Raw genomic sequence first — 55564 nt, 5'->3', positions numbered from 1 at the left:
CGTTTCACCAGTTCCGGCGGCGTCTTCGCAGGCATCCGGTGCGGACGGCTGGACCGATCTGCCATTCCCGGAGCACCATCAGTCCGATATCGGGCAGCCCACTTCCGGGCCGTGATCGGCGACACCATGAACAGCTTCGCTGCAGTCGTCGCGGGCCATCCGCCCTCGACGATCAGCCTGGCGAGACGAAGACGGGCGCGTGGGGTCAGCGCAACGTTAGCGTGGGACACGAAGGCCTCCTGGTCGGTGAAGCGGTCCTTAGACAGCTCCACTCCACCACCGGGAGGCCTTCTTCGATCAGCGCGTCAACGACCGCCCAACGACACAACGTCCCTGGACATCACACCTAGAGGGCGCGCGGCCGGAAGCGCAACGCCTACTGACTGCGAATCCCTTATCGAGGAGGTTCGTGCCGTTGCAACCTCACCGAGATCGATCGATCAATCCCATGAAGTATGCGGGCGCCGGTTTGCCGCGGGTGCCCGCAGCTGAACAGCTCCGCTACCGGCAGCACTGCGGCCGCTGCTGCTTCACCCCGCGTCGCTTAATGCTGCTGCAGCTACCGTGTGTCGTCGCCGTCCCGAATCTCTTCGTGATCTCGCCGGGTGCGTCGTGCAGCTAGTGGCAACCCGATCCAGAGCACGGCAGTGCCGACGAATACCACTGCGCCAGCGATCAGCCCGAGGGAGCGGCCGAGGACGACGTCGAACACGAACAGCACGGTCCCGGCGAACAGCAGGCCGCTGAACACCAGGCATGCCAACAGGACTCTGTTGGCGTACTTGACGAGGTCGTGTTTCTGCCGCTGTCCGAACAGCAGGCGGTGCATCGAAACTGCTCCAAGCGCGAGGACCGTGATCCCGGCAGCGAACACCACTAGCACCAGGTAGATCCCGATCTCGCCATCCCCGAGGGACGTGAACCGTTGCTGGAACGGCAGGGTCAGCAGGAAGCCGGCGAGGATCTGCGTGCCGGTCTGCACAATCCGCAGCTCCTGCTGAATGTCGCGCCAGTTCCGGTCGTACCGCTCCGCGCGCGTCTCGTTCCGACCCGCTTCGAGCCCCTGATCAGTCATTCCCACATGGTGCCCGCTGCCCGGGGCAGCCCTCTCGCAGCACGCCGACCGTTGGTGGGCGAGTTGTGATTCCGCGACTGCAGGGGCTCTACTGGTGACGGTCAACGTCGTGAATATTCCGGCGTGGCGGACAAGCGGGATGGGCTGGGAGGGCGCAGCGTCGCGCCCTCCCAGCCCATCTCACCTCGACCTCTCCGAACCGCAGTGACGAGCCACCCCCGGGAGCGCCGCTACTGAGGAGCGACCCGGGGAGTAGACCGGGGGTGATGAGGGTATGCAACCGAACGGTCAGAGGCACAGCTGGGGCGATGGCCGCATTGGTGGTGATTCTCGCGTTCTCGGGGTGCTCGTCCTCCACCGTGAAGGGTCAGCTCGAGGTGGCGGTGGGGCAGGTCGTTTCGGCGTCCCGGTCCGGGATGCTCGCTCTCGATCAGTACCGGGACGGGAAGACGCTCCCCTCAGCTACCGATACCGCGCTCGAGGACGCGCTGACGGATGTCGCGTCCGAGCAGGCGGAGACCGCAGCCCTGGACGTCTCCACGCCGGCGGAGCGGCGCCTGCAGCAGCACAGCACCCGCGTCACTGATGATGTCGCTGACGCGTTGAGCGGCGCACGGGCGGCACTGTCGAACGGTACTTCCGCCCGGATCGACGCCGCCCGGAAGCAGCTGCGGAAAGCAGACCGAGCTGCAGACGATTGGGCGACGCAGCTGGGGAAGGGTGCGCCGTGAAGAAGCTCCTCGGGCTTGCCCTCGGCATCCTGACCGCGATCGGCGGGTTCGTCGACATCGGCGACCTCGTCACCGGTGCCGTGGTGGGGTCCCGGTTCGGCACCGCCCTGGTGTGGGTCGTCATCGTCGGTGTTGTCGGCATCTGCCTGTTCGCGCAGATGTCCGGACGGGTAACCGCCGTGTCGGGACGGGCGACGTTCGAGATCATCCGGGAGCGTCTCGGACCGCGCGCGGGTTTGGCGAACCTCACGGCATCGTTCCTGATCAACCTGCTCACCCTCACTGCGGAGATCGGCGGTATCGCGTTGGCGTTGCAGCTGGCGTCCGGGATCAGCCCGATGCTCTGGATCCCCGTCGCCGCGGTCGCCGTGTGGATCGTGATCTGGCGGGTGAAGTTCAAGATCCTCGAGAACGTCACCGGCCTCATCGGGCTCGCGCTGATCGGGTTCGCCGTCGCCGCGTTCCTCCTCGGCCCGAACTGGGTGCAGCTCGGTGAGCAGGCGGTGTCGCTGTTCACATCGGGACCGCCGCCGAGTGAGAGCGCGGCGACGTACTGGTACTACGCGATCGCCTTGTTCGGTGCGGCGATGACCCCGTACGAGGTGTTCTTCTTCTCCTCCGGAGCAGTGGAGGAGAAGTGGGGCCCGAAGGACATCAGCCAATCCCGGTTGAACGTGATGGTCGGGTTCCCCCTCGGCGGGCTGCTGTCGATCGCGATCACGGTGTGCGCCGCCGTGGTGTTGCTGCCGCAGAGCATCGAAGTCGCACACCTGTCGCAAGTGGTGCTCCCCGTCGCGCAGGCCGGCGGCCCGGTCCTGTTGATCATCGTGATCCTCGGGATCTTCGCTGCCACGTTCGGCGCTGCGCTGGAGACGACCTTGTCCGCCGGGTACACGATCGCGCAGTTCCGGGGCTGGTCCTGGGGGAAGTTCCGGGCGCCGGCGAAAGCGGCGAAGTTCCATGTGCTGATGATCGTGTGCCTGCTGGTCGGCGTCGGAGTCCTGTTCACCGGAGTCGACCCGGTCGCGGTCACGGAGTTCTCGGTCGTGTTCTCCGCGGTCGCGTTGCCGCTGACGTACCTGCCGATCCTGATCGTCGCGAACGACCCGCAGTACATGGGGAAGTACGTCAACGGCAAACTCACCAACGCGCTGGGATTGGTCTACCTCGGGATCATCATGGTCGCCGCGGTCGCCGCGATCCCGCTGATGATCATCACGAGAGCAGGAGCATGAGACAACGACGCAAACCCGATGACCTGCCGGTGGATCACAGTGCCGCAGGCCGAGTGCTCGACGCGCAGCTGCACCTGCTGGACCGGCAGGTGCAGGACCCCACCGGGGAACCCGTGATGACGGTCGACGACATCGAACTCGACGCCGACGACCTCCGCGACGTGATCGGTGGTGAGGCGCAACCGCGAGTGGTGGCGTTGCTGACCGGCCCCGTCCTCGGCACCCGGATCTTCGGCGGACGTCCGCCACGCTCCCGGTTCGAGAGCGTGCCCTGGCACGACATCACCGACATCGGGATCACAGTCACCACCAGCCGACAGGCTGAGGAGTACGACCTGACCTGGCACGAACGATGGTTCCGACAACACGTCGTCGGTCGGATTCCCGGGGGACGTCATGCTCCTCAGTGACCTCCTCAACCGAACCGTCACCGACGCGGACGGGGCCCGCCTCGGCCGTGTCCTGGATGTCCGGTTCGTGCTCGACGGCCCCGTGGACGGGCAGCTCGCGGCCCCGCAGTTCCACGGGATCCTCGTCTCCCCACGCCGAGCATCAGCGTTCCTTGGATACGAGCGCAGCGACATGCGCGCACCATGGCTCGTCGCCCACTACCTCCACTGGCGCAACCGCGACACCTTCCTAGTGCTCCGGAACGACATCGCCCGGGTCAACACCGACGGGGTCACCTTGCAACCCAACGCGCAGCACTGGTCGCCACAACTCACGACCTGAACAGCCAGAACCACACCGAGGCTGCGTTCCCCAGCGGCAGGACATGCAGTCTTCGAACGAGAAAGGAAAACGTCATGGCGAATGAATCGACCAACGACACTCCGAACACTCCCGACATCAGCGAGACCGAGCTGCGGGCGACCCATGTCGACAAGCTCCGCGAACGAGCGAAGGATGACAGCGTCGGTGCGACGAGCGGGATGAAGAAGGACGAACTCGTCGACGCGATTGTCGATGCCGAAACCAGCGGCGGTAGTGCCGGTAACGGCGACCGAGGCGAGGCTGGTGAGTCCGTCGGCGCTGGTCCGGACGGCGGCGAGGTCCGCCATGGGTCCGAGGAATCGAAGTCGCTCAAGTACTCGCAAGAAGTCACCTCTCCGGATGAGGATCCCGAGCGGGAGGGCCGGAGCCTGGTCACCACGAGCCATGAGGTCATCAAGCAGTGGGCAGAAGCCCGCGGTGGCCGACCCGCGACCGTCGACGGCACCGAGCACGGCGACCACCTCGGGGTGCTCCGGTTCGACTTCGGTGAGCCCACCGACCGGCTGCGCGAGGTCACTTGGGATGACTGGTTCGCGACGTTCGATGACCGCCGGTTGAACTTCATCTACCAGGAACAACGCTCCGACGGTACGCAGTCGAACTTCTTCCGGTTCGACAACCCCGAACGCGAAGACGCCTAACGGACCGACCCGGATTCGCTCCTGGCACCGGCTGCGCTTCCGACGACCTGGACTGTAGCCAAGACGGGGGCGCGTAGCCAGGGAGATACGGAGATCAACCACGAACAGGAGAAGACGATGACCACTGTACGGGAACTCATGACCGAAAGCGTCGAGTGCATCGGCGAGAACGACCCGCTCACGCAGGCAGCGAAGCTCATGGCGGACCTCGACGTGGGAGCGCTGCCGATCTGTGGCGACGACGACCGGCTCAAGGGGATGCTCACCGACCGGGACATCGTCGTCAAGTGCCTCGCCTACGGCGGCGATCCCGCAACGAAAACGGCGAAGGACCTCGGCTTCACCGAAGTCGTCACCATAGGCGCTGATGACGATATTCAGGAAGCGCTCCGCATGATGCAAGAGCACCAGGTGCGCCGCCTGCCCGTGATCGACGGACACCGCCTCGCCGGCATGATCAGCCAGGCCGACATCGCCACCCAGCTGCCAAACGAAGCCACCGGGGAGACCGTCGAGAACATCTCCGAGCAGTGACCGGGACCCGATGAATCGAACGGCATAAACGCTGCGGATCGGCACTCATAGATCCACGCTGCGGCAGCCGTGATCGTCCTCCGTGCTCGAGATAGGCGCGGTATCTGCATCGCGCACGGCGCGGCACGCGCTACGGCTTCGAGTGATGCGTCCTGACCGGTGGGCGATCCTCCATCGCCGCAGTCGCAGGCAGGCGCAGGCCCTTGCCTTCGAGAGTCCGCATGCGCTTCACCCGCAGCACGAGATCGCGTGGAACGGAGAAACTCATGGCCACCGACAAGAACTGGAAGCTTTCGTGAACGCCAGGGCTGTACGAAGGGTCCGGCGAACATAGAGTCGAACATGGCTGGACGCTTCGCGGCTCACGTGCAACAGGCATGGCAACAGGCGATGAACCGACCGCGGTTGCTGCTTGCCGCTAAAACAGCCCTCGCTGTTGGTATTTCCTGGGCGCTGGCCCCGCACCTGCCCGGTGCCGTCAACAACTACCCGTACTACGCGCCGCTCGGGGCACTGCTAAGCATCTACCCCACGTTGATGGGATCGCTCAAATCCGGCGCACAAACCCTGCTCGGTCTCCTGACCGGCATCGCCTTGGCGACGCTCGTTGTCGCCACGGTCGGGCCGAACTGGTGGAGTATCCCCGCGATCGTCGGCGTGGGCGTTGTGCTCTCGGGGACCGGATGGTTCGGTGCTGGGCGGGAGTACGTGCCAACGGCGGCGTTATTCGTGCTGATCATCGGCGGCAACCAGGCAGACCAGTACGCGCTCGGATATCTCGCCCAGATGGGATTCGGTATCGCCATCGGGATCGTCGTGAACATTGTGATCGCCCCGCAGGTCACCTCCGCTGCAGCCGCGGCAAAGATCGACGCCTTCCAAGGTTCCCTCGCCGATCAGCTCCGGAACATCGGCGAGGCGCTGCGGGAAAGCTGGCCACCCGAACATGCCGCGTGGGCGCGGAACACGGACCAGCTTGAACAGACCGCGGAATCGGTTCGGCAGGCGCTCGTCGAAGCCGACGAAAGCCGGCGCGGAAACCCTCGAGCGCTCCTACATTGCCGCGACACTCGCACCGACCATGCGCGTCTCGAAACGCTCAATCACATCGTGTTCCACATCCGCGACATTTCCGGCGCCCTCGCCGACACCGTCTGGGAGCGGCCAGGAGCGCTCAGCTTCGACCCTGAGCTGGCTGCCCCCATGAGCGCTGCTTGCCACGCCATCGCGGCCGCCATCGAACAACACGGAAACCAAGACGCCGCCGCCCACCGCGTGCTCGGTAAGGCGACCCGTGCGCTCCGCCAACTCGCGGAAGCGGTGGATCAACGAACAACGGAACAAGGACAGGCGATGGGCCCCGGCGTCCTCACCGCCATGCACCTACGCCGCATCCTGATGAGCCTGAACACACACTCCTGACCGCCCGTCGTTGCGGCGGGACTTCAGTGCCGGGAAGCCACGGGCGTAATAAGTATGCCTAGCGCACCGAAGACGTCCCCGATCCAGGGGCTGCGTTGCCTAGCGATCGCGCCAAGTTCACTGCGCAAGCCCGATTCTGGGGGCCCGATGAACCGCTCATGATGCTGCGCGAATGTGGGCACCGCTCTCAAGGACGCCACACCGTAGGAGACCGTCAACCGGCGACGGAGTTAGATGGGGAAGCTCGGCCGCCCACGGCCGGGGCTGGAAGGACGATGATGCCCGACAGGATCGCAGACGTTTGGGGTACCCGCACGCCGTTCGCACGCGACGAACTGTGGCCCGTGCGCCTCGATCAGAAACTCGCCGACGGGGTCGACGAGACGGATGTGGATCGGTGGGTGCAGTCCGCTTGCACCCTCTGCAGCAATGGGTGTGCCTGCGACATCGCGGTTCGAGGCGGTCAAATGGTCGGCGTCCGCGGCCGCGTGCAGGACACTGTCAACCACGGCCGGCTGGGCCCGAAGGGACTCTTCGGGTCGTGGCAGGGGATGCAGGGCGAGGACCGGCTGACCCGCCCCCTCATCCGCGTCGACGGTGAACTCGTCGAGACCGACTGGGACACCGCAATGGACCGGGTCGTCCAACGCAGCCGACAGCTCCTGAGTGAGAAGGGGCCGTTGACCCACGGGTTTTACACCAGCGGGCAGCTCTATCTCGAGGAGTACTACGCGCTCGCGATCATCGGCAAAGCGGGGCTCGGTACCCCGCACATGGACGGCAACACGAGGCTGTGCACTGCGACGGCCGCAGCAGCGATGAAGGAGAGCTTCGGGTCGGACGGGCAGCCCGGCAGCTACGAGGACATTGACTCCTGCGACGCGATCGTCCTGTACGGGCACAACATGGCAGAGACGCAAACCGTGCTGTGGACCCGGGTCCTCGATCGGATTGCCGGCCCGAACCGTCCCCTCGTGGTCTGCGTCGACCCCCGAGAGACCGAGGTTGCTCGACATGCCGACGTGCACCTGCCCGTCCGGCCGGGCACGAACCTCGCGCTCATGAACGGGCTCGTCCGCGAGCTCTTCCACGAAGGATGGGTCGACGAGGATTACATCAGCGCGCACACCATCGGCGTCGACGAACTCCGCAGGACCGTCGAGCCGTGGACGCCGGAGGCCGTTGCGGAGACCTGCGACGTCGACGCGGACGACGTCCGAGCAGCCGCTCGGATCATCGGAACGAGCGAACGCGTCCTCTCAACCGTTTTGCAGGGTTTCTACCAGGCGTCGCAGGCGACGGCGTCGTCGTGCCAGGTGAACAACCTGCACCTGCTTCGAGGCATGATCGGCCGCCCGGGCTGCGGGATCCTGCAGATGAACGGGCAGCCGACGGCACAGAACACCCGGGAGACCGGCGCTGATGGTGATCTCCCGGGTTTCCGGAACTGGGAGAACCCCAAGCACGTCGCTGAGCTCGCGGAGCTTTGGGGCGTCAACGTCGACAAGATCCCGCACTGGTCCACGCCGACCCATGCGATGCAGATCTTCCGATACGTCGAGCAGGGCAGCATCGAGTTTCTCTGGGTATCCGCGACGAACCCCGCGGTGTCGATGCCGCAGTCGAGGCGGATCCGCGACGTCCTGGCGAAGGAGGGCCTGTTCCTCGTGGTGCAGGACCTGTACATGACTGAAACCGCGATGCTCGCCGACGTCGTCCTGCCCGCTGCAGGATGGGGCGAGAAGCAGGGCGCGTTCACAAACGTCAACCGCACCGTGCACCTCGCCGACAAGGCGGTCGACCCGCCGGGTGAGGCGCGCAGCGACCTCGACATCTTCCTCGACTACGCACGTCGGATGGACTTCCGCCGCAACGATGGTGCGCCCTTGCTCGACTGGACAGATCCCGAGGACGGGTTCCGTGCATGGCAGGCGTGCACGCGCGGAAAGCTCTGCGACTACACCGGGATCAGCTACGACCGACTCCGCGGCGGCAGTGGGATCCCCTGGCCGTGCAACGAGGAGCACCCGGACGGCACCGCCCGACTCTACGGAGACGGCGTCTTCCGCACCTGGATGGACGACGCTGAGACCTACGGCCACGACCTTCTCACAGGCGCGACTGTCGGCCCCGTGAAGTATTCCTCAATGCGGGTGGACGGACGCGCTGTCCTCAAACCGGCCAATTACCAACCACCGCACGAAGAACCGACCGACGACTACCCCCTGCGGTACACGACCGGCCGGACCGTCTACCAGTTCCACACACGAACCCGCACCGGCCGTGCCCGGCAGTTAAACCGAGCCGCGCCGAAGGCCTGGATCGAGCTATCCAGGGGCGATGCGCAGCGTCTCGGTGTGCGGGAGGGTGACATCGTCAGGGTGACCTCGCCGCGTGGGGAGCTCGTCGTGCCCGCTCGGGTGAGCGACATCCGCGACGGCACCGTGTTTGCTCCGTTCCACTACGGCTACTGGGACCAGGACCGGTCTGCGCCGGGCGATCGACCGAGCGCCGCGAACGAGCTGACGAGCACGGAGTGGGATCCGGTGTCGAAGCAGCCCCTGTTCAAGGTCGCTGCGGTCCGTGTCGAGAAGGTCGCCGACGGCGAGGGTCCCGCGCCGGCACCGACGACCGCCGCGTCGCGTCCAGCCGCCGGCGCCGGTGCAGCCGTGCCGGCAACTGTGGGCGGTCCGGACGCGGAGGTTGAGGAACGGCTGCGTCCGACGGACCCGCCGCGGGCCGAAGACCAAGGAGGCTACTGATGCTGCTGCCGGTCTACCTGGGGCTCCTGCACCACGCGGAGCAATCGCTGGCCGAATCGTTCCGTCAGGTCGCCGAGGGGCACGCCGCGGAGCCGGACGTCTTTCACTTGTGCCACACCCTGGCGAAGCAGTGCGACGACCACGCCGATGCGCTCGGTCCCGTGATTGAGCGGTACGGCGAGGCGGATTCGGAGGACGAACCCGAGCGGCTCCACGCGGACGCTCTGTCGTCGACGCGGTCCGGGCCGGTCGGGCTCCTCCGCGACCTGCAGGACGTGTATGTCCTCGCCTCGCTCGTCGACATCACCTGGACGATGGTGCAGCAGGCCGGACGGGGCTTGCGTGACGAGGAACTGCTGGTCGTCGTCCGCCAGTGCAGCGCGCAGACGGAGCTACAGCTGTCCTGGCTCCGCACGCGGATGAAGCAGGCGGCACCCCAAGCACTCGTCGTGGCCTCGTGAGCACACCAGCGGACCAATCGTCGTCCGGCCAGGACGACACGGACCGGCCGCGCGCCCTCGTCGCGGCACTGCTCTGCCTGGTGGTTCTCACAATCAGCGGCGCCGTCGGGCTCGCGACGGCACAACCGTGGTTGTTCCCAAGCCTCGGCCCGACGGTCATGTTGTTCTTCACGGCGCCGAAGCAGCACGCGTCGCGACCGATGAACGCGCTCGTCGGGCACCTCGTGGCGATCATCGTCGGCTACGGCTGCTTCCTGGCTTTCGGGCTCGCCGGGTCGACAGCAGCACCGACCGGCGGACTCACACTCGGCTACGTCGCCGCCGGGGCAGTCTCCGTCGCCCTGACCACGCTCGTCCTGCAGCTCATCCGACTACCACACCCCCCAGCCGGAGCGACGACGTTGATCGTGAGCCTCGGGATCCTCAGCGAGCCACTGCAGTTGCTCGACATGGCCGGGGCCGTGCTCTTGGTCACCGTCGCTGGCTGGGCATTGAACCGTGTCACAAGCAATGGACAATCGTGAAGCAGGACGCGATCATCCTCGCCGGTGGACGTGCCCGCCGCCTCCAGGGCGCCGACAAAGGTGCGCTGATACTCGGGGGAACATCTCTCCTCGATCGGGCCGTTCTGGCGGTCGCTCCGGCACGAACGGTGGTGGTCGGCCCGCGCCAACCGCCGACGGCACGCCCGGTCCTCTGGACTCGGGAGGACCCGCCGTTCGGCGGCCCTGCTGCGGCCGTCGCGGCCGGCCTGGAAAAGCTCTGCGAGAGCGGGGCACCGGCTCAGCATGTAGTTCTCCTCGCCGTCGACGTCGCGGTCGCCCGTGACGCGGTGGACGCACTCCAAGGAGCGGTCGGAGCGGAGGCTCCCGCCGACGACGGCTGGGTGGCCAAGGACCCCGATGGACATCGCCAACCGCTCCTCGGCATCTACCGGAGCGACGCGCTCCGCGGTGCCTGCGCGAGACTCACGACCACACGCGGGGGCCTCGACGGCGCCTCGATGCGCGACCTGCTCGCGCCGCTCCGGCTCCGCGACGTCCTACTCGAGGCCGCCCTCACAGCGGACATCGACACCCCCATTCAGTTCGCAGCCGCCGCTGCCGCCCCCGAGCGAGGACCCGATGACCGACCCAGCTGAACTCGATGACTGGACCAACACGGTCTGCGAGGTACTCGGCCTCACCAATACGGGAGTCGACATCGCCGCCGTCCTCGACCTCGCACGAGACGCCGCACATGGCGTCGCCCGACCCGCAGCGCCGCTCACGGCCTACCTCGTGGGCATCGCCGTCGGCCGAGGTGCTTCGCAGGCCGAGGCAACCGCGATCGTCCGGCGAACCCTGCCAGCGGTATGACCTCACTCCAGCAAGCACGGGCTGTCGCCTACGAGATCGGCTGTCGACGCATCGGGGCTCCGCAGACCGTGCCACTCAGCGGAGCACTCGGGTACACCCTCGCCGCCGCCGCGACCGCGCAGGCGACCGTCCCCACGACCGACACGTCCGCTATGGACGGGTGGGTGGTGTCCGGCCCCGGACCGTGGCGCCTCGACGGGACGGTGACCATGGGAGCCCTACCCGGGCCGCCGCTCGCCCCCGGCCGCGCCCGCACCGTAACGACCGGCGGCGCCGTCCCTCCCGGTGCCGCGGCCGTTCTCCGAGCCGAGCACGGCGACCTCCACGGCGACCGCCTCCTCGGTCTCGCTGGCCGGCCTGCGTCGCCGGGGTCAGACATTCGCCGAGCCGGAGAGGAAATCCGTGTCGGCGATCTCCTCGCACCCGCCGGGACACCGGTGACACCACCCGTCGCAGCGGCAGCGGCCGTCGCCGGACTCGACGAACTCACCGTGTACCCGGCACCTCGTGCCGCGCTCGTCCTCCTCGGCGACGAGGTCATCGACAGCGGCGTCCCCGCCCCCGGTCAGGTCCGGGACGCATTCGCCATCGCCCTACCCGCAATCCTTGCGACCCAGGGCGTCTCCATCACGGACATCACGAGGGTCCAGGACGACCGCGACGCCGTCCGCGCAGCACTAACACGAAACGATGTCGACGTCATAATCACGACCGGAGGGACCGGCCACGGGCGATGCGATCACCTCGTTCCCGCGGTCGGTGAGACCGGCGGAGTGATCCGCGTGCGCGGCGTCGACATCCGGCCGGGACACCCCACCGTCCTGGCTCAGTTGGGTCACGTCCCAGTGATCGGGCTACCCGGGAACCCCTTCGCCGCCGTCGCGGCGCTGCTCACAATCGGATCGCCCCTCATCGCCGGGCTGATCGGGCAGCCGTCCCCGTCGCTTCAACGGCGCGTGAGCGGCCAAGACTTCAGCGGGGTGACGCGAGGCACGAGGCTCGTCGCGGTGCGAGAGGTTGCAGGAGAGCTGTTCGCCGTGGAACGGCAGGGAGCCGCGATGATCACCGGCCTCATCGACGCGGACGCTCTCGCGGTTATCGAACCGTCAGGCGCGCTGGCAGGACAGTCGGTTCAGGCTATACCGATGCCATGGATCCATTAGCTCGAGTTCCAGCTGCCCGCAGCACGAGATGAAGCGTCGCTACGAAGGGCCACCGGGAGCACAGTGATCCAAGTCAAGCTAGGGCCGCCGTAGGGCGCGCGGCACCCACCGAGCGCTCAGGCCGCCGATGATCGAAGTCGTGGCGCTTGAGTAGGCGGCTGAGGGTCCCGTGCTGAAACGCTTGCTACCAGTGGGACTCAGGGGCAGCTGCTCACGCTTCCGCTCAAGGCATCGCGAACGAGGGAACAACATGGACACCGACCGGCAGCGTCTCATCGCCCTCGCGGAACGAGCACTCGCCGCCGAACCCGATGTGATCCCAGACAGCGTCCTGTACGAGTGGGGCGACTACTACGGGGACTGGCAGCAGCCCCTGACGGTGCACTACGCCGTCACCACTCCCTCCGGCGCGGAGCACCGACATCAGCACTTCATCTGATGCCCCGGGCGGCCCGGTATCGCGGACCGCTTCGGCGGACCTGTCGAAGCGTTCGCTCTTCTAGCGGCTTACGCGCTCGGGAGCATCATCGCGGAAGAAGTCACTGCCATTGCCGGAGAGATTGACCACGCCCTCGCGGCGCCACTGCTTCCGCGCGCGCTTGAAGGTGGTGATGCGTGCCGCTTCGACGTTGTCGTCGCTGGTGTAGGTGCTCATGGCCGATCTCCCTATGACTGCCCGTGGTTCCCGTGCCCCCTGTTTGAGGGTAGCGGCACGGCAGGAACGCGGTTATCGATCCCCCGAACCACTAAGGGCTGCCCACTGTGCGCCACCCAGGTTAATATCCGTTTTCGGAAGTTAGCCCTACGTATTGTGGATAAGCCGAGTTGGCCGCATCATCAGAGGATGACCGAACCGATGCGTCGCACCCAACGCGTGGCCCAGACCGCTGACCCTGCTGTCGCTGCGGATGCGATCGCGCGCACGCATGTGACGCACGGCGTTGACGTGGACGCGGGTGGTGCGACGTTCGCGTTCGAGGAGCGGGTTCGTGGAACGCGGTTGTTGTCGCTGGAGTCGACGGCCTGCAGTGGCGTGGTCAGGGGCACGATCGAGCCGGACAGTGCGATAGTGCTGGTCTGGTTGAAGTCCGGACGGGGCACCGTTGACGGGCACCGCGTCCCGATCGGCCGGCCGGTGCTGTTCCGGAACGCGCCGCAACCGGTCCGGTTCGAGTCGTTCCAGAAAGATGTCATCCGCATCGACCGGGCGACCGTCGAGCAGGTCGCTGCGGAGCGTGGGGCTTGGGCGCCAGGACCGTTGGAGTTCCAGCCCCGGCACGTTCCCGAGGGGCCGACACTGGCAGCCTTTTGGTTGATGGTCCGCGCGGTCGCCGCGGAAGTGCTCGCCGGACCGGAGGAGGTGTCAGAGGAGCGGGAACGTGAGCTGACCCGGTTCGCTGCTGGCGGCCTGCTGACGGCGATTCCGCACTGGCCCGTCGGACGATCCAGCCCACAGACCGCTGCGAGTGCCCGGTTCGCACGCGCCGAGACGTTCCTGCTCGAGCACGCGACGGAGCAGATCACCGTCGCCGACATCGCCGATGCTGCCGGCTTGAGCGTCCGTGGCCTCCAAGCTGCCTTCAGCCGGCATCACGGCATCACACCGTTGGCCTACCTTCGACGCATTCGACTCCTCCTGGCGCGGGAGCAGCTGCAATCCGAATCCGACCTGCCCATCGCGGAGATTGCGCGTGGAGCGGGGTTCGCGCACCTCGGACGGTTCGCGGGTTCGTACCGGGACGAGTTCGGCGAGCTCCCCCGCCGCACCAAACAGGTCGCCCGAGGCTGGTGACCCGGATTCGTCCGGCGTGCAGCACTGGCAAGGCTGGTCGCGGCCGGACTGTGGAGCGCCAAGACGTCGGGCGTAGCATCACGACGATGCCTGATCTCGGGGTCACCGTTCTCGCCCCGACAGGGAGCCCTGCATGCTGCCGCCACTTTCCACGCCGAGTGATCTTGTCTGGACCGCAGTGACGGCTGACTTCTGGTCGGCGTCCCGCTCGGATGGCACCCTCCTCGGCGACGTCACGCGATCGGACCAGTACGCCGCCCACAGTGCTGACAACGCGGTCACGGGAACGCACAGCTCCTTGGAATCCGCGCGGAGCCAGATCGAAGCCCACGCCCGCTGGCTGCACTCCCGCACCCACCCCGCTTAGCAGCCCGGCCCCAGGCTGGTTGCGCGGAGCGGAGCGGAGCACTGCACCCGCATACAGCTGGGATCGGTTTCATGTCAGTGGAAGGAGCATCTGATGAAGCACATCCACTACGACAGCACCACGATCCTCACCAGCGACGACGTCGCCGATGCTGTCATCGAGTACGCCGCAGCCCTCGCCGGCGGTGACCGTGCCGACACCGTCGACGTGCCCGCGGTCGCAGAAGACGGAACGATGACGACCACGAAGATCCTGATCGGCCCGTCCAGCGAGATCGTCATCGAGGACGCCGACGAGGACGAACTCGAAGTCGAAGACCGAGAGTTCGTCGCACGGCTACGTGCTGCCGCCAAAACCTTTGGCCACAACGAACCGATTCATGCCGACACCCGGCCAGACCTCACCGACGCGGACTAACCCAGCCGCTCACCTCGCGGCGGGATAGGACGCGAAGCACGAGCACACCCGCACCTGTCAAACGGCAGCGACGCGCGCGGAGCCCGCTACTTGGCCGAATCGGGGGCGTGATCGTCGGACTCGTCGATGACCGTGTATTCATCCGCCGGCTCCGGCGTGCCAGCAGCGATGAGCGCGTCGGTGATCTGCCCCAGGCACCGCGTGAGCACATCGTTGTCCTCACGCGATAGATGATCGATCACCTCGACGACCACCTGGTGATAGCTCGTGTACGCGTCATCGATCTTCTTCGCCGCCTGCACCGTCGGCTCCAGCACCTGCGCGCGACGATCGGTCGGGTGCGGAGCACGGGTGAAGTCACCCTTGGTGACGAGCCCGTCGACGATCTTCGTCACCGACGCGTTCGACACGTTCAACATCACCGCGAGGTCCTTCGGCCCCATCGCCCGACCATCGCGGTGCGCTTGCAGCATGTACCGGACGGCCTGGAACTCGTTCTTCGACAGCCCACTGCCGATCCGCGCCTGCTCGAGGCGCTGCTCCTCCGCGTGCTGCAGTCGAAGGATCGCATCAGTGGCATTCTTCGCCGACCGCGAACGCGGCTCTCGCGCGTACAGGTGCATGTGTTCGCGGCGGACAACGGTCAATGGCACAGGCGAGTGATCCCTTCGGGTGGGGTGAACCGAGCGTTACTGAGCCGGTGCGGCGAAGAAGTCCGCGTAGGACGGCCCGGTCGAGCTGGAGAGCAGCGAGGGGTCGTTGACGCGGTGGTTCACGTACGCGTCGACAATAGCGGGGTCGGTGAGACCGAACCGCTGGTGAGTACCGGTGATGCGTCCGCTCTGGGGGAAGCTCTGATAGGTGCTACGCACGAGAAGTCCCTTTCGTCGTTCAGCGATCGACCCAATTAGGGCCACCCCCATCCGAGGGAGTGCCAAGACTGTTTCACAACGTGAACAATTCACGCAAGTGAACGTTCGCGGCTGGGACATTTTACGCGGTGAACCATACATACGCATGAGGCCGACGGAGCCGTCCCCCAGCGCGGCTACGCGTTCAAACTGGCTGGACGAGGATCCCTGAGGGGGCCCCGACGGTGGCGCGCAACGCAACGCTATCGGACGCGTCGTTCTGCGACGAGGGGGCACTCGAACGGGTTCCGAGCGGCGAGCCCGACGCGGTTGAGGTAGCCCACGACGATCCGGTACGAGTCGATCAGCGTGGTCTCCGTGTACGGGACGTCGTGTTCGGCGCAGTAGTCCCGCACGATCCGGCGGGCGGCAGCGAGGTGTGGCCGGGGCATGTTCGGGAACAGGTGGTGCTCGATTTGGTAGTTCAGTCCGCCCATGAAGTGGGCCATGAACCAGCCGCCGCGGATGTTGCGGGAGGTCAGCACTTGCCGGCTGAAGAAGTCGACCTTCTGGTCGTGGGGGATCATCGGCATGCCCTTGTGGTTCGGCGCGAATGACGCACCCATGTACAGGCCGAACACCGCCAGCTGCACGCCGAGGAACGCGAACGCCATCCCCACGGGCAGGAACCAGAACACCACGCCGAGGTAGACGACGAAACGGAGCAGGAACAGCGTCGCCTCGATACGGCGTCCCCGGATCTCCTTCACATTGCCGAGGACCCTCGCGGACTGCCAGTGCAGGTTCGCACCTTCAAGCAGCAGCAGCGGGAAGAACGCATACCCCTGCACCCGGACCAGCACGCGAAGGAAACCGCGCCGCTTCGCTGCGTCCTCCTCCCGGAACGAGAGAGCGTCGAAGGACACGTCCGGGTCCTTCCCAACCGTGTTCGGGTTGCCATGGTGCCGGGTGTGCTTGTTCATCCACCACGAGTAGCTCACCCCCGCCAGAAACGTCCCGGCGTACTGGGCGGTGCGGTCATTCCACCGGTTCGATGCGAACACCTGACGGTGAGCTGCCTCATGGGACAGGAACGCGAACTGGGTGAACAGCACGCCCAGCACGCCAGCGACGATGAGCTGCCACCACGACGCGCCGAGGAACACGAACGCCGTCCACGCAAGCCCGAGGGTCACGATCAGCACGGCGAACACCATCCAGTAGTAGCCGGTGCGGCGCTCCAGCAGGCCACGCGACTTGACCTGCTTCAGCAGGCCCGAGTACCTCGAGGTGCCGCTGTGCGATCCGGCCGGGGCTGGCCGGGTGCGCGTGAACCCGATCGGCGCCGTCTCTGCCATGGTCTTGCGTCCCTCCCACGGCGTCCCACTGCACGCCATACCTGCACGCAACCACAGGTGGGTGGGAAAGTGGAGAGGTTCGCCAAGTGGAGGCCTGCCCGAAGTTGGCCGCCACAGGTTGGCGCTGCGCCTGACCGAGAGGTGAGGAGCCACGAACACCGGCACCGGGGAGGAAGGCATCATCCCCCAGCGAGATTTAGGACTCTCAGTAGCCTCGTGAACGTGCAACCGGTATCCCGCTGGGACGAGGGTGACTGCCCAACGCAGCCCGATGCTGGCGCTGTCCCAGTCAGGGATCGTCATACGGGACGACGGTGTCCACCGTGCAGTGCTGCTCACACGTGAGAACTTGGCGGGAGTGCGTGCGGTTCGGTGGTGAGGTCGCCGGTGGGCGTGATGCGGAGTTCGCCGGTGAGGATCTGGTTGGCGGTGTCCGCGGTGGTTTCATCGCGGGCGGCTGCGTGTCCTTGGATGAGGAGGTACGCGTCGGTGGGGGTAAGGCCGAGGTGGGCGAGAACGATGCCGGCCGCCTGATGCACGCTGCGCCGCTGCAACTGTCGGATCGGGGCGGAGTGGTCGCGGTGGACGATGAGTCGGTGCAGGATTCGTCGGCTGACAGCGTCGGCGAGGGCCACCGCAGCTGTCGCCGCATCTGCTGACACGTGCAGCGGGCCCCGTGCGTAGACGTCAACGGCGCCCAGGAGGAAGGGGCCGAACCGGAGCGGTATCGCGAACAGCGCTCCTACCCCGTCGTCGGCGGCAGCCGGGAGGAATGCGGGCCACCGGTTCGTGGGGTGGTTTCGCACGTCGGGTTCTACGACGGGTTGGTTCTGCTGGAGTGCGTCCCAGCAGGGTCCTTCGTTGAGGTCGAACTGGAGCTGGTCGATTCGGCCAGCGCGACTGTCGGTGCTCGAGATCGTCTCGTTGCCGGCGAACGTTCCGAACGTCGCAACCGACGCCCCGTCGCCCGGAACGAGGGTGAGGAAGGGCAGGCTCAGGCCGGAGTCCGGCGGGGATCCGGAGCGGAGTTCGTAGTTGCTTGTCATGAGCGGAACCGGTCCGCGACGGTGCGTTCCGGGACAACTTGAGCCTGGGCTCGGTGAGTGTTCATCAGTACGCCTCTGGCGCCAACCGGCCCGGGAGCCGGGCGCCTGCTCAGCTTCACCCCGAGCGGTGCAAGCGATGCCCTGAAGCTACGCCCACCCACACCCCCCGGGTAGGGGTCGACCGGGCCAGTTTTCCGTGCAACGCGCGCGCGGCCGCCAGTCGTTGATGCGCCCTGCAGCATGACCGTGGAAAAACCTCCGCTCGGAACCTCGTCGAGCTCGCGTGCTGGTGACGTGTTCACCTGCGGAGGGTGTCTTTGGGGTATTCGCCGAACTTCCGGACGTACTCGCCGGCGAACCGGCCGAGGTGGGCGAAACCCCAGCGGCGGGCGATCGTGCTGACGGCAGTCGTCTCCGGGGTTTGTTGGAGCAGTTCCTCGCGGACGTGGTCGAGTCGAAGGTCACGCAGGTAGGCCATCGGGGTTGCCGCGAGATGCCGTTGAAAGGCCTCTTGGATGCTGCGCACGCTGAGCCCCGTCGCCTGGGCGACATCACCGATCATCACCGGTTCCGCGGCGTGCTCGTGGAGGTACTCCACCGCCTGCCGGATCCGCGCGTTCCGCGGGTAGCGCAGCGCCTCGGGAAGAGGATCGGCTTCCGGCGGGAACAGGTCGAGGAGCGCGGTGGCGGCGGCGCGGGCAGCGTGGTGCCACAGCAGCGAGGTCACACCACCGTCACCGAGGACAGCGGAAACGGTTTCGAGGGTGCACCTCCACTGGTGCAGCGCTTCCGGTGTGACAGCAGCATGCTGGCCGATGGTGTCGAGGTCCCGGCTCGTGTCGTAGCGTTCCGCCGCGACGGCGTGCACGAAGGCACGGTCAAGGTGCACCAGGCGCTGGTCGTAGTCTTCTGCCTCAAACTCGGTCGACTGCGTCGGGAGAATGAGCGTCGGCATGCCCGGTTCTACTGCAGTCTGCAGGCCAGCGGCGTCGAGGCTGGTGGTACCGGCATGGAGCATCACCACGATGTAATCCTCGCCGGGCGGCACATCGCCGCGCAGGTGACCGCGCATGCGGGAACGGCGGAGAGTGAGGCGGCTGTCCCCGACGGCGAGGTACCGGTAGGCGTAGGCCGCCGTCGTTGTTCTTGTCGCCCAGTGCTGACCGGCGTAGAGGCCAGGCAGGTCCGCCATCGCTCGGTCCGGGCTGGTACCGGCGGCTTCCACCCGGACCGCTGACACGTCGTGTGATGCCGATACGGTTGGAGTGGCGACGGGTGCGATGCTCATCGCTGCCACCCCCAGCGCACCGACGCCTCGTCACGGAACAAGTCTTCGTAGAGGGTTGGGTCGTGGTTGGGGAGGCTCTCGAGCGACGCGTGCGCGCGCAACCGCCCGATGCGCGTGTGCGTCACCAGCTGAGCTGGAACGGTGTCAGGGTTGGAGATGTACTGCCCCAAGGGTCGTCCTGCTTTCTCGTCGGGCTGCCCGCTGGCAGCGGTCCGGTTGTCCTGTCGGCGCCGTTCGCGGCGGGATGCGATCTCGGCCGGGTGTGCTCTCCCGCTCGGCGGGGAAGGAACATCCCCCGTTCCGATCCCTGTCCTGGGGCCGGTTGATCAGAAATCAGTAGCCGCGACCGCGTGACGCTCCGGCCCGGGGCGCTGCAACCACATCGGGATGGCTCCCGGCCCAGATGTTCCGGCCTCCACGACCACCGAAACGTCTGCTGTTGGGCCGGACGGGACGAACGCTCGCCGCGCATCCTCGCCGGTCGCGAACCGGCGGATCGTCGTCGGGTCGCTGAAGAACGTCGCCTCGAAAACCCCTGCGATACGTTCGACGAATCCGAGGAGCGCGGTCACGTCGGTGGGCTCGAGCGCCACGTTCATGACCCGCCACTGGTCGTCACCGACCAGCTCCAGCCGCACATCCTCCACGGAGGGGACGGTGCGACCCTCACAGCGTGCGGCGGAGGGCTGCGCACGCCATCTGGAGTCGCGAACAGACGCCCTGCTCCGAACGTTGCGCACGATCTTCATGGCTGTCCTCGAACGTTCGGCACGCCTGGAGCAGGTCTTCCCTGAACCCGGCGGAGCCAGGCGTCTGCGGAACGTGCACCAACGGTAAAGACGCCCTCACCCCACGATGAAGGGGATTGACAAAGAAGTTGAACCTGCAGTATTAGCGGGCCTGGGAGCCCGATCAGGGGACTCCGCCATACTGGTGATCAGCCGGGCGCACGCTACCCAATCACCGGGTCAGGAAGCGTCATGGGAAAACTTACGTACGACTCGACGTTGGTCGCGGACTTCGACGACCGAGTCCTCGCTCACCTCCAGATCGTCATCGCATCCAAGCTTCGCCGCGGAGAAGGATTCATCTTCTCCTGGCGTGACAACCAAGACACTGGAGATGGCCGCACCGCGCTGTGGTTGGCCCCCGGGATCCCGTTGGCGTTCAAGTACAACGGTGGCCGCCACCCATCCATCAACCGCAACTGGGTGGAAGCGTTGCACCAAGCATCCATCGCCACCGCGGGCCTGCGCATCGTGCCGGAACCAGCACCACCGGAGGAGCCCGTATGAGCCGCCGAGCCGTCTTGATCTACGGCGGCAACGCCTACACCGTCGCCGACCAGGATCCCGACACCTTGCGGGACCACATCATGACAAGCCTCGCCGCCGAACCGGCGTTCTGGTTGACCGTGAACGCCACAGAGGGACGCTTCACCCGCGCGCAGCTGCTCATCACCGCCACCACCGAGATCGCGATCGTCGACGACTACAACATCGAACACTCCACCAGGTTCGAAACTGCCGCCTCGTCCACGGACGACATCAGCGACTGAACCCGACCGACGCGAAGGCACCCCCATGCGACGAATCCACTACGCCTCCGGCAGCGTCCTCACCGGGGACCGAACCTGCAAAGCACTGCTCCGGTATGCCCGCGCGCTCGGCGAAGCACACATCGCTGACGTCGTCGAGATCCCCGTCGTCACCGACGCCGGCAGCCGCGCCTACGCGCACCTGCTGATCGGACCCGCCAGCCAGATCTTCTCCACCCCCGTCCCGGACAGCCCCGACGAGCCCCTCGACGTCGCCGTCATCGAACGCCTCGAACGCGCCACCTACAAACTCCACCCCAGCAGACCCGCCTGGCCCGAGGAAATGACCGACATCCCCGACCTCGACTGGGACTTCGACTTCGACTTCGAACCGTGACGCCTGAGTGCCGCGAAAACGACGAGCAGTGCTGCTCACACAGCCGAGAAGCCAGCGCCTCCGGGGCGCAGGTTCGTCGAGCGTCCGGTAGAAGATCGGCGGTTTCAACGGGTCGTTGCAACGGGTGGTTGTTTCGGGTCCGAGAGTAGCTGTTCGAAGGCTTCTGCTGGGGTGCGATAGCCAAGGGTTTTGCGGGGGCGTCCGTTCAGTTCGGCAGCGACTTCGAGGAGCCGTTCCGGGGTGTGGATGGTGAGGTCGGTGGACTTCGGGAAGTACTGCCGGAGCAGGCCGTTGGTGTTCTCGTTCGAGCCGCGCTGCCAGGGCTTGTGCGGGTCGCAGAAGTAGATCGCAAGATCCGTGGCGAGGGTGATGTCTTTGTGCCGGGCAAGCTCCGTGCCCTGATCCCACGTCAACGACCGACGCAGATGCACGGGCAGGGTCTGGATGGTGGGGATCATCGCGTCGCGGACGGCGTCGGCGCTGTGCCCGTTCGGCAGGTGCAGCAGCATCACGTACCTGGTCGTGCGTTCGACGAGGGTGCCGATCGCGCTCCTAGCGTTGGTCCCGACGATCAGGTCCCCTTCCCAGTGGCGGGCACGGCCCGATCGTCGGCCTCGGCGGGGCGTTCACTGATTAGGACCATGTCCCGGATCTTCGACCACGACGCCCGCCGAGGCTCACCCCGGTGTCGGCGGATCGCGCGTCCGGTGCGGAGGTGTTTGTGCAGGTCAGCGCGCAGGTGGCCGCGGCCCTGGACGAACAGGGACTGGTAGATCGTCTCGTGCGACACGTGCATCTCCGGCCGGTTCGGGAAGGACCGTGTCAGGTCATCACGGATCTGCTCCGGGGACCAGTTCCGCACCAACCGCAGCTCAACCTGCAGGGCAAGCTCGACCCGGTCCAGCTTCCGCGGTTTCGGGCGCCGCGCTCGCGCCCGGCATTGCTTCTCCGCGGAGTACGGCCGGTAGCTGCCGCCAGCCGCGGCGTTCCTTGTCAGCTCACGACTGATCGTCGACGGTGCCCGGCCGAGGGCTTTCGCGATCGCACGCACACCAGCACCGCTGAGACGCAGGTCCGCGATCTGCAGCCGCTCCTCCTGGCTCAGATACCGGTCCGAGCGGGGCTTGTGGGCGAACGGGTTGCGTCCGCTGGCTGCTTTGACCCATCGGTATCCCTGACGTCGGTCCACGCCGACAGCATCACAGGCCGCCGTTCGTCCGAGGCCCTGTCTCAATAGCTCCCAGAACCGCGCCTCTCGAGCGCGGTGTTCCAGCCTGGATCCCATCTGCAGCACTCCGAATCACGGTGGTGTTGCAACGACCGGCTGAACCCAAGGATCCGCTACTGGGACGATGCATCAGTCCGTTCTGTCAGCGGTACATCCGAGCGGCTGAGGACACGGAAACGATGCCAGCAAATGAACGTTCCTCCGAAGAGCACGAACACGAGAAGGACCAGAAAGCCAAGCCCTGATCCTCCCTGCGGAGCGTCACTTGCTGCTCGCACGACTCCGATGACGACGAGGGTGACGGCGACGAGCGGGCAGAGGACCGTCCCGACCGCCGCTTGAATCCGAAGAAACTGCCGGGTCGTTCGTTCTCCGCGTCCCATAAACACGGAGCGTAGTCCTCGACCTCCGGGGTCTCAGGCTGCACCAGCACCGGCGTCTCGATGACCGATGCCTGCTCGGAGCGCGGTGAGCAGCAGCACGACGATCACGGCGTCGACGACGGTGGGTGAGACCCAGGACCGTCGGACGGGAGGGGCGGTGCCGACCGGCGCCGCCCCTCCCGTCCGGTGCGGACGACGGTCAGGACGTCGTGCCCGGTGTGAGGACGACGTCGACCAGGAGGTCCGCGACCGTCTCCGGGCGGAGCGCCTCCGGCGCTTCCGGCAGTGGCCCCGCCACGCCGTCGCGGAGGACGACCGTGGCGAGGAACGACCGCGTGAGCACGGGAGCGTCCCATCCGTGGCCGCCCTCGTCGACGTGACCGTGGTCGGTGGTCACCGCGACGACCCACTCCTCGTCATGGTCGACGGACCGCCGGGTCACCGCCGACGCGAGTCGTGCCAGGTGCTGGTCGACGCGCTGGGTGGCTGCCGCGTACTCGCTCGAGGTGCCGCCGTACAGGTGCGCCGCCTCGTCCGTCTCACCGAGGTAGACGAACGACGCGTCGGGACCGGCCTCGCGGAGCGCGAGAAGGGCGAACGCGGTGATGTCGCCGTCCGCGTACCGGTACCCGTACGTCTCGCCGTCGCGCACGACGATCCGGTGCCGACCGGCCCGCTGGTCGTCCGACCGTGTCGCGATGACCGGTCCGGGACCCGCCGGGTCGACGAGGGGCGGCCAACCGGAGGCCGCAAAGGTGCCGCGGTCCAGGTCGCGGCCGATGCGGCTGAGGAAGTCCGCGGAGCGGTGCAGCGTGTTGCCGGAGAAGGAGTTGTCGAACACGCCGTGCTGCGCGTGAGTGGCACCGGTGAGGATTGAGCTCCACCCCGGACCGGAGATCGTCGGGACCTCCATCGTCATGGGGAGGATCCCGCCGTCGCGCACGATCGACGCGAGTGCGGGTGCGGCTCCGTCCGTCAGGGCGTCGTCGACGCGGAGGCCGTCGATGCCGACGAGGAGGAGCTTCCGGCGCGTCACGCGGCTGCTCCGGTCGGCCCCGGCGTACGTCGGTCCGCATCGTCGACGACCACGCTCCGCGCGGTGCAGGTCACCGTGACCCGCTCGCCGAGGGTGAACCGCCGGGCCTCGGCGGACGGCAGATCGACGCGGACCAGATCCGTGGAGCCGGGCATCCGGAGTGCGACGCTCGACATCGCGCCGCGGAGCGTCGAGCCGATGACCTCGGCGTCGCCTCCGCCCCGCTCCAGGTGGATCGCCTCGGGACGCACCAGCGCCGTGACGAAGCTGCCGGGGAGGTGGTCCGAACCGTTGGTGACGAGGACGTCACGACCGAACGCGGAGACCGTCCAGTCATCGCGCATCACCGCGGGCACCCGGTTCACGACGCCGACGAACGACGACACGAAGGGCGTCGCGGGGTTGCCGTAGACCTCGTCCGGTGTGCCGATCTGGTCGATGCGACCGTCCCGCATGACCGCCACCCGGTCCGCCATGGTGAGTGCTTCCTCCTGGTCGTGCGTGACGATGACCGTCGTCGTGCCGCTGTCGCGCTGGATGCGCCGGATCTCCTCGCGGAGCCGTTGGCGGACCTGCGCGTCGAGCGCGGAGAGCGGCTCGTCGAGCAGGAGGACACGCGGCTCGATGGCGAGGGCACGGACCAGTGCCACGCGCTGCTGCTGCCCACCGGAGAGTTGGTGCGGGTACTTCTCGCCGTGTTCCTCGAGTCCGACCATGCCCAGGAGCTCGGCAGCACGTGCTGCGCGCCCACGGCGTCCGGTGCCGCGCAGCCCGAGGCCGTACGCGACGTTCTCGGACGCGGTCATGTGGGGGAACAGCGAGTACGCCTGGAACACCAGTCCGACGCCGCGACGGCTCGCTCGGACGTTCGTCACGTCGAGGTCGCCGATGCGGACGGCGCCGCCGTCCGGTCGTTCGAAGCCCGCGATGATCCGCAGCGCCGTGGTCTTCCCGCAACCGGACGGGCCGAGGAGGGCGACGAGTTCGCCGCCGTTGACGTCGAGGTCGACCGCGTCCAGGACGCGACGGCCGGCGTAGCGCTTCTCGACGCCGACGAGCCGCACGGATGTGGAGTGGTCGGTCACGATGTGGTCCTCTCGAGGGCTGGGGTGGGAACCGGCGCGGGAGTCGTCGCGGTCCGGAAGGCAGGGGCGGATCGGTCGTGGTGGGCGCCGGGCCGACGGCCGGCGAGCCGCGTGAAGCCGGCGAGGAGCGCCCAGGTGCCGACCAGGGTCAGGACCGCGAGGGCCGCCGCCGCTCGCGGGCTGTCCTGCCCGATCTGGGCGAGGAACACCGGGTAGGTGTCGTGCAACAGGAGCGTCGCCAACGCGAACTCCCCCAGGACGAGCGCCGTGGTCAGCAGTGCGGCGTTCACGACCGCCTGCCGCAGGTTCGGCAGCACCACGGCGAAGAACGTCCGGAACGGCCCGGCGCCGAGGCTCGTGCTCGCGTTGACGAGCGTGGGCAGGTCGACGGCACGGAATCCGCCGTCGAGGGCTCGGTAGACGAGCGGCATGACGAGGACGACGTAGAACGGGACGAGACTGTACAGGCTCACGAGGAACCCGGGCACGGTGGCCCGGAAGGCGAGGTTCACGCCGTTCACCAGGGCGACGGCAGGGACGACCAGCGGCAGGACCGACAGCGCTTCGGTCAGGCCCAGGAGGCGCGGTGCGCGCAGGTGCAGCCAGAACAGTGTCGGGACCAGCAGGACGAGCACCGCCAGGGTCGTCAGGACCGCCAGCAGCAGGCTCGCCAGGGCGTCGGGCCAGAACTCCGGGCTCGCGACGGCGTCGAGGAGCGGTTCCGCGGTGACGGCCCCCGCCGACGAGAACCCGAACACCGCGCTCGCGACGAGCGGGACGGCGAAGAGCACCGCGGCGCCGACGAGGACGCCCGCGCGGACGCCGTCGCTCCAGCGGCTCATCTGAGCCACCTCGAGCTGCGACGGCTGAGCGCCCAGCGGACGGTCATCGCGACCGCCACGACCACGATCATGCCCGTCGCGAGCGCCGCTGCGAACGATTCGTCGATGAGGACGTTCCCCGAGATGAAGAAGCCGACGAGGATCGCGACCAGGTTCGCCCCGCCCCCGGCGAGGGCGTACGCGGTCGCGTAGGCACTGAAGGAGTTGGCGAACAGGAGCAGTGCCGCCCCGCCGACCGCGGGAGCCAGGATCGGGAGCGCCACGTCACGGAGGTACTGGAGGCGGTTCGCGCCGAGACTCGTGGCCGATTCGGACCACTCGGTGCGCATGCCCGCCACGGCGGGGAGCACCAGGACCGTCATCAGGGGTGCCTGGAAATACAGGTACACGACGGTCAGCCCGCCGAACGACGACAAGGAGAACGAGTTCGCCAGGTCCCAACCGGTCAGGTCGCGGACGAGGGAGGTGACCACGCCCTGGACGCCGATCGCGGCGACGAAGGCGAAGGCCAGCGGGACCCCGGCGAACTGCGATGCGACGCCCGAGAAGGACAGGAGCAGGTCACGGAGCCACAGCACCCTGGCCGACGTCGCGATCGCCCAGGCCAGGACGAGGCCGAGCAGTCCGCCGAGCACGGCGGTCGTCGCGGAGAGCGCGGCGGTGTTGAGGAACGCCGACCGGTACTGCTGCCCGACCAGGCGAGCGAACGCCTCGACCGACCACGCACCGGCGTCGTCGTGCAGGGCGGTCCAGACATTGACGAGGAGCGGGATCACGAGGAACACCGCCATGAACGCGAGGAAGGGGACGGCCCCGAGCCCTGCGAGGGACGGCCGGGGCCGCCGGCCCGCACGTGGCGGACCGGCGACCTGGCGGGTGACGGGCGAGGTCACTTCGAGGCGACCTTCGAGCCCCACTGGTCGACGACGAGGGTGGTCGCGGCGTCGCCGTTCTCCGTGGTCGGGAACTCGATCTCGGCGAGGGTGTCGGCGTCCGGCAGACCCTCCTTCGCGGCGTCCGTGAGCGTCCCGGCCTCGGCCATCGCGGCGTAACGGGCGGGGACGGCGCCGGACTCGGCGTAGTTGTTCGCGCCGGCGCCACCGAGCAGCCACTCGACCCAGAGGCGCGCGGCGTTCGGGTGCGGGGCGTCCGCGGTGATGGGCTGCGCATAGTAGTTGCCGAAGACCCCGTCGGACGGCACGGTGGTTCGAAGGTCGACGCCGGCCTCGTCCATCTCGGACTGCACGCCGGAGTAGTTGTAGTTCCAGTCGAACGTCACTGCGGCCTGGCCGGTCTCGAGCGCCGCCGCGTTCGAGGAGGCGTCGACGAGGTAGCCGCCCTTCGCGAGCTTCGCGAAGAAGTCGATGCCGGGCTGGACGTCCGTCAGGCTCCCGTCGTTCGCCAGCGCTGCCGCGGACACCGTGGCAAGGGCCGACGCGCCTTCGCGCGGGTCACCGATGAAGATCTTCCCCTTGTACTGCGGGTCGAGCAGGTCGTCGAACGTCTTCGGGACGTCGACCTTGTTCGCGTCGACGCCGATGCTGAGCACCCCGTAGTACGCACCGGTCCAGTTGTGGTCCGGGTCCTTCAAGTTCGACGGGACCTCGTCCGCGACGCTCGGCGTGTACTGCTCGGTCAGACCCTGCTTGATGGCCGACTCGGTGAACGAGTACCCGATGTCGGACACGTCCGCGGAGCTCGACTGCCCCTTGAGGTTCTTCAGCGAAGTGAGCTCCTCGGCGCTCGAGGCGTTCGGGCTCTTGACGGTGACGTCGATGCCGTACTCCTTCTCGAAGGCGTCGATCGTTTTGCCGTAGTTGGCCCAGGTCCGCGGGTACGCGAGGAGGGTCAGCTTCCCCTCCTGCTTCGCGAGCTTCGTGATCTCGGCGAGGTCCGATCCGACCTTCTCGGAGGCGGACGCGTCGCTCGACGTCGCGCACCCAGTGAGGAGCAGGGCGGTGGTCGCGAGGGCCGCACCCGCGGCGAGGGCCCGGCGGAAACCGCGGCGGGAGGAACTGACTGAGAGGGACATGACTTCCTTCGGTGGGGATCCGGGGGGACACCGACAGCCTCATGCGATCGCGTGGAGCGGAGGTGAACGCCGGGCGGTGCCGAGGTGAATTTGGTCTAGACCAGTGGCGAGGTCAGCGCGCGGCGTTGGTGATGCGGCCCGACACGGCCAGACGCAGGTGCTCCGGGAGGAAGACGTCCTGGCTGTACTCGACCGGCACCTCGCCGGACAGGGCCGTGCGCTTGACGACGAGCACCGGGACACCGGGCTCCGTGTCGAGCAGCACGGCTTCTTCGTCCGCGAGCACCACGGGCAGGAGTTCCTGGTCGGCACGCGTCGGGGCGGCGCCGTACTGGGTCCGCAGGAGTTCGTAGAGGGAGCCGTCGAGGTCGTGGTCCAGCAGATCCGGGAACCGCGCGGCCGGGAAGAACGAACGCTCCAGGACGACGGGTACCTCGTCGGCAATCCGCACGCGGGTGACGGCGTGCACGTCGCCGGCGAGGAGCTCGGCCCCCGCCGCTGCCGCGATGCCGAGGGCTCGGGCGACCTTGGGCGGCGCCACCATCGTCCGCGCGAGGACCAGACGCGACTCGACGGTGTCGACCGTCCGCTGCAGTTGCGGGGTCAGCCCGACCAGGTCCGCGATGTCGACGCGGGCGCGCGGGTGTGCGACCACGAGTCCGCCGCGCGTCCCCGGCCGGCGTACCAGGTGCCCGTCGCGCTCGAGCGCGTCGAGCGCGTGACGGAGCGTCATCCGGCTGACACGGAAGGCCTCAGCGAGCGCCCGCTCCGACGGCAGACGGGCACCCGGGGCGGTGTGGGCCCCCGCGTGGTCACGGAGCCAGTCGGCGATGCGGAGGTGCGCCGGACCGCCACCGCCCGGGGCTGCGCGACGCGCTGCGGCGAGCAGGTCGTCGGCGGTCGCGGACTCGGCCACGTCAGACCCCCAGGGCGGTGAGTCCGCCGTCGAGCGCGTCGAGCAACCGCGGGACGTCCGTCTCCCTCAACGCGAGCGGCGGCCGGAGCTTCAGCACGTTGTTCGTCGGACCGCAGACGCTCGTCAGAACCCGACGCTCACGCAGTTCCTCGAGCAGGTCGAGCGCGGTCGTCGACGCTGGCTGCGCGGGATCGCCGTGGAGGACGAGCTCGACGCCCGTGTACTGCCCAGCACCACGGACGTCCCCGATGACCGCGTGGGTACCGGCGAGTTCGCGGAGGCCGTCACGCAGCACCCTGCCCACGTGCAGCGCGCGCTCCTGGAGCCCCTCGTCGCGGACGACGTCGAGGACCGCCTGCGCGGCCGCGATCGCGACGGGGTTGCCGCCGAATGTGTTGAAGTACGGTCGCTGCGACGCGAACGGCTCGAGCACCTCGGAGCGCGCGGCCATCGCGGCTACGGGGAAGCCGTTGCCCATCGGCTTACCGGTCGTCACGAGGTCCGGCACGAGGCCGTGGCGCGCGAAGCCCCAGAAGGCCTCACCCGTGCGCCCGAACCCGGGCTGCACCTCGTCCGCCACGAGCACTCCGCCGTGTCGGTGTACCAGGTCGACCGCAGCGCGGATCATCCCCGGCTCCCCGGTGAAGACCCCGTCCGAGGAGAACGATGAGTCCACGATCAGGCCGGCGAACCCGTCCCGCGATGCCTCGACCTCCGCGATCGCTGCAGCGACGCCCGAGAGGAACGCCGCCCCCGCGGCCTCGGACGAGCCGTGCCGGTAGGTGTCCGGCGGCTCCACGATCCGGAGTGCCGGGTCCATCTCCTCAGCCGCGGACAGGGCGGGCGAGTGCGCCGACACCAGGGCGGTGTTGCCGTGGTAGGCCTCACGCGTCGCGATCCACGCCCGCCCGCCCGTGTAGGCACGCCCCACGCGGAGCGCGAGGTCGTTCGCCTCGGATCCGGTGCAGACGAACATCACCTGATCGAGCGGCTCCGGCATCGTCGAGAGCAGGTCGTCCGCGTAGGCGAGGACCCCCGTGTGCAGGTAGCGGGTGTGTGTGTTGAGCGTCCGCATTTGCCGCTCGACAGCGTCGACGACCACAGGGTGCGCATGACCGACGGACGGCACGTTGTTGTACAGGTCGAGGTACTCGTTGCCGTCGGCGTCCCAAGCGCGGGCACCCGCCCCGCGGACGAGCTCGACCGGTCGCCGGTAGAAGAGCCGGTACGCCGGACCGAGTCGCGCCCGTCGGTGTTCCACCATTGTCCGGGTACGGGAGTCGAGCAGCGCCACATCCTCCGCCTTCAGGCTGTTGCCCTCGAGGATGGAAGCGGTTCCGGTGCTGGTCGGGGGCATCGTCTGGGTCCTGTCGTTCGGCGTCTCGACCCGCCCGGTGGCACAGCGTACGCCGGATCGGTCTAGACCATTGTGCTGCGCCGACGTGACCCGTCGGGCCGTGCGGGTGACAGGCGGATGACGATCACGTGTCCATCGGCCGAACGAGCGCAACGTCGACCCTCGCGCGCAGTCGCTTCCGCCGAGGAATCCGTCGACCGCCGACGTGCCACAGGCGCCGTCGCGACACTCCTCCGACCACACATCCTCGTGACTCCGAACGAGTCTGCGGGCCGATGCCAGTTCTCGCGAGCGCGTCATACGTCGTTCTCCTTGCGTTTTTTGAGTCCGGCTACTTCTTGCGAAGCGCCTTGGCCCGCTGCATCCGAGCGACGCGGCGGGCCGCCTTGTCGTTCAGGATCGACCACACGTGGCGGATCGCGATCGCGATGAAAAGCACCGCTAGGGCGAAGCCGACCGCGTAGGCGGCGGGGGCAGGGATCTCAATCGACAGCTGGAGCATGGAACCTCCACCGTTCGATCTGTCAGCCGACCGGTTGGCTCTCGGGTCGTGCACCGTGCACGTCCGAGGACTGGGGCCTCCGTGAGGAGGATGCGGCCGGAACCCGCTCTGAATGCGCATCCCTGCTGCGTTGATCGTGGCGGGGACTTCTGGGTACAAAAAAACCGACCCGAGGGCCGGTTGGTTGCGCACACCATGAACGCAGGACGATTCTGACACAGCTTGCGGAGCAAGCATCCGGTGAAGTGTCTACTCGCGAGCCTCCCTCTCTGCTCTGGGACCTATCCAGTCCGAAGCTGTGCGGCGACGTCGACCAAGCGCAGCGACGTGGTCGTCTCGTTGGTAGTGCAGTGCGCGGATCGCGGCCGCGACCTGGGTCCGCGTCGTTGGGCGCACCCGTTCGGATCCGTTGAGGACGCGGGACACGGTCTGATGGGACACATGTGCTGCCGCGGCGACGTCGTAGATGGTCGGCTTGCCGGTCATGTTCCTCCGATCACGATCGAGGGTGGCGGGTGCCGTCAGGACGACTGAGCGGCACCCGCCCGGGGCCGACGGAAAGGGGCTACGCCGGCCCGCTGCTCCGCCCAATCACATGTTGCATCCGCTGAGCCGGGCGGAGAACTGGGAGGTCAGTGACCGCCACCGAGGTTCCCGGCGAGGCGGCCGTGGAAGGCCTGGCTGGCATCGTTGAGTCCCTGGATGTCGACCCGCTTGCCGTGTGCCTGGTACTTCGTCTCGATGGCGTCAAGTGCGGCGACGGTGGAGGCGTCCCAGACGTGGGAGCGGGTCATGTCGATGACGACGAGCTCAGGGTCGTCGACGTAATTGAACTGGGTGGTCAGATCGTTGCTGGAGGCGAAGAACAGCTCGCCCTCGACGGTGTAGAGCGCGTGCTGCTCCCCGGTTCCGCTGGTCTCGATGCTGCGGGTGACGGAGGTGAAGTGGGAGACGCGGCGGGCGAAGACGACCATCGCGGCGATGACGCCGATGATCACGCCGACGGCGAGGTTGTCGGTGGCGACAGTCAGCACGACGGTGAGGACCATGACGATGGTCTCCCCGACAGGCATGCGCTTCAGAGTGGAGGGCTTGATGCTGTGCCAGTCGAAGGTGCCGACGGAGACCATCACCATGACCGCGACCAGGGCCGCCATCGGGATGATGGCGACGATGTCGCCGAGCCCAACGACGAGGACGAGCAGGAACACGCCGGCGAGGAAGGTGGAGATGCGGGTGCGGGCACCGGAGGCCTTCACGTTGATCATCGTCTGCCCGATCATCGCGCAGCCACCCATCCCGCCGAGGAGGCCGGAGCAGATGTTCGCGATGCCCTGACCGAGCGCTTCCCGGGTCTTCCGAGAGCTGGTGTCGGTGACCTCGTCGACGAGCTTGGCCGTCATGAGTGACTCGAGAAGACCGACGAGTGCCATCGCGAGGGCATAGGGCGCGATGATCGTCAGCGTCTCGAGGTTCAGCGGCACGTTCGGGATGAACAGGGTCGGCAGGCTGTCGGGCAGCTTGCCCTCGTTGCCCACGGTCGGCACGGCGATCGACGCGAACACAGTCACAAGCGTCAGGACGACGATCGCGACGAGCGGCGCCGGGATCGCCTTCGTCAGGCGGGGCAGAAGCACGATGATCGCGATTCCGACGATGGTGATCGGCCAGACGAGCCAGTCGACGCCGATGATGTTCGGCAGCTGCGCGGTGAAGATCAGGATCGCGAGCGCGTTAACGAACCCGACCATCACCGACCTCGGCACAAAGCGCATCAGCTTCGCCGCACCAAGTCCGCCGAGGATGAGCTGGAAGACGCCGCCGAGCAGGACAGTCGCGATCAGGTAGTCCAGGCCGTGCTCCTTCATCACCGGAGCGACGACAAGGGCGATGGCGCCGGTCGCACCGGAAATCATCGCGGCACGGCCGCCGACGATGGAGATGACGACGGCCATCACGAACGCTGAGAACAACCCGACACGAGGATCGACGCCAGCGATGATGGAGAACGAGATCGCTTCCGGGATGAGCGCCAAGGCGACGACGAGGCCGGCGAGGACTTCACGGGTCAGGATCCGCGGGCTCTTCAACGCGGACAGGACGGTGGGGCTGGTGTGCACCGGGGCCGGTGCTGGCGTGACAGTGGTCACGGTTCTCCTTCGGTGAGGGTGCGGACGCTCTGCGCCCGCGAGGGAATGTCGTAGGGCGCGTCATCGCGCACGCCGGCCACACCAGGGGCCAGCCAGAAACCCGACTCTTCCGTCACGGGAGAGTTGGTATGGTTCGACTCTACCGTCACGGAAGGGTTGGTGCGCAAGTGAGCAACGAAGGAGCTGCCGGAACGAGCGAGTACCTCATGCAGATCGGTGAGGTCGCGGAGCGGACGGGGCTATCCGTGAAGACGATCCGTGACTACGACGCAGCAGAGGTGCTGCACCCGTCCGGGCGCACCGATGGCGGGTTCCGGCTCTACTCAGAGGAGGACGTCGAGCGGCTGCTGATGGTGCGACGAATGAAGCCATTGGGGTTCTCCCTCAGCGAGGCCGCGATCCTCGTCGACGCGGTTCGCGTCCTCGATGAGGCGAGTCCGGACGTGGACGTCACTGCCGTGCGGGCCCGGGTTGCGGTGTTCATCCGCGATGCTGAAGCACGGCGAGAGCGCCTGGATGAGCAGCTGGAAATGGTCGACGAATTTCTCGACAGCCTCCGCGCACACTGACTGGCCCCCCCGAATTCGACGGGGACCAGTGGCGCTACTGAACGAGCGAGGGATGCTTCGGTGGTCGGGCGAAGACCGACACCATGGCGACCGTCGCGGGTAGGACCGCGAAGCACAGCACGGGGGCGGTGTAGTTGCCAGCGATGTCGTGGCCGAGGGCGAGCAGTAGTGGCCCGAACGCGGTCGATGCGAGGTTCACCCCGGTCGCCACGCCGCGGATCACGCCGATGTTCGCCGTCCCGTAGTACCGCACGTACGCCGCGGCTTCGATACCGCGGAGGCTGCCGCCCGCGGCGCCGAGGACGAGCCCGTAGACGATCGCGGTCCACCCAGGCTGCACCGTCGGCAGCAGCACGAGGGCGCCCGTGAGGGTGACCATGGCGATGGTCACCCCGCACTTCGGTGCGATCCGGTCCGAAAGCGCACCGGTGATGAGCGTCGCAGCGATTCCGGTGACCGTCTGCGGCAGGAAGTTCGCAGCAGCCTCCGTTGCGGTCAGGCCCTGCTCTCCGAGGACGGCGACCTGATGGAACGCCAGAGCGGTGCTCAGCATCCCGGATGCTGCCAGTCCGGCAGCGATCACCCAGAACATCCCCGTCGACGCCGCCTCGCGGAGCGTCCACAGCTGCTGCCCAACATCGGCACCGCTCTGTGCTGTCTGCGAGCCGGGCTCTTGATGGCGCGGGAGGAAGAACGCGACTGGAATCACAACCACGGCGACGGCAATCGCCTCCACCCGCCACGCGGTGTGGATGTTCGAGGTGGCGATGAGGGACTCGACGAACACTGGCACGAGGGAAATCCCTCCGGAGCCGATCCCCGACGCGATGCCTAAAGCGAGCCCTCGCCGATTCCTGACCGTCCGCGCAACGACGGTCGTCGCAGCCAGGGACAACGCACCTTGCCCGGCCATGCGGACACCGACGGAGCCGGCCGTCAACCCGACGACCTCACTGATCAGGCTCAGCGCCACGAGGAACACCGCGAACGCGACGCCGATAAGCATCGTCATCCGCCGCACGCCCCAACGATCCAGCGCACGACCCGTCAACGGGAGAACGCACGCCCCGATTAGCGTGCCGACGAGGTAACTCCCGGACACCTTGGTGCGGGACACCCCAAGTTCACGGATCAGCGGATCCGTGAACACCGACAAACCCGCCGTCTGACCCGGTGCGCTCATCACCGACAACACACCGCCAGCGGCAACCACAGCAACCCACGGCAACCAGTGGAAACGGCGCTGACGCGCCATCCCCACAGCCGGAGTGGCTACCAGGTCTGCTGGTGGCGCCGGCTCGAGCGGAAGATCGATTTCGGATGTGTTCGGGGAGGACCTGATCGGACGCTCACTTTCACTCAGACACGCGAACCCTACCGAAACGGAAAGGTTGGGGCGATCAGGTGCCAGGAGAACTGATCGTGGCCACCGATACGATCGGTTGAACAGGAACAGCGCCGTGGAGAGGACGTGCAATGACGGAAGCGGTGAGCGCGTCGACGATGCACATCGGTGAACTCGCCGAGCGAACCGGCCTGTCCACTCGCACTGTCCGCCACTACGACGACGTCGGACTGCTGCACCCCACCGGCCGCACCGAGGGTGGGTTCCGGCTCTACACCGACGACGACCTGCAACGGCTCCTCGTGATTCGCCGCATGAAACCCCTCGGCTACTCGCTCGAGCAGATGGCCGAACTGCTCGGAATCATCGACGGGCTCGCTTCCGCCGACGGTGCCGAACGTGAACGTCTTCAAGCCGAGCTGGACGCGTACGTCGCGGACACCGAGGACCGTCGAGCCAAGCTCGCCCGCAACCTCGACTGGGCAGACGAGTTCCTCACCATCCTGCGTCAGCACTGAGCAGCTACCCCCTACATCAAGCGCCGCAGAATCAGCGACACGAACCACGGCTGATCACACGCACGCGAGCGCAACGCCGACGAGACGTCTCACAACCGTAGGGTGGCGAGACGCCTCGTCGGAACAAGAGAGTCAGGGGCTGCCCCCCCTCCGGTGCGGAAGACGGCCGGCTCCGCCTCCGGCCATGCTCCTAACCCTCCGCGGGGCGCGTGGCTGACCAAACGTCGCCAAGAGTTCTGTTCATCTGCGCCTTATCCACTTGCGCGTCCCGAACCTTTTCCCGCTCACTGCTGTCAGCATTCAACCTTTCGAAAAAATTCTCAAGTGAGTAAGGGGGAGCGTCACTGATTGACAACTGGAGTTGTAGCGACACAGGTGCATTTGGATTTCTGTTCGCGAAGCGAAGCAGCTGGTCACTCCTTTGAGCCAGAGCCACGAGGACATCCGGAGGGGTCTTACTGCCAGATCGTCCGTCAGCTGTTCTGAGTCGGCAACGGCAATGCGCTCCACCAACGTCCCGCTGCGAGCAATGGTTGTCATTTCCCCAAGAGAGGCAAGTCCATTGTAAACGCGCTCATAAAGTTCGCTCATCAGAACTTGCAGTTATTGTATTTGCTCGTATCACACTGAGCTTGATCCGAGTAGTTGCTCTGGGAAGACGACTTTGACCCATGCTTGAAATTGAACTGCGTCGAGTACTGCAACCGCTTTCCATTGAGGCGTGTGGTGCTTTTCACCGCAGATTCCCAAGAATGATTGAGTCGTGTCGCACGCGTTGTGGTTGCCCCAGCTTTAGTCTTACTCTCGTAACCCGTCACGGTATAAATAACACTCTTGTATGTAATTCCCGTGAAATAGCCACCGTTCTTGCCGTAAGTAGTTCGGTAAGTGATTGGACTCTTCACCTTATTTGCATAGACGCGCCAGCGATAGTCAATCCGGTCTGTCACCTTTGCGGTAGGCAACTTTCCGACGCGAGTCTCGAAAACGAGCGCCTGCGCCGGTGTGGCGACGAGCAGTGATCCGACAAGTGCGAGCGCGCCGAGTGTGGCAGCAGCGATGCTGCGCCTCCTCGTGCGCGGAGCGTACAGCAGTGTGCGCACGAGACCCCCTACGTGATTGACAGCACGGGTTGCTGTCAGCTTGCGCAGCGTATGAGGAAGCTGAGTGCTTGTACCCGACCCCCGAACGGGGCGGGACGCCAAACGCCAGATCAGGCCCGGTAGTTCCAGCTCGGCCTTAATGGATACTCAGACGCGAGTTACGCCAGCTTGATCTGGCACCAGTCCATGGCGTTGCGGGCGCCGATCAGGCGGCGCCCCATCGCCGCGACCGCCGGCCATCGGCTGGCCGAGGCAGCTTCCAGATCAGTCCTGGTGCGGAGGCAGTACCGGTCGCCGCACGGGACTCGATCACGACACGAAGCGTCGCGGGGACAACGACACAGAGCGAAGCTGCTCCAGGATGCCTCTTCGCTGCTGGTGCTGCAGCGTGCGCCACTGCGATGGGCCTTGCGCAACCAGCAGGCATGAATCGCGGGGCGGACGAAGCCATCGAGCGCAGTGCTAGACGGGATGCCGACGGAGATCGTGGCGAATAATGACGCCGGGCAAGACCTTGTTCGGTAGACGATCGGCATACGGACGGGTGAACGCCCGGGATCTGACTCTCAATCGTCGTCGCGCTCTGCGCGAAACGCGCGTCGACCGGCGATTCGCTGATAGAGATTGTAGACGAAGACGACTTCCAGAAACTCGAAGAGCCCCAGGGCTGCGGTGGCGAACAGAACACTCGCCGGGGCTTCACCAGTGTTGAATGCGATGGTTGGCGCACCCACGACAAGCGCCCCCAGGAGAGCGTTAAACCAAGCGCCGAAGATACCGGCCGGAGCATCGGGCACCCCGTCTATCCAGCGATCCGTCACGGCGCCCACGGTACTCGGGAGTCTGGCTCGAGCGGTGTCCGCTAGCCGATCGGCTACCGAGATGGCAGAGATGGAGATCTTGTCCCTAACGGCCGTCGCAAGATGCCGATCGCCGGCAGCGACAGCAGGGCCAGGACGGCTCCGGCGAAGGCAAGATTGCTGTATGTGGTCGCGGCCATCACCACTCCGGACAGCGCACCGCCGCTGGCACCGGCCAGTGCGATGAGGACGTCGACGCTGCCCTGGACCCGGGCACACTCGCCCGGTTCGGTCGCGTCGACGATCATCGCGGTGCCGGCGATGATGCCGAAGTTCCAGCCCAAGCCGAGCAGGATCAACGCGGTCAGTGACGCCGCGACGGAGTCACCGAGGGTCGCTGCGGACACTCCCGCAAGCAGGAGCGCCGTGCCCGAGGCAACGGCTATGACGGTGGTGCCGACGCGGTCCACGAGGGCTCCGGCGACGAGGGACGGCAAATACATCGCCGTGATGTGCACGCCGATCACGACACCGACCGCTGACAGGGCGTGGTGGTGCATTTGCATGTGGACGGGCGTCATCGTCATGATGCCGGTCATCACGATCTGGGCGACCACCATCGTCAGTGCTCCGGCCACGACGCCGCGGCTGACCCGGCGGACGGCCGGTGTGGTCGCGTCGCGTACGGTTGCGGGGTCGGTGACGTCGAGCTGACGCGCGAGCAGCAGCGGATCGGGTCGCAGCAGGAGGTGCAGCACCGTGCCCGCGGCGAGGTAGGCCGCGGCGGCGAGGATGAACGGCCCGGCCAGTGCGGGGACGTTCCACGAGATGGCGAGGCGGCCCATTGGCTCGACGAGGTTCGGGCCGACGACCGCGCCGAGTGTTGTCGATACCATCGCCACGCTCGCCGCGGTTGCACGCCGGTGCTTGGGTGCGAGGTCGGTTCCGGCGTACCGGGCCTGCAGGTTCGTCGCGGTACCCGCGCCGTACACCAGGAGTGCCGCGAAGAGCAGCGCCGGACTGTCGATCCGCGCGGCGAGGACGACGCCGATCGAGCCGACACCCCCGGCGAGGAAACCAGCGCTTAGGCCCGGGCGGCGACCGTACCGGTTGCTGGCGCGACCGACGACGAACGCTGTCACCGCGGATCCGAAGGTCAACACCGCGGCAGGGAGACCGGCGACGGCATCGCTGCCGAGCATGTCCTCGGCGAGCAGCGCGCCGACCGTGACGCCGGCAGCGAGTCCCGCACCACCGAGCACCTGCGTCGCGATGACCGCGATGAGGGTACGACGCTGCGCAGCAGCCCTGATCGACTCGCGCTCGTTGGGTGTGGCGCCCTGCGCAATGGTCTCCATGACCGCTCCAGAGTTCTCATCGGTGGACTGTGTGTCGACGTCGACAGTGTGCTGTCATGACTCGGTGCCTTTCAACCATGACACCCTGGTCGGCGTCCGGCTCGCGCAGGACCTGGCGAACCGCACGCCGGGAGACGGCTGGACCGTGGACGGTCTCGCGCCCGTCCTCCGCGACGCCTTCGTCCGAGGGGCGGTCGCCGACAGCGCCTCTGCTGCCGGCCTGACCCGGCTCGCCGGCCGCCTGCGCGCAGTGTTCGCAAAGACGAACGAGGTCGCCCGGGTCGCGTTGATCAACGAACTGCTCACCGAGAGCGTCCAGACCGTCCAGGTCGCCGAGCACGACGGACTCCCGATGCACCTGCACTTCGCCAGCCCTGACGGCGACCTGGTCGGACGCGTCACCGCGATGACAGCCGGAGGACTCGCGGTCTTCGTCGTCGAAGCGGGCAACCACCGGCTCGGCGAGTGCGCTCGCGAGGGATGCCAACAAGTGTACGCGGACACCAGCAAGAACGGGCGCCGCACCTACTGCACGGCACGCTGCGGCAACCTCGACGCGGTCCACCGGTACCGGGACCGACGACGGCGCTGACGGCGAGCAGCGGACGACCCCTCCTTACTCGTCCGATAGCCGAGATCTTGGGTTCAGCTGGTCGTTGCAACACCACCGTGAATCGGAGTGTTGCAGATGGGATCGAGGCTGGAGCAGCGTGCCCGTGAGGCACGATTCTGGGAGCTACTCGGACAGGGCATGAGCAGGCCCGCTGCTTGCGATGCTGTCGGGGTGCATCCACGTCAGGGATACCGATGGTTCAAAGCTGCTCGCAGGAAGAACCCGTTCGAGCGAGCAGCTCGTTCTGGCCGGTACTTGAGCGAGGAAGAACGGCTCCGGATCGCTGACCTGCGCCTGGCTGGCGTCGGTATCCGCCAGATCGCAGCAGAACTCGGGCGGGCGCCATCAACGATCAGTCGAGAGCTGGCCCGGAACAGCTCCCGCAACGGCGATTACCGGCCGTACGCGGCGGAGAAGCGGTGCCAGGTCCGAGCGCGGCGCCCGAAGCCGCGGGAGCTGGACCGGGTCGAGCTCGCCCTGCAGGTCGAGCTGCGGTTGGTGCGGATCTGGTCCCCGGAGCAGATCCGTGATGACCTGACCAGGACGTTCCCGAACCGGCCGGAGATGCACGTGTCGCACGAGACGATCTACCAGTCCCTGTTCGTCCAGGGTCGCGGTCACCTGAGCGCTGACCTGCACAAACACCTCCGCACCGGACGCGCGATCCGCCGACACCGGGGTGAGCCTCGGCGGGCGTCGTGGTCGAAGATCCGGGACATGGTCCTAATCAGTGAACGCCCCGCCGAGGCCGACGATCGGGCCGTGCCCGCCACTGGGAAGGGGACCTGATCGTCGGGACCAACGCTAGGAGCGCGATCGGCACCCTCGTCGAACGCACGACCAGGTACGTGATGCTGCTGCACCTGCCCAACGGGCACAGCGCCGACGCGGTCCGGGACGCGATGATCCCCACGATCCAGACCCTGCCCGTGCATCTCCGTCGGTCGTTGACGTTGGATCAGGGCACAGAGCTTGCCCGGCACAAATCACTCTCGCCACGGACCTCGCGATCTACTTCTGCGACCCGCACAAGCCGTGGCAGCGCGGCTCGAACGAGAACACCAACGGCCTGCTCCGGCAGCACTTCCCGAAGTCCACCGACCTCAGCGTCCACAGCCCGGAACGGCTCCTCGAAGTTGCCACGGAACTCAACGGACGACCCCGCAAAACGCTCGGCCACCGGACCCCGGCAGAAGGATTCGAGCAGCTACTCTCGGACCCGAAACAACCAACCGTTGCAACGGCCCCTAGTAAACCGCCGTCGTCGAGCCAGTACGGCTCCTGGGCGATCCGGTCCTGCGGATCGCGCGGCTCGGCAGCGATCATGCCGGGAATCCACGATGCGCTACAACCCGGTTCAACCCGTCCCACGTCATGCGGATAACGGGCCAGGGGCGAAGCGGACGCGACCCCGGAGCGACCGCGGAATCGGGTATCTCCTTCGTCAGGATCGGGCGCTTCAACGCCAGCGACTTCGGGATCGTCGTCGCTGGGGACGTAAGCCGTCGTGAACCGCACACGTCAGTCTGAGCACCCGATGATCGAGGGCGACCGCAACTACGAGAGGGGAGCTGCCCGCTCTCGTTGGGGTGAGAGCGGGCAGCCGCGTGCGTCCGAGGATCAGGGACTTAGGACGCTTTCGCTTGGGCGGTAACCAGCCGCCCCGCCTCACTGTGAACCATCGTCGACAGGTGTTGTATTCCGTGCCGGAGGTTCTCCCGCCATCGGCGGCTCTAGCAGTGTGAGTGCGATGTGAGCGTGCGGCGGGCTGGTCCGGCTGGTCCGGCTGGTCCGGCTGGTCCGGCTGGTCCGGCTGGTCCGGCTGGTCCGCCTGCGCAGGCGCTCACTCTGCTGACTGCCCGTCCAGCGCGACCCTGGGTACGGTACGGGAACCCGTGGCGTATCAGGCTGCGGGACGGGCGTTGCCGGTCCGTGTTCGGGTCACGCGATCGGCAACGCTCGCCTCGCGTCAGAGCCTTGCGTGCTGGTCGGGCCTGCTGCGCGGCGACCCAGGAGTACCAGGCACTGAGCTGTGCTTGCGCGTTGCCGAGGGTGCTGTGCGAACCGTGGACCTGGTCGTCGTTCGTGTGGAGCTCGTACTGGTCGTGGTGCTGGACGCTGCCGACGATGACACCGTCGGCGTGCGCTGTCCAGTCGGTACCGGGCCCCTCCTGCCACACGATGCGCTGCGGTCGAACCATGAATGCGGCTTCCTGTAGGCGTCTTCGCAGACGACCCGCGAGCTGATGACGTCTCTCAAGGTACGCGCCCACGATGTGCGAACAAGCTGTCCTGTCGACCTGGCTGAGCCCACCGCTCCGACGTCGAGCCGGAGACCATCACCGACTCCGGCAACGCAGACCGATGTGCTGTACCGAAAGCCGATAGCCTCGTCCCGGGCACCTCTTCCGGGAGCTCAGGCTGGTCCACCGGGAAACTGGCGGACCAGCCGTCCGTTGCCGTTGCCGTTGCCGTTGCCGTTGCCGTTGGACGAGCTGAAACAGGCTGGTGTCGGTGCGCTCACTGCCGTTCGGACATGCCGTAGCCCTCTGGCAGGCTCTATCTCTCCATGGGCTGACGCCACCTGACGTCCCTACTACTCGTCTCGGAGCAACGTCTGGGACCCGGCATGCTCGTTGACTCGGAGGACGATCAGCTAACCGAACAAGCGGCGCGGTGGTCTGACGGGTTGCTGAGCCGAGAGCTCGGGCCGCGCCACCCGTGGTGCTTGTGCGGGTTCGGGATCAATGGTGCGCGGACGGAGTGCGTCGGAGCGCCGCGGTGTTGCGGCGGTGTCGGCGGCGATGGGCGGCTCCGTCGCAGAGACCGGGGCGAGCGGGCCGACGTTCTTCGTCAGCGGACCGGACGATGCCGTCGACCGTGCGGTCCCGGTCCTAAATGTCCTCGCTGCGCCGGGCGGTGTCCGTCGTATTGGCCAGCGGGCCGAGGACGGTCAGATTGTGAAGCTGCTTGCGAACGGGCTGTGGTTCACCAACGCCCTCGCCGCTGCTGAAGCGTTGCTCATCGGGCAGAAGCTCGGGCTGAATGTCGAAGCCCTGCACGGTTTCTTGCAGGCGAGCGCGGGCGGGAGCCGCTTCCTCGACGAGCACGCGGACCAGCTGCCCGATGGCGACTACCTGCCGTCGTTCAGCATCGACCGCGTCGTCGAAGAACTGAGCACAATCCGCAGACTGCAAGACATGGCCGGAGTGGATGCGCCGATGCTCGAGGCGTCGGCACGGCACCACCACGCCGCGCTCGACCAGTACGGCCCCGCACTGGGTGAGCTCCTTGGCGTCCGACTCCTGGAAGAGCGCGCCGGCCGCCAGCTGCGCCGCTGACCATGGGTTCGGGTGCCGCTGCCGGTTCGGGCCACGGCAGCGGCACCCGGAAAAGACCGACACTCCCCGCGAAAGTGCCACTGGTAACAGGGTCCAGCAGATGGCCTTCGGAAGCAGCATCACCCATTCTCCCGACCCGCCGCAAGACCGAAATGTCAGCAGAAGGCGACCCAACAGTTCGCTGGAGCGCTCCGAACCAACCACGCCTGTTCGACACGTGTTGTTTAGCCCGGCGGCGCCTCGTGGTTTTCTGATCCGACCACGAGGCGCCGTCGTCCTGTTTGCTACCTACCTCGAGAGCTTCCTCCAGGCCACCCGGCGTTCGTCATGCCTGATCCGCACGACGACCCCGTCAGTGGAACACACACCGCAGCAAATAGACATGGGTTGATTGTGCTGACAAAGTGTGCAATGCCGAGCGTCGGTCGGTTTGTGTCAGGGCGATGCCCCTCATTCGCGGGTACTGCCCAAGTCGTCGGTAGGAGTCGGAGTAGCCGTCCACGGTGGGGCGCGGCGGCGACACCGGGCCAAGATTGGCCGTGATCGAGTCCCGTACGCCGATCCTCAACCGGACAGTAGAGCACCCGTACACCGATCCTCAACCGGACAGTAGAGCACCCGTGCGGAGCCGCGCTTGCAGCGGTTCGTCCGGCCGCCGGGAGACGTGGCGACCGGATCGGCCGACGCAGCGGGGCATCGGTCATGGGCTGCGCCAATGCGAGCGGCGCACCGATCACCGCTGGGTCTGCTCGGCGTGGACGAGAAGCTGGCGGAGTGCGTCCACTAGGCCGGCCCGCTGGGGCTGCGGTAGCGCGTGGAGGAAATCTGACTCGACGCGGAACAGCGTCTGGACCGCGGTGTGAACGACCGCCGACGTCGCGGGCGTCGGCGCGACGAGCACGGAGCGGGCATCGGCCGGGTGGCTCTGGCGAGTGGCGAAGCCGTTCGCGACGAGCTTCTTGATCCGTTTCGTCGTCCCCGCTGGCGAAGTGTGCAGGCCGGTCGCGAGATCGGAGGCGGTGAGCGCTCGTCCGCTGCGGAGCAGGAGGGAGAGGATGTCGAATTCGCCGCGCGTCAGGCCGAGTTCGAGCAGGGCGGCGTCCATGCGCGCGTGCAGGATCTGCGCCAGTCGCAGGATCCGCCCGACGATGTCGACGCTGCTGGTGTCCAGTTCGGGCGCGATCTGCGCCCACTGTCGCCGAAGGTCGTCGATCCCGTCGCTCATTGAAGCAATGTACTTCACTAGGGAAGGATATGGTTCGCTGGCGAAGTAATGGAGGAACGCGTGATCCGAGATTCCCGGCTGCGATTCGGCGAGGCGCTGCCCTCACCGCGCGAGCTGCTGCACCTGCATCCGCACGCCGCCGCGCACCATCCAGCGCTGCGGTTGGGCCTTTCCGCCGTCGTCCCGGTGGTGGCACTTGAGTTGCTCGGCGAGGTGACGTTGGCACCTTTTGCGATCCTCGGCGCGGTCGTTGCGGTGTTCGCCAGGCGCGCCTCCCCATGGGCTCGGCTGCACACGCAGGTGCTCGTGGCCATTGTGCAGGTCGGTCTCATCGTCGTGGCGACGGCGCTTGCAGCGTCCAGTCCGATGCCGTTCGAGATTGTGGTGTGGACGGCGGTGGTTGCCGGTGCCAGCGCGCTGCTGGCGGACGCCATGGGGTGGTCTCCGCCCGGGAACCTGTTCTTCGTGTTCAGCTTCGGAGCGTGCGCATCACTGCCGCACCAGGCCGCGCTGCCCCTGTCCGCCGCAATGGTGGCGGGGGCCTCTGCAGCATGGACGCTGGTCGTGTCGGCGCTCTGGGCGGCATTCGAGCGCTCGAGTGCGGTTGGGCTCGCTGCCCCGACAGCCGGGCTCGCCGCCCATCCGAGACGGTGGCTGCTCTCCGGCACCCATGCGGCGATGTGCCTCGTCGCATGCGCCTCGGCGGGAGGTGCCGCGCTGCTGCTGGGGTTTGACCGCCCGTACTGGGCAATGGTCGCCGCCATCGTTCCGATCGTCGGAACGACGACATCCGGCCAGCTCCTGCGCGCCGGGCACCGCGTCGTCGGTACGATCGCCGGCGTTGTCGTCGCCGGCGCCGTCTTCTGGTTCGCGCCGCCCCGCCCGCTGATCGCGTTGATCCTCGTCGCACTCACAGTCGGCACCGAGCTGTTCGTCGCCCGCAACTACTCGATCGCGTTGCTGTTCCTGACGCCGGTCACGATCGGCATCGCGTTCGTCAGCGGCACCCCCGCTCTCCTGCCGCTGCTTTTCACTCGCACCGCGGAGACGCTGCTCGGCGTCGCCGTGTCGATCGCACTCATCCTCGCGTCGCACCCCGTTCGACATCCGCTGCGAGCCTCGAGTCACCGGCACGACGAGCAACTCCGGCGGCCGCCGTCGGCCTCGTCGAGCTGACCGAACGCCACCGCGGTCCTGTGCGCGTCCTGCCCACAGGGGGCGCGCCTCCACGCTTCGCCCGAGGTTCGCTCCGACACGATCGACTGCCGGACGCGTTCGCAGCAATGGCGAGCCCGTCCTCGGCGACCGTCGTCAAGCCACCCAGTAGTAGCTGGTGCCCGAGTCAACGATGCACATCGGTGAACTCGCCGAGCGCACCGGCCTGTCCAGCCGCACCATCCGCCACTACGACGACGTCGGACTCCTGCACCCCACCGGGCGCACCGAGGGCGGGTTCCGCCTCTACAGCGATAGCGACCTGCAACGGCTGCTCGCGATCCGCCGGATGAAGCCACTGGGCTACTCCCTGGAGCAGATAGCCGAACTGCTCGGAATCGTCGACGGACTCGCGACGGCGGACGAGGCCGACCGGGGCTGCCTGCAAGCCGAACTCGACAGGTATATTGCCGACACCGAGAATCGCGGGGCCAAGCTCGCCCGCAACCTGGACTGGGCAGTCGAGTTCCTCAACATTCTGCGTCGGCACTGAGCCGCTGCCTCTCCTCGACACCAAGCGTCGCGATTTCGGCGACACGGACGGCCCCCGCACACAGATATTGCTCGCCCGGCGCGGGTCCCTTGTGGTGTCCCGGTCCCGGTCCCGGTCCCGGTCCCGGTGAACAATCGCTGCCGGGCGAAGCCCAGCTGCCAGCAGCGCTCGGTGGAACCACCAGCCATCGGGACTGCCTAACCGGAGCAGTTGGACAAGTGCTCGTCCTGTCTGTTGAGAGCCTGGGTTCCAGCAGAAGTGCGCCTCCCGCTTGATCGTGTCGTTGCTGATCGCCGTGCACCTGGCCCTGACAGGGCCTCTTGTCAGGGCTTCGCGCCGTTCCCGAAGGAGCCGTGGAGTGTGGTGTGAGCGAAGGCGGTGCCATCGATGACGTCGCGGACGGCGTCGAGGGTGGCTTCGTCGTCGGTGTCGACGCCGATGGTCAGCGAGCCGTACTCGACACGCATCGTCGTCGGGATGACGGCTTCGAGCCCGACGACGTGCGGGGTGACGGCGAGGGTCGCGAGCCCCTGCGCGACTGATGTCGACGTAGCCTCGGGGATCCGCTGGTCGAAGGTGCCGTCGTACTCGACGGTGCTCGCGACGTGTCCCGCCCCGGCGGGAACGGTCAGCTGCAGGTCCACGCCGGTCCATGCCAGGTGCTCGGACATCGTCGCGGGAACGGCTCCGGCCTGCTCCGGGGTGGCCTGCGGTGAGGTCGTGACCGTGACCGTAGTGGCGAAGTGGTTTGTGGTGACGAGGCGCGCCGGGCAGATCGGGTCGGCTGCGGTGCTCGGCGTGTTCGTGGTGGTCTCGTCCGCGCGCTCGACGCCAGGGAGTCGGCGGACTGCCCGCAACGCGTCGCGGACTTCCCGGGCGACCGTCGGGTCCAGGGTCGGTGTCGGTCGCGGGGTGGGCGACGAGGACGACTCGGTTGCGGTCGGTGGATCGGTTGGGCACGGCAGCGCGCCAACCGTCCCGCCGTGCTGCTGAGCGGCACTCCGCGCGAGTCCCTCCACGGAGGAACATCCGACGAGCAATCCGGTGCAGAGCACGGCGAGGACAGTGAACGACAGTCGGGGGCGCATACTCCCAGTCTCGTGCTGTCAGCTCGTGAACGACGGCGCCGGGCCCTCGCTGGCGCCTGCGTTCTACGTCGTGCTGCTTGGGCTTTGCCTCACCTGCACGCTGGCCGCTCTCGGCACAGGCGCGCTGGCCGCGTCACGAGCTGCTCGCCAAAGTGGATCGCGGCCTCAGTAGGGGTGGTCATCCGGACGCGGTGGGCATATTCGAGCCCTCAAACGCTGCTTTCAGAGCTCTTGCGCGAAGTTGCCCTGCAGTCGCGAGAACACCCGTTGCGCTGCGATAAGGAGCAGGCATCCGATCAGGAACGCGATACCGAGTCTGACGAGGTGTTCCGCAGGCCAGGCGGGTTCTGTGGCGGCGCCGTGGCCCCAGATCGCGCGTTGCAGTCCGAGGATCGACAGCGTCAAGGGATTGTTTGTGTAGATGGCTAAGAGCCAGTCGATCTTCAGCCGCTGCAGCACCATCGAGTACGAGTACACGATGGGGGACGCCCAGAGGAGCACCATCAGCCCGACGTCGATGATGAACTGCACGTCTCGGAGGTAGACGTTGAGCGCGGCGAGTACGAGTCCGATCGCTGTGCTGTAGACGAGGATCACGAGCAGGGACGGGACGAGGAAGATCAGCCCTTGGTGCCACGGGAAGACCTGGAGAGCGACGGTCGCTGCGATCAGGATCGCGAACTGGATCAGGAAGTTCACGAGTGCTGCGCCGATGCTTGCGAGTGGGAACACCTCGCGTGGCACGTAGACCTTCTTGATGAGTCCGCTGTTGCCGACGATCGACCCGGTTGAGCCGGCGACTACTTCGCTGAAGAGCGTGTACGCGGTCAGGCCGGTGAAGACGTAGATGGCGAAGTTGTCGATCGAGCGTGCTGAGCCGAGGATCTTGCCCATCACGAAGTAGTAGATGAGCAGCTGTGTGAGCGGGCGCACCAGCGTCCACACGAACCCGAGTGCTGAGTCCTTGTACCGGGCCTTGAGGTCGCGGCGGATGAGCATGCCGAGCATCTCGCGTTGGCGGAGGATGGCGCGCAGTTCTCGGCCAGTCCCCCGGAATGCGCTGCTGCGGGCGCCGACAACGACGAGCGGCTCCTTGGCGAGCTCTGCCATGCGGGCGTGATCAGTCATCGGGTTCCTTGTCGGTAGGTGTCGATGGACGGTACGAGGCAGGAGACGATCCACGCTGAGCGCTGACGTGCTGAGCTTGCCGAAGCCTCAGCACGTGTGCTGAGCGCTGGGCCAGGTGGTGGGCCAGCTGATGTGAGGCACGGTCGTGGTCATGCGACGGTCACAGCTCTTTGAGGACGCGGTGTTCGCTGCGGCGGAAGACGAGGCGGCCGAGCACGAGCACTACGACCGTCACGATGACCGACACGGTGACCGCGAATGCGTCGAGCTGCGTGGGGAAGAACGCGGATCGGTAGATGCCGATGATCCCGGTGAGGGGGTTGAGCGCCGCGATCTCGTGGAGGGCCGGGGGGAGCGCGTTGGTCGCGTAGACGATCGGGGACGCGTAGAACGCGAATCGGAGGACCAGCTTCACGGCGCGTTCCAGATCACGGTGGAAGACAACGAGCGGTGCCACGATGAGTCCGATGCCGTAGACCAGAACGGCTTGCAGCACGATCGCGAGCGGCCACAGCGTGGCCTGCCAGTGGAGGTGCGCTCCAGCGGCGACTGCGAAGACAGCGAGCACCGGGATGCTCAGTAGGAACTCGATGCCCTTCGACGCGTTGATTCGCGCGATCCAGATGGTTCGCGGGATCGTCGTCGAGCGGATCAGCTTCGCTTCCGCGATGAACGCGCGTGTGGAGTCCGATACGCCGCCGGTGAACCACATCCACGGCAGCAGCGCCGTGAGCAGGAAGACGATGTATGGCGTTTCGCCGACCGGCCCTCGGTGGAGCACCTGGGTGAACACGAACCAATAGATTCCCGACATCACCAGCGGATCAAGGATCGACCAGAGGTACCCGAGCGCTGATGTGGAGTACCGCACGCGGAGGTCGCGGATGGTCAGAAGCCAGAGCGCGTGACGGTATCGATGCCCGGCACGACGCGCCGGTCGCGGGTCATCCATGCGTTCTCTCACGACGTCTCGGGGATGCTTGACCGAGACGTGATCGGTCGTCGAGGACGGCGCCGACGCGTACGAGAGGACACGATGACGCAAAGCACCCGACCCCGATCGCGGGGCTTCTCACGGGCACGGCGAACGCTTGTCGGGGTCACTGAGACGGCGATTCTGCTCAGTAGCGTTGCGTACCTGTTCGTCGGGGAGTTCTGGACGCTGGTGGTGTGGGAGGCCGTCACGTTGGTGTACCTCCTGGGCGGTCTCGTCGCTACCTGGCCCGGGCATCAGGTCGACGAGAGCAAGAGCGCGCTTCGGGAGGTTGAGCGGTGGTCGTGGCTGCTGCCACTGGTGGCGAGCGTGACCGGTGCGTACTCGGCAGTCGTGGCGTTGGTGGCTCAAGCGGATGGCGGCGGCGCGTTGCTGTTCGCGATCACCGCGTCGATTGGCGTCGTGTTGTCGTGGACGTTGCTCCAGGTCGGGTTCGCACACACCTATTGGGCGGCCGACGGGGGCGGCCGCCGCCGTGGTGTGCGATTCCCTGGTAAGCGGCAACCTGTTCTGATCGACTATCTCTACTTCTCCTTCACCATCGGGACCGCGTTCGCGACCTCGGACGCGCAGGTGGAGAGCCTCGGTGTCCGACGGGTGGTGATGCTGCACAGCATCTTGAGCTTCTTCTACAACGCGCTCGTCGTCGCGGTGGCGTTCCAGGTGCTGCAGCAGGTCATCCGCAACTGACCGCGGAGCGGGTCGATCCCTCGGACGAGCTACGGCTACGTGGCCGGCGGCTTGGACAGGCTCGAGGTGAGATCCTCCGGTCGGATCGCGGACGTTCTCGGACGCCACGGTGCCCGAGCGAGGTGGTGTGCGATCGTGTTGGCGACGGCGACGAGCGGCACCGCGAACAGAGTTCCCGGGATCCCTGCGAGGAACCCGCCAGCTGCGACGGCGAGGACGACCGCGAGGGGGTGAACGTTGACAGCGGCACCCATGATCAGCGGCTGCAGGACGTGACCTTCGACCTGCTGCACGATGAGCACGACGGCGAGCATGATCACGGCCGGCACGGGCCCGAGGAACACCAGCGCGACGACCACGGCCAGTACGCCGCTGGCGATCGCGCCGACGATGGGGACGAACGAGCCGAGGAACACTGCGATGACGATCGGCACCAGGAACGGGAACCCATCGAAGAACAGACCGATGATGAAAGCGCCGAGACCGATGCCGATCGCGTCGACGAGGGCGACGAGGATCTGAACACGGGCGAACGCGGTGAGCGTCGCCCATCCGGCGCGCCCGGCACCTCGCGCGGCTTCACGGGCGCGGCGGGGGAAGAGGCGAACCGTCCATTCGAAGATGCCGCGGCCATCGATGAGGACGAACAGTGTGGTGAAGAGCACCAGCAGTACGCCGGCGAGCAAGGTCCCGACGACACTTCCGGCGTTGAGGGCGCCGGTGACGAGGGACTGCGCGTTGTCCTGAAGGGCGTTGACGGCGCTGGTCAACGCTCCGGTGATGTCTGCGTCCGTGAGGGAGATGGGCGGCTCGTGCAGCCACGCGGAGACCTGGTCGAGCTGGTGCACGACCGCGGTTCGGAGGGCTGGCAAGCCGGCTCGGAGCTGCCAGACCACCAACGCGGCGAGCCCTCCGGCGGCGCCGACGACGCCGACTTCGCTGACTGCGACTGCGGCCCACTTCGGCCACCGGTGCCGTTGCAGCCAGGTGCAGAACGGCACCAGCAGCGCCGACAAGATCAGTGCGACCAGGACCGGGATGACGATAATCCGGAGTTGCACGACGACGACGAGGATTACCGCGACGGCGATCGCGATGAGGAGGAACGCCTTCGACCATGCGGCAGCGAGGCTGATCGGTGCGGGCAGCGTCGTGCTCGACTCAGCGGTCCGAGGGGTGGTGTTCATGGCCGGTTTCTCTGTTCAGTGGTCGGATGCGGGAAGGTGGGTGCAGGCCCATTTGGACCTGCACCCACGATCGCGTCGGTCAGCGTGCTAACGGGGTGGGCGTCACCGGCTGCGTGGTGGCGGCCAGCAGCTGCGCGACGTCGGTGGCGGCTCGGTGGCCGGAGAGGATGGCGCCGTTCATGGTTCCGGAGGTCTCGTCGGCGGTCTCGGTGCCGGCCCAGTGCACGCGTCCCACCGGTTCCCGGAGGAACCGTCCGAACGTGGTCCATGCCTTCGGTGCGACGGCGGGGTTCGGTCCGCCGGGGGCGAAGGTGTCGTTGCCCCAGGAGAAGTCCTGGTAGTCGATCAGTTTCAGCGCCTCGGACCCGTACAGGTGCACCAAGTGGGCGAGGACCCGCTTGGATCGTTCGTCGCGGTCGTACGCGTCGAAGCCGCGGGGGTCGCAAAACACCATGAGGATGCCGGGGCCGTCCGCTCCGGGGCTGACGTCGAAGGTGAGGAACACGGTGTCGTCGTCGGAGACGCCCTCACCGGAGAGTCCCCGGTCGCGCCAGAACGGACGGTCGTAGGCGACGAACGCTTTGCTGAGAGCGCCGAGCCGCCAGGTGCGTGACAAGCCCCGATGCTGTTCGGGCAGGGCCGGTTCGAACGTGATCGCTGCCCGATGCGTCGGCGCGGTGGCGACGATGACGTAGCGAGCGTCAACGGTCACACCCTCGGCGTCGACGGTGACCGTATCGCCGTGCGTCGTGATCCGGTGCACGGGTGCGTTCACGATGACGCGGGGGCTGAGCGTGTCAGCGAACCGGGCGACGAGGGTGTGCACGGTGCCGAAGATGCGGTCCTGTTGATCTCCGCCCTCGACAGCCATCATGTGCTCGAGACCGCCGAGGGTCTTGATGTACCGCAACGCGTTGAACAGGGAGATGTCGCCGGCAGGGGCACCCCAGTGCACCTTGCTGATCATGTCGATGAACTTCCGGGTGTCCTGCAGTGCACGCTTCCGCGTCAGCCACGCCCCGAGCGAGAGCGCGTCGTACTCCGCCGCGCGCGGGTGCGTGTGTGCGTCCTCGGCCGGCAGCTGGTCGACGATCTTCTGCAGCGCTCCCATGATCCGGGTGAGGTCGAGGACCACCCACGGCGCGAGCGCCAGCGCGCTCTCGGCCCGTCGGCGACCACGGAAAGAGATCAGCCCCTTGCCGTCGTGGAACTGCGGGACGGTGCGGCCGCCGAGCCGGTCGATCAGCTCATGCATGGCCGTGTGGTCCGGTGCGACCCAGGTCGCGCCGGCGTCGACGGGGACACCGGCGACGGAGGTGGTGTGGATGCGGCCGCCGACGCGGTCGCGGCCCTCGAGGACGAGGACCTTGTAGCCGTCGTGGGTGAGTCGGTCAGCGGCGGACAAGCCGGCGAGGCCAGCGCCGACGATCACGACGTCGACGGATCGAGCAACGGTGGTCATGGTGTTCTCCGTTCTTCGCGGCGATGGGCCGGGGTCAGTTCGCGGGTGCGGGCACCGGGAGGGAAGCGGCGCGGGCGGCCGCGGTGAAGGTGCGGCGAGGCACGTCAGCGCGGCGGACCGCGAGGGCGGCGCCGATTAGGGAGCAGTCAGCGGTGAGCCGCTGCCGGAGGTTCCCGGCAGTCGCGCGTTCGACCACACCCGCTGTCAGCAGCTGCGCGGACCGGACGAACGGCAGCAGCCGCCGCCGGTACCGCAGCGCTGCTGCGGCGATGTTGTCGGGAGTGCGGCGGAGCTCGTCCGCGAAGATCGCTCCGCCGACCAGGCCCCCGTGCGCGCCGGCGCCGGAGAGCGGGTCGATGCAGTGCGCGGCATCGCCGATCAGGACGACGTTCCTCGCGTGCCACCGCGGCGCACGGACCTGTGCGAACTTCGTGACGCGGATCCGGTCAGGTGAGGCCGTGCGCACCTGGTCGACGAACGGGGCGAACCGGTCGCTGGCGGTGGCGAGCAGCTCGGCTGCGACCGGGAGGAGGTCGGATCCGTGCTGCCGGCCGCGGCCGAGGTTGATCGAGGTCAGCACGAGCGTCTCGTCGTGGTCCGTGTACGGGAACACCTGCGCGCCGGCACGGTCCCCGAGCAGGATTGCCGCTTCGGTCGTGCCGGCCATCCGTCCGGGCACGTTCACCCAAAGGTGGTGGCGTCCGTTCTCATAGATCGCCGACCGTCCGTCTTCGACCGCGAGTCGTCGCACCGTGGAGTTCAGGCCGTCGGCACCGATGATCAGGTCGAACGCCTCAGCACTGCCGTCCGCGAAGCGGGCGACGACGCCGGTGAAGGTGTGCTCGATGCCGACGAGCTCGACGCCGTACTGGAACGGCACCCGACGTTCCGCGTGGCGAGCGATCGTCGCGACCAGGTCACCACGGCGTGCGGACCGGTACCCATCCGTGCGCATCCGAGCGAGGTCCTTGCCCTTGCGGGTGACGGTGATCGTCGCGGTCGGCGTGCTGAGCGCTTCGATCTCCGGCAGGACGCCGATGCGCTGCACCATGCGCATGGCGGTCCGGTCGAACAGGATCTGGTACCCGCCTCGGTAGGGCTCGGTGATGGCGTCGACGACGCGGACGTCGTGTCCGTCGTGGGTGAGCATGAGCGCGACACCGCTGCCAGCGATGCCGGCTCCGACAACGAGGATCTTCATGGGAAGTGCCTTTCTTGGTCGCTCAGTGCTCGACGGGGGTCTCGGCGCGGGACGGGATCGACCGCCATGCGATCACCGCGGCGACGATGAGCAGTACCGCGGCGATCACGGACGTCCACTGCATGCCGACGGTGAAGGCGTGTTTGGCCTGTTCGATGACGGCGGCGACATCTGGCGCCGTGCGGTCCAGCTGCGTCAGGCCCGTCGCGAGGGACTCCCGCATCGACTGCTCGATGTCCGGGTTGCTGATCGTGGGGAGGTGGGCGCGGTAGAACGCGAGCTGCACCGACCCGAGAACGGCGATGCCCAGGGCCGCTCCGAGCTCGTACGCCGTCTCGGCGATCGAGGATGCCGCGCCGGCACGGTCCCGCGGGGCGGCGCCGACCACGGCGTCCGTGGTGAGCGTCATCGCCAGCCCCGCACCGAATCCGACGATCGCGAAGCCGATGATGATCCCGGCCAGCCCGTCGAGTCCCTCCGCGAAAGCGAGGACGCCGAGCCCGACCGCGCCGAGCCCCAGACCGACGCTGATGGCGCGGCCTCGGCCGAGCTTGCCGACCATGAACCCGGCCAGTCCGATCACGATGATCGACGCGACGGTCGCCGACAGCTCCGACAGCCCCGCCTGCAAGGGGTTCAGTCCCCGAACCAGCTGGAGGTACTGCGAGAAGAAGAACAGCAGCCCGACGAACGCGAAGATCGACACCGTGTTCGCCATCACCGCGCCGCTGAACGCCGGCGACCGGAACAGGGACACGTCGATCAGGGGCCGGGTCAGTCGGTGCTGACGGCGCAGGAACCACCATCCGGCAGCGACCCCCACCAGCACCGCGACGGCGACGCTCCAGTCGAACCCCTCCGCGAAGACGTGCTTGATGGCATAGACGATCGCGACGATCGCAACGAACGACGACAGCGCTGACAGGAGGTCGACGCGTGCGCCGCGGGGATCCCGCGACTCCGGCAGCAAGAACACGCCACCGATCAGAACCAGCACCATGATCGGCACGTTGATCAGGAACACACTGCCCCAGTGGAAGTGCTCCAGCAGCGCGCCACCCACAATCGGGCCAACCGCCGCGCCCGCCGTCGCCCCGGCCGCCCACACGGCAATCGCGCGGGTGCGCTGTGCCGGGTCGGTGAAGATGTTGCGCACCAGCGCGAGGGTCGACGGCATGATCGTTGCGCCGCTGATACCAAGGATCGCGCGGGCGGCGATCAGCATCTCCGGGCTCGTGGCGAACGCGGCGAGCAGCGACGACAGCCCGAAACCGAGCGAGCCGATCAGCAGCAGCCGCTTCCGGCCGATGCGATCGGCGAGGTTGCCCATCGTGACCAGCAGCCCGGCCAGCGCGAACGAATAGATGTCGCCGATCCAGAGCAGCTGCGTCGCAGTCGGGTTCAGATCCGCGGACAAGGCCGGCACCGCCAGTGCGAGCACGGTGCCGTCGATCGCGAGCAAGAGCACGGCCAGGGTCAGGATCCCAAGCGCAGCCCAGCTGCGCGCGGTCACCGGAGCGGAAGTCGTTGAAGTCACGAGGACCACCGTACCGACCAAATGGTCGGCTGTAGAACGCATGTAGACTGTTGGCAGGAGATGAGCAGCTTTTGCCCCTTTCCTGATCAGATGGATGAGGAACTTCCCCGACGCCGAGGAGCAGGCCATGCCGGAGCACGACCAGTCGCCGGAGCGATCGACGCGCAACTCCGAGCGCACCCGAGCAGCGGTGCTCGCAGCGGCGGCAGAAGCCATGGCCGATCGCGGGACGGGCGTCTCCCTCGACTACATCGCCAAGCACGCCGGCGTCTCGAAAGGTGGCTTGCTCCACCACTTCCCGAACCGGGAAGCCTTGATCGTCGCGCTCGTCGACGACGCGCAACAACAGCTTCGAGACAGCGTGCTTCAGTATCTGGACCTCACCGAGAACCGCCCCGGCAAGCTCCTCCGTGCCTACGTCCGGGCGATGACGTCAGGGGCCGATGCGACGCTGCAGTACTTCACGGCGGCGCCGTCATGGGCTGGGATCTACCAGATCCCAAAGGTCAGCGAGATCACGACCGCCGACACGCGCTGGTGGAACGAAAACCTCGCAGCCGACGGACTGTCCCCAGACCGGATCCTCGTGGTCCGGCGCGCTGCAGAAGGACTCGCCGCAGCCGTCGCGTACGGCGATGAACCACCAGCGGCAGCAGAACACGCTCGCGCCTTGCTCCTGCACCTCGCCGACAACGGTGGACTTGATGACTTCCCCGAGAGCATTTGGGGAGGACCGGCGCCGACGCCTGCTCCAGTGTCGCCTTGACAAAGAGCACCAGCTAGGCGCGCATCTCACTCGCGCTGAGGGGAAGCAGGAGGTTCATTTCGCCATGCCGTCGCCCTACGCGTCTGCACTCACACGCTCGCTTCGCATCCGGATGAGGCTCGCCAGCGTCGACACGGCCATCGCGGCGACGATCACCAGCAGGGACACCCACGTGTTGATCTCCGGCGCCC

At 67.2% G+C, this 55564-nt stretch carries 58 protein-coding genes and 2 pseudogenes (1 of these 60 cut by a window edge); 28 read left to right on the top strand and 32 right to left on the bottom strand.

The genetic code is table 11. The features are described from left to right. A protein-coding gene (locus DEJ17_RS12565; RefSeq protein ID WP_181421164.1) for an IS481 family transposase crosses the window boundary here: on the bottom strand, positions 1-230 show its start. 763 nt of this gene lie to the left of the window's left edge; only the first 230 of its 993 coding nucleotides appear in the window; its start codon is at positions 228-230; the stop codon falls past the left edge of the window. 329 nt (positions 231-559) lie between these two features. After that, on the bottom strand, positions 560-1075 hold the full coding sequence (locus tag DEJ17_RS12560) for a DUF6328 family protein (RefSeq protein WP_110894336.1): 516 nt from the start codon (positions 1073-1075) through the stop codon (positions 560-562). Positions 1076-1383: 308 nt separating this feature from the next. On the opposite strand from DEJ17_RS12560, the gene DEJ17_RS12555 reads away from it, so the two are divergent. The 14 genes from DEJ17_RS12555 to DEJ17_RS12490 all read left to right on the top strand — a co-directional run bounded on the left by DEJ17_RS12555 (position 1384) and on the right by DEJ17_RS12490 (position 12595). Continuing rightward, positions 1384-1806: a hypothetical protein gene (locus DEJ17_RS12555; protein WP_110894334.1), complete on the top strand. Its 423-nt coding sequence runs from the start codon at positions 1384-1386 to the stop codon at positions 1804-1806. Next, positions 1803-3041: an NRAMP family divalent metal transporter gene (locus DEJ17_RS12550; protein ID WP_110894332.1), complete on the top strand. Its 1239-nt coding sequence runs from the start codon at positions 1803-1805 to the stop codon at positions 3039-3041. The genes DEJ17_RS12555 and DEJ17_RS12550 overlap by 4 nt, the downstream gene beginning before the upstream one ends. Before the next feature lie 29 nt (positions 3042-3070). After that, positions 3071-3451, top strand: a complete 381-nt coding sequence (locus DEJ17_RS12545) for a hypothetical protein (RefSeq protein ID WP_258366798.1) — start codon at positions 3071-3073, stop codon at positions 3449-3451. Next, positions 3438-3773: a PRC-barrel domain-containing protein gene (locus tag DEJ17_RS12540; RefSeq protein WP_110894328.1), complete on the top strand. Its 336-nt coding sequence runs from the start codon at positions 3438-3440 to the stop codon at positions 3771-3773. Before DEJ17_RS12545 ends, DEJ17_RS12540 begins: the two co-directional genes overlap by 14 nt. A 74-nt stretch (positions 3774-3847) precedes the next feature. Further along, a complete protein-coding gene (locus tag DEJ17_RS12535) occupies positions 3848-4456 on the top strand; it encodes a hypothetical protein (protein ID WP_110894327.1) in 609 nt (202 codons plus the stop codon). Positions 4457-4573: 117 nt separating this feature from the next. Continuing rightward, a complete protein-coding gene (locus tag DEJ17_RS12530; protein ID WP_110894325.1) occupies positions 4574-4990 on the top strand; it encodes a CBS domain-containing protein in 417 nt (138 codons plus the stop codon). Between the two features lie 342 nt (positions 4991-5332). Continuing rightward, positions 5333-6412 (top strand): aromatic acid exporter family protein, encoded by a 1080-nt coding sequence (locus tag DEJ17_RS12525; RefSeq protein ID WP_110894322.1) that lies wholly within the window; start codon positions 5333-5335, stop codon positions 6410-6412. 278 nt (positions 6413-6690) lie between these two features. Beyond that, entirely contained in the window at positions 6691-9174 is a 2484-nt protein-coding gene (locus tag DEJ17_RS12520; RefSeq protein ID WP_110894348.1) for a molybdopterin oxidoreductase family protein, read from the top strand. Beyond that, a complete protein-coding gene (locus tag DEJ17_RS12515) occupies positions 9174-9635 on the top strand; it encodes a hypothetical protein (RefSeq protein ID WP_110894320.1) in 462 nt (153 codons plus the stop codon). Before DEJ17_RS12520 ends, DEJ17_RS12515 begins: the two co-directional genes overlap by 1 nt. Then, positions 9632-10159 carry an HPP family protein gene (locus tag DEJ17_RS12510; protein ID WP_110894318.1) on the top strand — a complete coding sequence of 176 codons (528 nt, stop codon included), beginning with the start codon at positions 9632-9634 and terminating at the stop codon, positions 10157-10159. Before DEJ17_RS12515 ends, DEJ17_RS12510 begins: the two co-directional genes overlap by 4 nt. Further along, entirely contained in the window at positions 10156-10776 is a 621-nt protein-coding gene (locus DEJ17_RS12505; protein WP_181421162.1) for a molybdenum cofactor guanylyltransferase, read from the top strand. The genes DEJ17_RS12510 and DEJ17_RS12505 overlap by 4 nt, the downstream gene beginning before the upstream one ends. Next, positions 10760-10993, top strand: coding sequence for a DUF6457 domain-containing protein (locus DEJ17_RS12500; RefSeq protein ID WP_220033650.1), 234 nt, complete (start codon positions 10760-10762; stop codon positions 10991-10993). The genes DEJ17_RS12505 and DEJ17_RS12500 overlap by 17 nt, the downstream gene beginning before the upstream one ends. Then, positions 10990-12156, top strand: coding sequence for a molybdopterin molybdotransferase MoeA (locus DEJ17_RS12495; protein ID WP_110894316.1), 1167 nt, complete (start codon positions 10990-10992; stop codon positions 12154-12156). Before DEJ17_RS12500 ends, DEJ17_RS12495 begins: the two co-directional genes overlap by 4 nt. 250 nt (positions 12157-12406) lie before the next feature. Continuing rightward, positions 12407-12595, top strand: coding sequence for a hypothetical protein (locus DEJ17_RS12490; RefSeq protein ID WP_110860361.1), 189 nt, complete (start codon positions 12407-12409; stop codon positions 12593-12595). 60 nt (positions 12596-12655) lie between these two features. Here DEJ17_RS12490 and DEJ17_RS17820 read toward each other — a convergent pair whose 3' ends face one another. Then, positions 12656-12811, bottom strand: coding sequence for a hypothetical protein (locus DEJ17_RS17820; RefSeq protein WP_181420054.1), 156 nt, complete (start codon positions 12809-12811; stop codon positions 12656-12658). Between the two features lie 189 nt (positions 12812-13000). On the opposite strand from DEJ17_RS17820, the gene DEJ17_RS12485 reads away from it, so the two are divergent. After that, positions 13001-13948, top strand: a complete 948-nt coding sequence (locus DEJ17_RS12485) for an AraC family transcriptional regulator (RefSeq protein ID WP_110894314.1) — start codon at positions 13001-13003, stop codon at positions 13946-13948. 460 nt (positions 13949-14408) lie between these two features. Then, positions 14409-14732 (top strand): hypothetical protein, encoded by a 324-nt coding sequence (locus DEJ17_RS12475; RefSeq protein WP_110894310.1) that lies wholly within the window; start codon positions 14409-14411, stop codon positions 14730-14732. Positions 14733-14818: 86 nt separating this feature from the next. Here the strand turns inward: DEJ17_RS12475 and DEJ17_RS12470 are convergent, their stop codons facing one another. The 6 genes from DEJ17_RS12470 to DEJ17_RS12445 form a co-directional block, all read right to left on the bottom strand. Next, on the bottom strand, positions 14819-15379 hold the full coding sequence (locus DEJ17_RS12470) for a MarR family winged helix-turn-helix transcriptional regulator (RefSeq protein WP_146239712.1): 561 nt from the start codon (positions 15377-15379) through the stop codon (positions 14819-14821). A gap of 42 nt (positions 15380-15421) precedes the next feature. Further along, positions 15422-15604, bottom strand: a complete 183-nt coding sequence (locus DEJ17_RS12465; RefSeq protein ID WP_110894306.1) for a hypothetical protein — start codon at positions 15602-15604, stop codon at positions 15422-15424. A 242-nt stretch (positions 15605-15846) separates the two neighbouring features. Then, positions 15847-17244 (bottom strand): acyl-CoA desaturase, encoded by a 1398-nt coding sequence (locus tag DEJ17_RS12460; protein WP_309146744.1) that lies wholly within the window; start codon positions 17242-17244, stop codon positions 15847-15849. 32 nt (positions 17245-17276) lie between these two features. Beyond that, a complete protein-coding gene (locus tag DEJ17_RS12455; protein WP_110894302.1) occupies positions 17277-17987 on the bottom strand; it encodes a GAF and ANTAR domain-containing protein in 711 nt (236 codons plus the stop codon). A gap of 298 nt (positions 17988-18285) precedes the next feature. After that, the gene (locus tag DEJ17_RS12450) at positions 18286-19275 is read right to left on the bottom strand and encodes a helix-turn-helix domain-containing protein (RefSeq protein WP_110894300.1); all 990 of its coding nucleotides are present in this window, start codon (positions 19273-19275) and stop codon (positions 18286-18288) included. A gap of 326 nt (positions 19276-19601) precedes the next feature. Next, positions 19602-19922: a hypothetical protein gene (locus DEJ17_RS12445; protein ID WP_110894298.1), complete on the bottom strand. Its 321-nt coding sequence runs from the start codon at positions 19920-19922 to the stop codon at positions 19602-19604. 333 nt (positions 19923-20255) lie between these two features. Here DEJ17_RS12445 and DEJ17_RS12440 point away from each other — a divergent pair, with 333 nt between their 5' ends. The 3 genes from DEJ17_RS12440 to DEJ17_RS12430 are packed head-to-tail and all read left to right on the top strand — an operon-like array spanning position 20256 to position 21209. Then, the gene (locus DEJ17_RS12440; protein WP_110894296.1) at positions 20256-20570 is read left to right on the top strand and encodes an ATP-dependent DNA ligase; all 315 of its coding nucleotides are present in this window, start codon (positions 20256-20258) and stop codon (positions 20568-20570) included. After that, positions 20567-20833 (top strand): hypothetical protein, encoded by a 267-nt coding sequence (locus DEJ17_RS12435; RefSeq protein WP_110894294.1) that lies wholly within the window; start codon positions 20567-20569, stop codon positions 20831-20833. Before DEJ17_RS12440 ends, DEJ17_RS12435 begins: the two co-directional genes overlap by 4 nt. Before the next feature lie 25 nt (positions 20834-20858). Next, on the top strand, positions 20859-21209 hold the full coding sequence (locus DEJ17_RS12430; RefSeq protein ID WP_110894292.1) for a hypothetical protein: 351 nt from the start codon (positions 20859-20861) through the stop codon (positions 21207-21209). Between the two features lie 104 nt (positions 21210-21313). Here the strand turns inward: DEJ17_RS12430 and DEJ17_RS18205 are convergent. The 11 genes and pseudogenes from DEJ17_RS18205 to DEJ17_RS12380 form a co-directional block, all read right to left on the bottom strand. After that, a pseudogene (locus DEJ17_RS18205) lies at positions 21314-22494 on the bottom strand (IS30 family transposase). Between the two features lie 525 nt (positions 22495-23019). Continuing rightward, positions 23020-23856 carry an alkaline phosphatase family protein gene (locus DEJ17_RS12420; RefSeq protein ID WP_110894290.1) on the bottom strand — a complete coding sequence of 279 codons (837 nt, stop codon included), beginning with the start codon at positions 23854-23856 and terminating at the stop codon, positions 23020-23022. After that, the gene (locus DEJ17_RS12415) at positions 23853-24941 is read right to left on the bottom strand and encodes an ABC transporter ATP-binding protein (RefSeq protein WP_258366795.1); all 1089 of its coding nucleotides are present in this window, start codon (positions 24939-24941) and stop codon (positions 23853-23855) included. The genes DEJ17_RS12420 and DEJ17_RS12415 overlap by 4 nt, the downstream gene beginning before the upstream one ends. Then, complete coding sequence (locus DEJ17_RS12410; protein WP_110894286.1) at positions 24938-25783, bottom strand: ABC transporter permease; 846 nt, start codon at positions 25781-25783, stop codon at positions 24938-24940. Before DEJ17_RS12410 ends, DEJ17_RS12415 begins: the two co-directional genes overlap by 4 nt. Next, the gene (locus tag DEJ17_RS12405) at positions 25780-26676 is read right to left on the bottom strand and encodes an ABC transporter permease subunit (protein WP_220033648.1); all 897 of its coding nucleotides are present in this window, start codon (positions 26674-26676) and stop codon (positions 25780-25782) included. The genes DEJ17_RS12410 and DEJ17_RS12405 overlap by 4 nt, the downstream gene beginning before the upstream one ends. After that, a complete protein-coding gene (locus DEJ17_RS12400) occupies positions 26673-27815 on the bottom strand; it encodes an ABC transporter substrate-binding protein (RefSeq protein ID WP_110894284.1) in 1143 nt (380 codons plus the stop codon). Before DEJ17_RS12400 ends, DEJ17_RS12405 begins: the two co-directional genes overlap by 4 nt. 112 nt (positions 27816-27927) lie before the next feature. Then, positions 27928-28731 carry a GntR family transcriptional regulator gene (locus tag DEJ17_RS12395; protein WP_110894282.1) on the bottom strand — a complete coding sequence of 268 codons (804 nt, stop codon included), beginning with the start codon at positions 28729-28731 and terminating at the stop codon, positions 27928-27930. A gap of 1 nt (position 28732) precedes the next feature. After that, a complete protein-coding gene (locus tag DEJ17_RS12390) occupies positions 28733-30088 on the bottom strand; it encodes an aspartate aminotransferase family protein (protein ID WP_110894280.1) in 1356 nt (451 codons plus the stop codon). A 331-nt stretch (positions 30089-30419) separates the two neighbouring features. Further along, a complete protein-coding gene (locus DEJ17_RS17815) occupies positions 30420-30590 on the bottom strand; it encodes a hypothetical protein (protein WP_181421161.1) in 171 nt (56 codons plus the stop codon). A gap of 249 nt (positions 30591-30839) precedes the next feature. Beyond that, the gene (locus tag DEJ17_RS12385; protein WP_110894278.1) at positions 30840-31076 is read right to left on the bottom strand and encodes a LacI family DNA-binding transcriptional regulator; all 237 of its coding nucleotides are present in this window, start codon (positions 31074-31076) and stop codon (positions 30840-30842) included. A gap of 146 nt (positions 31077-31222) precedes the next feature. Further along, complete coding sequence (locus DEJ17_RS12380) at positions 31223-32740, bottom strand: SulP family inorganic anion transporter (protein WP_110894275.1); 1518 nt, start codon at positions 32738-32740, stop codon at positions 31223-31225. Positions 32741-32907: 167 nt separating this feature from the next. Between DEJ17_RS12380 and DEJ17_RS12375 the strand changes: the two genes are divergently transcribed. Next, the gene (locus DEJ17_RS12375) at positions 32908-33309 is read left to right on the top strand and encodes a MerR family transcriptional regulator (protein ID WP_309146743.1); all 402 of its coding nucleotides are present in this window, start codon (positions 32908-32910) and stop codon (positions 33307-33309) included. A 34-nt stretch (positions 33310-33343) separates the two neighbouring features. Here the strand turns inward: DEJ17_RS12375 and DEJ17_RS12370 are convergent, their stop codons facing one another. After that, positions 33344-34564 carry an MFS transporter gene (locus tag DEJ17_RS12370; RefSeq protein WP_258366794.1) on the bottom strand — a complete coding sequence of 407 codons (1221 nt, stop codon included), beginning with the start codon at positions 34562-34564 and terminating at the stop codon, positions 33344-33346. 221 nt (positions 34565-34785) lie between these two features. On the opposite strand from DEJ17_RS12370, the gene DEJ17_RS12365 reads away from it, so the two are divergent. Continuing rightward, positions 34786-35172, top strand: a complete 387-nt coding sequence (locus DEJ17_RS12365) for a MerR family transcriptional regulator (RefSeq protein ID WP_110894272.1) — start codon at positions 34786-34788, stop codon at positions 35170-35172. A 590-nt stretch (positions 35173-35762) separates the two neighbouring features. On the opposite strand, the gene DEJ17_RS17565 is transcribed toward DEJ17_RS12365, so the two are convergent. The 3 genes from DEJ17_RS17565 to DEJ17_RS12355 all read right to left on the bottom strand — a co-directional run bounded on the left by DEJ17_RS17565 (position 35763) and on the right by DEJ17_RS12355 (position 38433). After that, the gene (locus DEJ17_RS17565; RefSeq protein WP_146239711.1) at positions 35763-36275 is read right to left on the bottom strand and encodes a hypothetical protein; all 513 of its coding nucleotides are present in this window, start codon (positions 36273-36275) and stop codon (positions 35763-35765) included. Positions 36276-36841: 566 nt separating this feature from the next. Further along, positions 36842-37096, bottom strand: coding sequence for a hypothetical protein (locus DEJ17_RS12360; protein ID WP_110894270.1), 255 nt, complete (start codon positions 37094-37096; stop codon positions 36842-36844). A 53-nt stretch (positions 37097-37149) separates the two neighbouring features. Beyond that, on the bottom strand, positions 37150-38433 hold the full coding sequence (locus DEJ17_RS12355) for an MFS transporter (protein WP_110894268.1): 1284 nt from the start codon (positions 38431-38433) through the stop codon (positions 37150-37152). Between the two features lie 64 nt (positions 38434-38497). Here DEJ17_RS12355 and DEJ17_RS12350 point away from each other — a divergent pair, with 64 nt between their 5' ends. The 3 genes and pseudogenes from DEJ17_RS12350 (at position 38498) to DEJ17_RS12335 (ending at position 42387) form a co-directional block, all read left to right on the top strand. After that, a complete protein-coding gene (locus tag DEJ17_RS12350) occupies positions 38498-39025 on the top strand; it encodes a CGNR zinc finger domain-containing protein (RefSeq protein ID WP_110894266.1) in 528 nt (175 codons plus the stop codon). 159 nt (positions 39026-39184) lie between these two features. Next, positions 39185-40262 (top strand): annotated as a pseudogene (locus DEJ17_RS12345) (IS30 family transposase); the annotation flags it as partial. Positions 40263-41793: 1531 nt separating this feature from the next. Further along, complete coding sequence (locus DEJ17_RS12335) at positions 41794-42387, top strand: NAD-binding protein (RefSeq protein ID WP_110894261.1); 594 nt, start codon at positions 41794-41796, stop codon at positions 42385-42387. A 733-nt stretch (positions 42388-43120) separates the two neighbouring features. Here the strand turns inward: DEJ17_RS12335 and DEJ17_RS12330 are convergent. Continuing rightward, positions 43121-43612, bottom strand: a complete 492-nt coding sequence (locus DEJ17_RS12330) for a MarR family winged helix-turn-helix transcriptional regulator (protein ID WP_110894259.1) — start codon at positions 43610-43612, stop codon at positions 43121-43123. Between the two features lie 60 nt (positions 43613-43672). On the opposite strand from DEJ17_RS12330, the gene DEJ17_RS12325 reads away from it, so the two are divergent. Continuing rightward, positions 43673-44788, top strand: coding sequence for an FUSC family protein (locus DEJ17_RS12325; protein ID WP_181421160.1), 1116 nt, complete (start codon positions 43673-43675; stop codon positions 44786-44788). Between the two features lie 172 nt (positions 44789-44960). Further along, the gene (locus tag DEJ17_RS12320) at positions 44961-45320 is read left to right on the top strand and encodes a MerR family transcriptional regulator (RefSeq protein ID WP_110894255.1); all 360 of its coding nucleotides are present in this window, start codon (positions 44961-44963) and stop codon (positions 45318-45320) included. Positions 45321-45643: 323 nt separating this feature from the next. Here the strand turns inward: DEJ17_RS12320 and DEJ17_RS12315 are convergent, their stop codons facing one another. From DEJ17_RS12315 to DEJ17_RS12305, 3 genes are all read right to left on the bottom strand, one after another. Beyond that, positions 45644-46177 (bottom strand): hypothetical protein, encoded by a 534-nt coding sequence (locus DEJ17_RS12315; protein WP_258366793.1) that lies wholly within the window; start codon positions 46175-46177, stop codon positions 45644-45646. A 453-nt stretch (positions 46178-46630) separates the two neighbouring features. Continuing rightward, entirely contained in the window at positions 46631-47536 is a 906-nt protein-coding gene (locus DEJ17_RS12310; protein ID WP_110894251.1) for an ABC transporter permease, read from the bottom strand. Between the two features lie 160 nt (positions 47537-47696). After that, on the bottom strand, positions 47697-48488 hold the full coding sequence (locus DEJ17_RS12305; RefSeq protein WP_110894249.1) for an ABC transporter permease: 792 nt from the start codon (positions 48486-48488) through the stop codon (positions 47697-47699). Positions 48489-48572: 84 nt separating this feature from the next. On the opposite strand from DEJ17_RS12305, the gene DEJ17_RS12300 reads away from it, so the two are divergent. Further along, complete coding sequence (locus tag DEJ17_RS12300) at positions 48573-49220, top strand: DUF1345 domain-containing protein (protein ID WP_181421159.1); 648 nt, start codon at positions 48573-48575, stop codon at positions 49218-49220. Between the two features lie 35 nt (positions 49221-49255). Here the strand turns inward: DEJ17_RS12300 and DEJ17_RS12295 are convergent, their stop codons facing one another. From DEJ17_RS12295 to DEJ17_RS12280, 4 genes are all read right to left on the bottom strand, one after another. Further along, positions 49256-50407 carry an AI-2E family transporter gene (locus DEJ17_RS12295; RefSeq protein ID WP_110894247.1) on the bottom strand — a complete coding sequence of 384 codons (1152 nt, stop codon included), beginning with the start codon at positions 50405-50407 and terminating at the stop codon, positions 49256-49258. 79 nt (positions 50408-50486) lie between these two features. Continuing rightward, positions 50487-51869 (bottom strand): flavin monoamine oxidase family protein, encoded by a 1383-nt coding sequence (locus DEJ17_RS12290; RefSeq protein WP_110894244.1) that lies wholly within the window; start codon positions 51867-51869, stop codon positions 50487-50489. 34 nt (positions 51870-51903) lie between these two features. Beyond that, positions 51904-53070, bottom strand: coding sequence for an NAD(P)/FAD-dependent oxidoreductase (locus DEJ17_RS12285; RefSeq protein WP_110894242.1), 1167 nt, complete (start codon positions 53068-53070; stop codon positions 51904-51906). Between the two features lie 22 nt (positions 53071-53092). Then, the gene (locus DEJ17_RS12280) at positions 53093-54736 is read right to left on the bottom strand and encodes an MFS transporter (protein ID WP_258366792.1); all 1644 of its coding nucleotides are present in this window, start codon (positions 54734-54736) and stop codon (positions 53093-53095) included. On the opposite strand from DEJ17_RS12280, the gene DEJ17_RS12275 reads away from it, so the two are divergent. Then, positions 54735-55373, top strand: a complete 639-nt coding sequence (locus tag DEJ17_RS12275) for a TetR/AcrR family transcriptional regulator (protein WP_181421158.1) — start codon at positions 54735-54737, stop codon at positions 55371-55373. The two genes, DEJ17_RS12280 and DEJ17_RS12275, sit on opposite strands and share 2 nt — an antisense overlap. The last annotated feature ends 191 nt before the right edge of the window (positions 55374-55564 follow it).

Source organism: Curtobacterium sp. MCSS17_011 (assembly GCF_003224275.1).
GTDB lineage: Bacteria > Actinomycetota > Actinomycetes > Actinomycetales > Microbacteriaceae > Curtobacterium.
This window is presented reverse-complemented; position numbering and strand designations above follow the sequence as displayed.

What these genes read in the sequence shown, in the direction of transcription:
- DEJ17_RS17815 (WP_181421161.1), bottom strand. Translation starts at nt 30,590, where the DNA reads ATGCTCCAGCTGTCGATTGAGATCCCTGCCCCCGCCGCCTACGCGGTC.
- DEJ17_RS12355 (WP_110894268.1), bottom strand. Translation starts at nt 38,433, where the DNA reads ATGGAGACCATTGCGCAGGGCGCCACACCCAACGAGCGCGAGTCGATC.
- DEJ17_RS12495 (WP_110894316.1), top strand. Translation starts at nt 10,990, where the DNA reads ATGACCTCACTCCAGCAAGCACGGGCTGTCGCCTACGAGATCGGCTGT.
- DEJ17_RS12275 (WP_181421158.1), top strand. Translation starts at nt 54,735, where the DNA reads ATGCCGGAGCACGACCAGTCGCCGGAGCGATCGACGCGCAACTCCGAG.
- DEJ17_RS12320 (WP_110894255.1), top strand. Translation starts at nt 44,961, where the DNA reads ATGCACATCGGTGAACTCGCCGAGCGCACCGGCCTGTCCAGCCGCACC.
- DEJ17_RS12295 (WP_110894247.1), bottom strand. Translation starts at nt 50,407, where the DNA reads ATGAACACCACCCCTCGGACCGCTGAGTCGAGCACGACGCTGCCCGCA.
- DEJ17_RS12525 (WP_110894322.1), top strand. Translation starts at nt 5,333, where the DNA reads ATGGCTGGACGCTTCGCGGCTCACGTGCAACAGGCATGGCAACAGGCG.
- DEJ17_RS12335 (WP_110894261.1), top strand. Translation starts at nt 41,794, where the DNA reads ATGGTGCGCGGACGGAGTGCGTCGGAGCGCCGCGGTGTTGCGGCGGTG.
- DEJ17_RS12490 (WP_110860361.1), top strand. Translation starts at nt 12,407, where the DNA reads ATGGACACCGACCGGCAGCGTCTCATCGCCCTCGCGGAACGAGCACTC.
- DEJ17_RS12530 (WP_110894325.1), top strand. Translation starts at nt 4,574, where the DNA reads ATGACCACTGTACGGGAACTCATGACCGAAAGCGTCGAGTGCATCGGC.
- DEJ17_RS12515 (WP_110894320.1), top strand. Translation starts at nt 9,174, where the DNA reads ATGCTGCTGCCGGTCTACCTGGGGCTCCTGCACCACGCGGAGCAATCG.
- DEJ17_RS12385 (WP_110894278.1), bottom strand. Translation starts at nt 31,076, where the DNA reads ATGACCGGCAAGCCGACCATCTACGACGTCGCCGCGGCAGCACATGTG.
- DEJ17_RS12455 (WP_110894302.1), bottom strand. Translation starts at nt 17,987, where the DNA reads ATGACAAGCAACTACGAACTCCGCTCCGGATCCCCGCCGGACTCCGGC.
- DEJ17_RS12485 (WP_110894314.1), top strand. Translation starts at nt 13,001, where the DNA reads ATGACCGAACCGATGCGTCGCACCCAACGCGTGGCCCAGACCGCTGAC.
- DEJ17_RS12370 (WP_258366794.1), bottom strand. Translation starts at nt 34,564, where the DNA reads ATGGCGCGTCAGCGCCGTTTCCACTGGTTGCCGTGGGTTGCTGTGGTT.
- DEJ17_RS12310 (WP_110894251.1), bottom strand. Translation starts at nt 47,536, where the DNA reads ATGACTGATCACGCCCGCATGGCAGAGCTCGCCAAGGAGCCGCTCGTC.
- DEJ17_RS12290 (WP_110894244.1), bottom strand. Translation starts at nt 51,869, where the DNA reads ATGACCACCGTTGCTCGATCCGTCGACGTCGTGATCGTCGGCGCTGGC.
- DEJ17_RS12555 (WP_110894334.1), top strand. Translation starts at nt 1,384, where the DNA reads ATGGCCGCATTGGTGGTGATTCTCGCGTTCTCGGGGTGCTCGTCCTCC.
- DEJ17_RS12410 (WP_110894286.1), bottom strand. Translation starts at nt 25,783, where the DNA reads ATGAGCCGCTGGAGCGACGGCGTCCGCGCGGGCGTCCTCGTCGGCGCC.
- DEJ17_RS12450 (WP_110894300.1), bottom strand. Translation starts at nt 19,275, where the DNA reads ATGAGCATCGCACCCGTCGCCACTCCAACCGTATCGGCATCACACGAC.
- DEJ17_RS12365 (WP_110894272.1), top strand. Translation starts at nt 34,786, where the DNA reads ATGACGGAAGCGGTGAGCGCGTCGACGATGCACATCGGTGAACTCGCC.
- DEJ17_RS12440 (WP_110894296.1), top strand. Translation starts at nt 20,256, where the DNA reads ATGGGAAAACTTACGTACGACTCGACGTTGGTCGCGGACTTCGACGAC.
- DEJ17_RS12540 (WP_110894328.1), top strand. Translation starts at nt 3,438, where the DNA reads ATGCTCCTCAGTGACCTCCTCAACCGAACCGTCACCGACGCGGACGGG.
- DEJ17_RS12285 (WP_110894242.1), bottom strand. Translation starts at nt 53,070, where the DNA reads ATGAAGATCCTCGTTGTCGGAGCCGGCATCGCTGGCAGCGGTGTCGCG.
- DEJ17_RS17820 (WP_181420054.1), bottom strand. Translation starts at nt 12,811, where the DNA reads ATGAGCACCTACACCAGCGACGACAACGTCGAAGCGGCACGCATCACC.
- DEJ17_RS12535 (WP_110894327.1), top strand. Translation starts at nt 3,848, where the DNA reads ATGGCGAATGAATCGACCAACGACACTCCGAACACTCCCGACATCAGC.
- DEJ17_RS12500 (WP_220033650.1), top strand. Translation starts at nt 10,760, where the DNA reads ATGACCGACCCAGCTGAACTCGATGACTGGACCAACACGGTCTGCGAG.
- DEJ17_RS12475 (WP_110894310.1), top strand. Translation starts at nt 14,409, where the DNA reads ATGAAGCACATCCACTACGACAGCACCACGATCCTCACCAGCGACGAC.
- DEJ17_RS12560 (WP_110894336.1), bottom strand. Translation starts at nt 1,075, where the DNA reads ATGACTGATCAGGGGCTCGAAGCGGGTCGGAACGAGACGCGCGCGGAG.
- DEJ17_RS12280 (WP_258366792.1), bottom strand. Translation starts at nt 54,736, where the DNA reads ATGGCCTGCTCCTCGGCGTCGGGGAAGTTCCTCATCCATCTGATCAGG.
- DEJ17_RS12520 (WP_110894348.1), top strand. Translation starts at nt 6,691, where the DNA reads ATGCCCGACAGGATCGCAGACGTTTGGGGTACCCGCACGCCGTTCGCA.
- DEJ17_RS12390 (WP_110894280.1), bottom strand. Translation starts at nt 30,088, where the DNA reads ATGCCCCCGACCAGCACCGGAACCGCTTCCATCCTCGAGGGCAACAGC.
- DEJ17_RS12430 (WP_110894292.1), top strand. Translation starts at nt 20,859, where the DNA reads ATGCGACGAATCCACTACGCCTCCGGCAGCGTCCTCACCGGGGACCGA.
- DEJ17_RS12400 (WP_110894284.1), bottom strand. Translation starts at nt 27,815, where the DNA reads ATGTCCCTCTCAGTCAGTTCCTCCCGCCGCGGTTTCCGCCGGGCCCTC.
- DEJ17_RS12300 (WP_181421159.1), top strand. Translation starts at nt 48,573, where the DNA reads ATGACGCAAAGCACCCGACCCCGATCGCGGGGCTTCTCACGGGCACGG.
- DEJ17_RS12435 (WP_110894294.1), top strand. Translation starts at nt 20,567, where the DNA reads ATGAGCCGCCGAGCCGTCTTGATCTACGGCGGCAACGCCTACACCGTC.
- DEJ17_RS12305 (WP_110894249.1), bottom strand. Translation starts at nt 48,488, where the DNA reads ATGGATGACCCGCGACCGGCGCGTCGTGCCGGGCATCGATACCGTCAC.
- DEJ17_RS12330 (WP_110894259.1), bottom strand. Translation starts at nt 43,612, where the DNA reads ATGAGCGACGGGATCGACGACCTTCGGCGACAGTGGGCGCAGATCGCG.
- DEJ17_RS12460 (WP_309146744.1), bottom strand. Translation starts at nt 17,244, where the DNA reads ATGACGATCCCTGACTGGGACAGCGCCAGCATCGGGCTGCGTTGGGCA.